44 protein-coding genes (1 of these 44 running past the window's edge) are annotated in these 57,671 nt (G+C 32.0%); 22 read left to right on the forward strand and 22 right to left on the reverse strand.

The annotated features are described in order from the left end of the window. Positions 1 to 2,170 carry the 3' portion of a PQQ-dependent sugar dehydrogenase gene (locus tag NMK29_RS10270; protein WP_108805447.1) on the forward strand. 365 nt of this gene lie to the left of the window's left edge, so 2,170 of the gene's 2,535 nt are visible here — the last part of the coding sequence; the start codon falls outside the window, past its left edge; its stop codon occupies positions 2,168 to 2,170. Between the two features lie 10 nt (positions 2,171 to 2,180). Here NMK29_RS10270 and NMK29_RS10275 read toward each other — a convergent pair whose 3' ends face one another. Both NMK29_RS10275 and NMK29_RS10280 read right to left on the reverse strand, forming a co-directional pair. Then, on the reverse strand, positions 2,181 to 2,774 hold the full coding sequence (locus NMK29_RS10275) for a YdeI family protein (RefSeq protein ID WP_108805446.1): 594 nt from the start codon (positions 2,772 to 2,774) through the stop codon (positions 2,181 to 2,183). A gap of 41 nt (positions 2,775 to 2,815) precedes the next feature. After that, positions 2,816 to 3,250 carry an SRPBCC domain-containing protein gene (locus NMK29_RS10280; protein WP_108805445.1) on the reverse strand — a complete coding sequence of 145 codons (435 nt, stop codon included), beginning with the start codon at positions 3,248 to 3,250 and terminating at the stop codon, positions 2,816 to 2,818. Between the two features lie 120 nt (positions 3,251 to 3,370). On the opposite strand from NMK29_RS10280, the gene NMK29_RS10285 reads away from it, so the two are divergent. Further along, on the forward strand, positions 3,371 to 3,913 hold the full coding sequence (locus tag NMK29_RS10285; protein ID WP_108805444.1) for a hypothetical protein: 543 nt from the start codon (positions 3,371 to 3,373) through the stop codon (positions 3,911 to 3,913). A gap of 52 nt (positions 3,914 to 3,965) precedes the next feature. Here the strand turns inward: NMK29_RS10285 and NMK29_RS10290 are convergent, their stop codons facing one another. Genes NMK29_RS10290 through NMK29_RS10305 form a run of 4 tightly spaced genes read right to left on the reverse strand, consistent with a single transcriptional unit; the run spans position 3,966 to position 8,317 of the window. Next, on the reverse strand, positions 3,966 to 4,892 hold the full coding sequence (locus NMK29_RS10290) for a GyrI-like domain-containing protein (protein WP_108805443.1): 927 nt from the start codon (positions 4,890 to 4,892) through the stop codon (positions 3,966 to 3,968). Positions 4,893 to 4,910: 18 nt separating this feature from the next. Beyond that, positions 4,911 to 5,315 carry a hypothetical protein gene (locus NMK29_RS10295; protein WP_199915075.1) on the reverse strand — a complete coding sequence of 135 codons (405 nt, stop codon included), beginning with the start codon at positions 5,313 to 5,315 and terminating at the stop codon, positions 4,911 to 4,913. Between the two features lie 9 nt (positions 5,316 to 5,324). Then, positions 5,325 to 5,861: a GNAT family N-acetyltransferase gene (locus tag NMK29_RS10300; RefSeq protein WP_159092359.1), complete on the reverse strand. Its 537-nt coding sequence runs from the start codon at positions 5,859 to 5,861 to the stop codon at positions 5,325 to 5,327. A 50-nt stretch (positions 5,862 to 5,911) separates the two neighbouring features. Then, positions 5,912 to 8,317: a TIM-barrel domain-containing protein gene (locus tag NMK29_RS10305; RefSeq protein ID WP_108805440.1), complete on the reverse strand. Its 2,406-nt coding sequence runs from the start codon at positions 8,315 to 8,317 to the stop codon at positions 5,912 to 5,914. A 331-nt stretch (positions 8,318 to 8,648) separates the two neighbouring features. On the opposite strand from NMK29_RS10305, the gene NMK29_RS10310 reads away from it, so the two are divergent. Beyond that, positions 8,649 to 11,513 carry an esterase-like activity of phytase family protein gene (locus tag NMK29_RS10310; RefSeq protein WP_108805439.1) on the forward strand — a complete coding sequence of 955 codons (2,865 nt, stop codon included), beginning with the start codon at positions 8,649 to 8,651 and terminating at the stop codon, positions 11,511 to 11,513. A gap of 92 nt (positions 11,514 to 11,605) precedes the next feature. On the opposite strand, the gene NMK29_RS10315 is transcribed toward NMK29_RS10310, so the two are convergent. Next, the gene (locus NMK29_RS10315) at positions 11,606 to 12,124 is read right to left on the reverse strand and encodes a hypothetical protein (RefSeq protein ID WP_108805438.1); all 519 of its coding nucleotides are present in this window, start codon (positions 12,122 to 12,124) and stop codon (positions 11,606 to 11,608) included. A 1-nt stretch (position 12,125) separates the two neighbouring features. After that, complete coding sequence (locus tag NMK29_RS10320; RefSeq protein WP_108805437.1) at positions 12,126 to 12,887, reverse strand: MBL fold metallo-hydrolase; 762 nt, start codon at positions 12,885 to 12,887, stop codon at positions 12,126 to 12,128. A gap of 173 nt (positions 12,888 to 13,060) precedes the next feature. Between NMK29_RS10320 and NMK29_RS10325 the strand changes: the two genes are divergently transcribed. Further along, the gene (locus tag NMK29_RS10325) at positions 13,061 to 14,509 is read left to right on the forward strand and encodes a TonB-dependent receptor (RefSeq protein WP_108805436.1); all 1,449 of its coding nucleotides are present in this window, start codon (positions 13,061 to 13,063) and stop codon (positions 14,507 to 14,509) included. Between the two features lie 233 nt (positions 14,510 to 14,742). After that, entirely contained in the window at positions 14,743 to 15,171 is a 429-nt protein-coding gene (locus tag NMK29_RS10330; RefSeq protein ID WP_108805435.1) for a DUF1801 domain-containing protein, read from the forward strand. Positions 15,172 to 15,236: 65 nt separating this feature from the next. Here NMK29_RS10330 and bcp read toward each other — a convergent pair whose 3' ends face one another. Continuing rightward, positions 15,237 to 15,686, reverse strand: coding sequence for a thioredoxin-dependent thiol peroxidase (gene bcp, locus NMK29_RS10335; RefSeq protein ID WP_108805434.1), 450 nt, complete (start codon positions 15,684 to 15,686; stop codon positions 15,237 to 15,239). A 170-nt stretch (positions 15,687 to 15,856) separates the two neighbouring features. Here bcp and nth point away from each other — a divergent pair, with 170 nt between their 5' ends. Beyond that, positions 15,857 to 16,507: an endonuclease III gene (gene nth, locus NMK29_RS10340; protein WP_108805433.1), complete on the forward strand. Its 651-nt coding sequence runs from the start codon at positions 15,857 to 15,859 to the stop codon at positions 16,505 to 16,507. A 267-nt stretch (positions 16,508 to 16,774) separates the two neighbouring features. Here nth and NMK29_RS10345 read toward each other — a convergent pair whose 3' ends face one another. Beyond that, complete coding sequence (locus NMK29_RS10345) at positions 16,775 to 17,359, reverse strand: RNA polymerase sigma factor (protein WP_027391769.1); 585 nt, start codon at positions 17,357 to 17,359, stop codon at positions 16,775 to 16,777. A gap of 239 nt (positions 17,360 to 17,598) precedes the next feature. On the opposite strand from NMK29_RS10345, the gene uvrA reads away from it, so the two are divergent. The 5 genes from uvrA (at position 17,599) to NMK29_RS10370 (ending at position 24,565) form a co-directional block, all read left to right on the forward strand. Beyond that, a complete protein-coding gene (uvrA, locus tag NMK29_RS10350; RefSeq protein WP_108805432.1) occupies positions 17,599 to 20,379 on the forward strand; it encodes an excinuclease ABC subunit UvrA in 2,781 nt (926 codons plus the stop codon). A gap of 84 nt (positions 20,380 to 20,463) precedes the next feature. Further along, complete coding sequence (locus NMK29_RS10355) at positions 20,464 to 21,108, forward strand: peroxiredoxin-like family protein (protein ID WP_108805431.1); 645 nt, start codon at positions 20,464 to 20,466, stop codon at positions 21,106 to 21,108. Between the two features lie 127 nt (positions 21,109 to 21,235). Then, positions 21,236 to 21,886 (forward strand): hypothetical protein, encoded by a 651-nt coding sequence (locus NMK29_RS10360; RefSeq protein ID WP_108805430.1) that lies wholly within the window; start codon positions 21,236 to 21,238, stop codon positions 21,884 to 21,886. A gap of 142 nt (positions 21,887 to 22,028) precedes the next feature. Continuing rightward, a complete protein-coding gene (locus NMK29_RS10365; protein WP_108805429.1) occupies positions 22,029 to 23,126 on the forward strand; it encodes an amidohydrolase family protein in 1,098 nt (365 codons plus the stop codon). Between the two features lie 173 nt (positions 23,127 to 23,299). After that, positions 23,300 to 24,565 carry a hypothetical protein gene (locus tag NMK29_RS10370; protein ID WP_108805428.1) on the forward strand — a complete coding sequence of 422 codons (1,266 nt, stop codon included), beginning with the start codon at positions 23,300 to 23,302 and terminating at the stop codon, positions 24,563 to 24,565. Between the two features lie 61 nt (positions 24,566 to 24,626). Here NMK29_RS10370 and NMK29_RS10375 read toward each other — a convergent pair whose 3' ends face one another. Genes NMK29_RS10375 through NMK29_RS10390 form a run of 4 tightly spaced genes read right to left on the reverse strand, consistent with a single transcriptional unit; the run spans position 24,627 to position 30,137 of the window. Further along, positions 24,627 to 26,084, reverse strand: coding sequence for a polysaccharide biosynthesis C-terminal domain-containing protein (locus NMK29_RS10375; RefSeq protein ID WP_108805427.1), 1,458 nt, complete (start codon positions 26,082 to 26,084; stop codon positions 24,627 to 24,629). A gap of 17 nt (positions 26,085 to 26,101) precedes the next feature. After that, positions 26,102 to 27,391, reverse strand: a complete 1,290-nt coding sequence (locus NMK29_RS10380) for a glycosyltransferase family 4 protein (protein ID WP_369863318.1) — start codon at positions 27,389 to 27,391, stop codon at positions 26,102 to 26,104. Between the two features lie 6 nt (positions 27,392 to 27,397). Then, on the reverse strand, positions 27,398 to 29,836 hold the full coding sequence (locus NMK29_RS10385) for a YfhO family protein (protein ID WP_108805425.1): 2,439 nt from the start codon (positions 29,834 to 29,836) through the stop codon (positions 27,398 to 27,400). A 31-nt stretch (positions 29,837 to 29,867) separates the two neighbouring features. Beyond that, entirely contained in the window at positions 29,868 to 30,137 is a 270-nt protein-coding gene (locus NMK29_RS10390) for a DUF4834 family protein (protein ID WP_027394216.1), read from the reverse strand. A 100-nt stretch (positions 30,138 to 30,237) separates the two neighbouring features. On the opposite strand from NMK29_RS10390, the gene NMK29_RS10395 reads away from it, so the two are divergent. From NMK29_RS10395 to NMK29_RS10420, 6 genes are all read left to right on the forward strand, one after another. After that, entirely contained in the window at positions 30,238 to 31,893 is a 1,656-nt protein-coding gene (locus tag NMK29_RS10395) for a transporter (RefSeq protein ID WP_159092358.1), read from the forward strand. Between the two features lie 237 nt (positions 31,894 to 32,130). Then, positions 32,131 to 32,835 (forward strand): FadR/GntR family transcriptional regulator, encoded by a 705-nt coding sequence (locus tag NMK29_RS10400; protein WP_027394217.1) that lies wholly within the window; start codon positions 32,131 to 32,133, stop codon positions 32,833 to 32,835. Between the two features lie 294 nt (positions 32,836 to 33,129). Continuing rightward, entirely contained in the window at positions 33,130 to 36,165 is a 3,036-nt protein-coding gene (locus NMK29_RS10405; RefSeq protein ID WP_108805423.1) for a TonB-dependent receptor, read from the forward strand. Positions 36,166 to 36,216: 51 nt separating this feature from the next. Further along, positions 36,217 to 37,734, forward strand: coding sequence for a RagB/SusD family nutrient uptake outer membrane protein (locus NMK29_RS10410; RefSeq protein WP_108805422.1), 1,518 nt, complete (start codon positions 36,217 to 36,219; stop codon positions 37,732 to 37,734). 378 nt (positions 37,735 to 38,112) lie between these two features. Beyond that, positions 38,113 to 39,231: a GNAT family N-acetyltransferase gene (locus tag NMK29_RS10415; RefSeq protein ID WP_108805421.1), complete on the forward strand. Its 1,119-nt coding sequence runs from the start codon at positions 38,113 to 38,115 to the stop codon at positions 39,229 to 39,231. 123 nt (positions 39,232 to 39,354) lie between these two features. Beyond that, the gene (locus tag NMK29_RS10420; RefSeq protein ID WP_108805420.1) at positions 39,355 to 39,546 is read left to right on the forward strand and encodes a hypothetical protein; all 192 of its coding nucleotides are present in this window, start codon (positions 39,355 to 39,357) and stop codon (positions 39,544 to 39,546) included. A gap of 63 nt (positions 39,547 to 39,609) precedes the next feature. Here the strand turns inward: NMK29_RS10420 and NMK29_RS10425 are convergent, their stop codons facing one another. The 3 genes from NMK29_RS10425 to NMK29_RS10435 all read right to left on the reverse strand — a co-directional run bounded on the left by NMK29_RS10425 (position 39,610) and on the right by NMK29_RS10435 (position 44,287). Then, complete coding sequence (locus NMK29_RS10425; RefSeq protein ID WP_108805419.1) at positions 39,610 to 40,869, reverse strand: aminotransferase class I/II-fold pyridoxal phosphate-dependent enzyme; 1,260 nt, start codon at positions 40,867 to 40,869, stop codon at positions 39,610 to 39,612. Between the two features lie 150 nt (positions 40,870 to 41,019). Then, positions 41,020 to 42,060: a PLP-dependent cysteine synthase family protein gene (locus NMK29_RS10430; protein ID WP_108805418.1), complete on the reverse strand. Its 1,041-nt coding sequence runs from the start codon at positions 42,058 to 42,060 to the stop codon at positions 41,020 to 41,022. A gap of 91 nt (positions 42,061 to 42,151) precedes the next feature. Next, positions 42,152 to 44,287 carry a S9 family peptidase gene (locus tag NMK29_RS10435; RefSeq protein WP_108805417.1) on the reverse strand — a complete coding sequence of 712 codons (2,136 nt, stop codon included), beginning with the start codon at positions 44,285 to 44,287 and terminating at the stop codon, positions 42,152 to 42,154. Positions 44,288 to 44,356: 69 nt separating this feature from the next. On the opposite strand from NMK29_RS10435, the gene NMK29_RS10440 reads away from it, so the two are divergent. After that, complete coding sequence (locus tag NMK29_RS10440; RefSeq protein ID WP_108805416.1) at positions 44,357 to 44,680, forward strand: YbaB/EbfC family nucleoid-associated protein; 324 nt, start codon at positions 44,357 to 44,359, stop codon at positions 44,678 to 44,680. 67 nt (positions 44,681 to 44,747) lie between these two features. Here NMK29_RS10440 and NMK29_RS10445 read toward each other — a convergent pair whose 3' ends face one another. Further along, positions 44,748 to 45,851, reverse strand: a complete 1,104-nt coding sequence (locus tag NMK29_RS10445) for an OmpA family protein (RefSeq protein ID WP_108805415.1) — start codon at positions 45,849 to 45,851, stop codon at positions 44,748 to 44,750. Between the two features lie 237 nt (positions 45,852 to 46,088). Here NMK29_RS10445 and NMK29_RS10450 point away from each other — a divergent pair, with 237 nt between their 5' ends. Continuing rightward, positions 46,089 to 46,409: a YegP family protein gene (locus NMK29_RS10450; RefSeq protein WP_108805414.1), complete on the forward strand. Its 321-nt coding sequence runs from the start codon at positions 46,089 to 46,091 to the stop codon at positions 46,407 to 46,409. Positions 46,410 to 46,472: 63 nt separating this feature from the next. Here NMK29_RS10450 and NMK29_RS10455 read toward each other — a convergent pair whose 3' ends face one another. Both NMK29_RS10455 and NMK29_RS10460 read right to left on the reverse strand, forming a co-directional pair. Further along, positions 46,473 to 47,486, reverse strand: coding sequence for a low specificity L-threonine aldolase (locus tag NMK29_RS10455; RefSeq protein ID WP_108805413.1), 1,014 nt, complete (start codon positions 47,484 to 47,486; stop codon positions 46,473 to 46,475). Positions 47,487 to 47,537: 51 nt separating this feature from the next. Next, on the reverse strand, positions 47,538 to 49,949 hold the full coding sequence (locus NMK29_RS10460) for a zinc-dependent metalloprotease (protein WP_108805412.1): 2,412 nt from the start codon (positions 49,947 to 49,949) through the stop codon (positions 47,538 to 47,540). Between the two features lie 106 nt (positions 49,950 to 50,055). Between NMK29_RS10460 and prfB the strand changes: the two genes are divergently transcribed. Both prfB and arsC read left to right on the forward strand, forming a co-directional pair. Then, positions 50,056 to 51,154, forward strand: a protein-coding gene (prfB, locus tag NMK29_RS10465; protein WP_108805411.1) for a peptide chain release factor 2 whose coding sequence is annotated in 2 segments (ribosomal slippage) — positions 50,056 to 50,118 and positions 50,120 to 51,154 — 1,098 coding nt in all. Because the reading frame shifts where the segments join, the coding sequence is not laid out codon by codon here. 11 nt (positions 51,155 to 51,165) lie between these two features. Beyond that, on the forward strand, positions 51,166 to 51,507 hold the full coding sequence (gene arsC / locus NMK29_RS10470; RefSeq protein WP_108805410.1) for an arsenate reductase (glutaredoxin): 342 nt from the start codon (positions 51,166 to 51,168) through the stop codon (positions 51,505 to 51,507). Between the two features lie 62 nt (positions 51,508 to 51,569). Here the strand turns inward: arsC and NMK29_RS10475 are convergent, their stop codons facing one another. Together NMK29_RS10475 and NMK29_RS10480 are read right to left on the reverse strand one after the other, a co-directional pair. Next, positions 51,570 to 54,200 carry a DUF5011 domain-containing protein gene (locus tag NMK29_RS10475; protein ID WP_108805409.1) on the reverse strand — a complete coding sequence of 877 codons (2,631 nt, stop codon included), beginning with the start codon at positions 54,198 to 54,200 and terminating at the stop codon, positions 51,570 to 51,572. Between the two features lie 57 nt (positions 54,201 to 54,257). After that, the gene (locus NMK29_RS10480) at positions 54,258 to 54,815 is read right to left on the reverse strand and encodes a conjugal transfer protein TraO (RefSeq protein ID WP_108805408.1); all 558 of its coding nucleotides are present in this window, start codon (positions 54,813 to 54,815) and stop codon (positions 54,258 to 54,260) included. 293 nt (positions 54,816 to 55,108) lie between these two features. Between NMK29_RS10480 and NMK29_RS10485 the strand changes: the two genes are divergently transcribed. Further along, a complete protein-coding gene (locus NMK29_RS10485) occupies positions 55,109 to 57,556 on the forward strand; it encodes a TonB-dependent receptor domain-containing protein (RefSeq protein WP_108805407.1) in 2,448 nt (815 codons plus the stop codon). Positions 57,557 to 57,671: the final 115 nt, after the last annotated feature.

The following is a 57,671-nucleotide window of genomic DNA, read 5'->3' on the forward strand; positions in this document are numbered from 1 at the left end:
GGTGAGAATGGTACTTTCTAGGTTTACGGTAAGTAATTCTAATTCTAACTTTGTAGATCCAGATAGTGAATTGGTGATTTTTCAGTTCGATAAAAATCAGAATAATAGCAACCACAATGGAGGTAAAATTGCTTTTGGTCTAGATGAATATCTTTATATATCCATTGGTGATGGTGGAGGCGGAAATGATCCTGAAGGGAATGGACAAAATAAAAATACTGTTTTTGGTAGTATTCTTCGTATCGATGTAGACTTAGATGGAAATAATTCAGTAGAAACGAATCCAGATTTACCAAATGGTAATTATGAAATTCCAAGTGATAACCCTTTTGCCAATTCTGATGGATTAGATGAGATATATGCATATGGCATTAGAAATACTTGGAAGTTCTCATTTGATAATGAATCTGGTAGATTATGGGGAGCTGATGTTGGTCAAGGAGCTTTTGAAGAGGTAAATATAATTGAAAATGGAAAAAACTATGGTTGGAGTCGATTTGAAGCCAATTCTGTGGCTAATAGTAATGTAACCATCAATGAACCTACTGTTTTTCCGGTTCATTTTTATAACCGAAATCAAGGAGATCGTTCCATAACTGGTGGCTATGTTTATCGAGGCTCAGAGATCACGAGTCTAAATCCTGATATTAACTCTAAATATATTTTTGGAGATTATGTAAGTGGAAGAGTTTGGGTACTGGATTATAACCCTTCTTCTGGAACAGCTAACAGTACATTATTATTTAATACATCTGGTGAGTTTGTTTCTTCTTTTGGAGTAGATAAAAATGGTGAATTATATTTTAGTGATTATGGAAGTAATGCACAAATCTATAAACTAGTGGATGGAACGACCACAACACCAGGAACTGCTATAAGTGGTATTGGACAATGGCAATCATTAAATCAAGGAGTTCCCAATGGAGTCATTCAAGCTATCGTAACAGATACTAATGGCGATGTATATCACGCTGGAACTTTTAGTGAAGTAGGAAATATAAGCGCTAATAATATCGCCGTTTGGAATGAATCATCTGGATGGAGATCGCTAGGTATTGGATCTAATGGAACTATTAATACACTTAAAATTTCTTCTAATGGAAATTTATATGCTGGAGGAGCTTTTACTGAAATAGGAGGTGTTTCTGCACAAAATATAGCCGTCTGGAATGGGAACAACTGGTCTGCATTAGGATCAGGAATAGATGGAACAATAGCGTCTATTGAAATTGATGATAATAACAACATATATGCTGGAGGTGTTTTTGAAACAATAAATGGGAACACTGTAAGAAATATTGCATTATGGAATGGCACAACTTGGTCAGCATTAACTGATGTAACTAGTGGAATAGCAGGAACAAATAATGAAGTAAGATCATTGGCATTAGACACAGACGGAATACTATATGTAGGTGGAAATTTTGACGAAGCTGGAAACGTTACTGCGAATAGAATTGCTACTTGGAATGGAACTAACTGGGGAGCATTAGGTACAGGAACTAGTGGTTTTGTAGAGGCAATCGCAATAACTCCAACAGAAGTGTTTATTGGAGGTAATTTTTCTATAGCAGGTGGTCAAACTGTTAATAGAATAGCAAGATGGAATAAAAGCAATACTACTTGGTCATCTGTTAATAATGGAGTGAATAATATAGTAAACACATTAATTCACGATGGAAATAATTTATACGTCGCTGGTGCTTTTGACACTGCCAATATTGATACTAATAATAGTGTTATTGTTAATAATATCGCAAGATGGAATGAAACAAATGGTTGGGAAGCATTAGGTACTGATATTAATGTTGGAGTAGATATTAAAATAAACACCATGAGTTTTGCATCCGATAATGAAGGTATTAATACTGTTTTTGCTGGCGGTAATTTCTCTACTGCAGGAGCTATCAATGCTAGTAATACTGCGCAATGGATATCCGAGAATACTTTAACTATTCCTGAAACAAATGAACCAACCACCTTTTTATACCCTAATCCAACTAATGGCATAGTACAATTACCTAAAGAAAACGAGTGGATACTTACTAATAATATCGGCAAAATAATTAATAAAGGAAAAAGTACTACTATCGATATTTCTGGGTATGCTACCGGTATGTACTTTTTGAAATTAAAAGACAAAAAGACTTTAAAGATCATTAAAAAATAGAAAGCAAATTTTAACGATATTTATCCCCAAGACCAACTCCTCTTAAGATCATAGGTGTTATTTTTTCTAACCTCGAAGCTTTGGTAGTATCTCTTTTTGCATTAGTAATATATTCTGCGTATTCTTTTTGTTTAAACCGAGGCAACTTCTCAAAACTATTTTTTAGATCCTTATTAGCTTCTAAAATTACTTTTAACTCTTCTGGTATATTAATATTGGTTGAAGGTTTTTTAATTGTTATTTCTTTACCATCTTTTTGATTTTGTATCGCTTCAAGAACGTATTGTAACACTAAGTCTTTTTCTATTTCTTCATAAGAAGAAAATCTCCATTGTCGCAAACCTTTTGTCTTTCCTTCTTGTGCATTAATCAATTTACCTTGATCGTCTTTTAGAAACACTCCTTGATGAAACCATATCCCCACATAAGATTTAAATGCTGTTAAACCTATTACATTCTTACCACCTATCATATATGTTGGTGTACCCCACTTCATTGTTTCCTCCATTTCTGTAGAAATCATAATAGATCTTAATAATTCTAAGCTTTTTTTCCAGTGTAACTTACTGTTAATAAAAGTATCTACTGTTTTATTATTCTCCAAAACACAAAAAATATAGTTCTATTTTCTCTCTAAAATAGATATTACTCTGCCAAGTACTCTTTTAATCTTTGTCCTAAAAAATAATTCCAACCTGCTATACAACTCTCTCTTGCAAATTCGGGAATATCAGATGGAAAATCTTCAGTTACCGTAAGGGATAATTTAAGTCTAGTTTGATGATCTGTTTTAAATAATTCAAAAGTCACAAACGCATCTCCTGGATATTCTATATAACTCCAAGTATATGTAATTTTCTTTATCGGAATTACTTCGGTTACTTCCCAACAATGTGTATAATTTCTATCTTCGACCTGCACTAAGAATTGGGTTTTAAAACCAACTTCTGCTTTAAATGATTTAATAGCTTCAAAAAACCAGAATTTCATTTCCTTCACACCTGTTATTGCTCTCCAAACTTTCTCTTCAGAAGCATTATAATATTCTTCAATAATTATGGGATCATCAGTAACTTTCATTATCTTAAATAATTAAATTTCAATTATTTATTAGCTTTACTAAATTAAACAAGTTATATGTATTAACAAAAAAATACTATGGCATTGAATTTGATCAATTATCAAAAAAACAATCAACTCATGAGAACGTTACTTTATTTTGTCTTTATCCTATTCTTATTCTCAGCTTGTTTTCCCACTAAAATAGCACCTACTATTAAAGATGATAAAGTAATGGTTGCCAAAAAGTTTAAAAAAGGGCTCCCAAAAAGAAGTTCTTTTATTTTTGAGGATCCAAAAAATGCTAATGAGTTTTATCAATATATCAACAACAAATTTAAATTGAACGATGAAAACGTTGGATGGAATGTTCCGATCTTGGTAAACGACACAAAATATTACCTCTCATTTTATGAAGTAGAAAGAACCACAAAAACGATCAATTTAGCGCCAATTATTATTGATGCTGCTTTAGAACCAAATGACCATATTCCGATTCTTGAAGAATTGTATACAAGTCGTGATGGAAAATGGTATGTCGTACTTACAGTAAGTGATGATGAATTTAAAGATTGCCTTAAAGAAGGGTATTCTGAAAGAGATGAAATAGTAGTACTTCTTAGACAACTTAGAAAAGAATATCTTGCAACCAGTGATTATAGATCTTTATTTTTTAAAAAATAAAACCAAATCATATACCATAAACTCGTTATTCACTAGGGCTTTTAAAAGAATTTTAATGTATTGGTATATAAAAGTCAACTAAGCATTTGTTATCTGGATGATTTCTGAAATCATTATGATATATTTCGAATGGAGTTACCTCTGATTTCTTATATCCTTGTTCGTTCATCCAAACAAAAAGACTACTCCAAGATTTTTCAAAATCTTCAGGAGTAATTTCAAAAGATCCAACGATATTTCTCCCCTTTTTAATAATAACTGGGCTGATTTCACCTTCAGAAACAAAAGGTTCGTTCATCAATATACAAACACTCATTCTAACTTTATCTGGTGATGTTACCTTGAAACTATCATGAAATATTCTTGCCATTTTAGTATCAGGGGTTTCCATAATTCCTTTAGATCTCCCCCATTTTATTAACTTTTCAAAAACATTTCCTATCCCTTCTATCCCAATATGAGTAATACTTGCAAAATGTAATTCTGGTACTTCTATTACTTCGATTTTTGCATTCATTTTAATCCAATTTAAATGATTATTAATGTTACAAATGTATTTTTCAAAAATCGATTCCTCTTGTCCAATCTTGCTTTCTACTTTACTAATCTTGCTAAATTTACCAGGAAGTTGTTTTCTAAAATCGGTCGGACTTACTCCATAAAAATTTTTAAAAGCTCTAGTGAATGAAGAATTACTACTAAAACCATATTGAAGCGATAGCTCAGCAATACTAACTTCATTTTTATGCATAAGCTCTAAAGCGATTTTTTCAATACGTCTTCTATTTACATAGGAATTCAGTGTCTCACCTATTACGGCCTTAAAAATTCTATGAAAATGAAATGGAGAATACAGTGCAACCTTCGCAACTGATTCTAAGGATAAATCTTCGTCTAAATACTCATCAATATAAATAAGAACAAGATTAATTCTATTTATATATTCTTTATTTGATTGTTCTTTTGAATTGAATTTCATTAAAACATTTTTATAAAATTAATCCAAATCATCTCGATCAAAATCTTTAACAAAATCAGTAGTGTTTTTAAAACCTAACTTTTCAAGTTTTTCAAAATAGGGTATATAATCAGATTCTTCAAATTCACATGTATCAACATTCCACAAAAAATGTATAATCCACTGATACCATCTTGCCGGGGCTGGATATTTTCTTAAATACGTTATACGATCGTCAAAATTTAAAACTTCTTGATCCAACCATTCATTTAAAATCATTATGTGAGTTTCTCCTCCTCCCATTCTCCAACCGATACTATACGGATGAAGATTAGGTCCGTATATCCATGGTGGAGGAATATCACCATACTTTTTTATTAGTTCATCACTGGCTTTTATATACCACTCAGAGTTTTTATAATCTCCCATATATTCGATAAACAATACTATCTTTTAATATGACCTACTTTTTGTTATAAGTTCTTTATTACACCAATACCAGATTGCGTCTTCACTATTAGGTTCATAAGGAGCAAATTTATCGAATTCCATTCCAACTTTTTCCATCACTCTGATCGATGCTTTATTATCTTTAAATGCAATTGCAATTATCTTTTTTAGTTTAAGGGAATCAAAGCCATACTCCAAAATTGCACGAGATGCCTCCGTTGCTATACCCAATCCCCAATATTCAGGTAAGAACCTATATCCTAAATCAATTTCATCAAATTCTGGTAAGTATGCCAATCCTGACCATCCTACAAATTTATTTCCTTTTTTTAAAATAGTAGCCCATCTACCATATCCATATTTTTTATAATCAATAATTCTTGTTTCTATGGCTTTTTTTATTTCTTCCCTAGATTTTACTACAGGTTCTCCTGTATACTTTTGTACGGCAGGATTAGAATGCAGATTGTACAGTGCTTCTATGTCATCAAGAGTAATTTCTCTTAATAATAATCTTTCTGTTTCTATTAAAACCTTCACTTTATTGATTATAACATTTTAGGCATACCCTATTGAGAATATAAATATACCTAAAATGTAATACTCAATTGTTCTATCACACTAGAGTTCCATTCAAGCGTAACTGTTAATAGATTTTCTTTCTCGTTCCAATCAGTTTCAACTATCTTATCTCCTACCTTAACAGATGCTGGAGCAGTTTTTATATTATGAATAATTAATGATAGTTTACGACTGATTTTAGCATAATCATTACCTGTTTCAGACTTTAAGCTTATAGAAAGGATGTCATCTACATTCTTACCATTGAAACTTAAGATCTCATACTTACCTTTTTCATAGGCATTTGGCGTATTTCCATCATCATCATATAATTTCCCAAAACTAGAACTCGTTTGAGCATCGTGATAATAATGTAGTGTAAGCTCTTTAGTATTATATAATTCCGTATTCTGAATAGTCTCTACCATCGGAATAAAAGAACCTGCTTTTACAAAAACAGGAATATGATCCTCTTCCGTTTTTATGGTAACATACCTTCCCCCTTCATATTTTTTACCTGTATAAAAATCATACCAATTAGATCCCTTAGGAAAATACACATCCTTAGATACTACCCCAGATTTTACTATTGGAGAAACTAAGAAACTGTCACCCCATAAATATGTATTAGATACTGTTTGTAATTCTCTAGCTTCGGCATCTTCAAAAAACAAAGGTCGCATTAACGGAACTCCTGTTTGATTATTTTCAAAAGCTAACGTATAGTTATATGGAAGCATTTGATACCTCATTTCGATACTTTTCTTCGCTAAATCTTTTGTTTTTTTATCATGAAAAACTGGTTCTGGCGCGATATGTTCTTGAGCATGAGGTCTATAAATAGGTTGAAAAACTCCATACTGCAGCCATCTAGTATATAGTTCGGCATCAAATTTTTCTCCTCCTGCAAAACCACCAAGATCAGAATGCATATAGCCCAATCCCTGAATTCCCATTGATAACGCTATTTCGGTTTGTGGTTGTAATCCGCCCCAACTTCTATTAACGTCTCCTGACCAAGGAATCATCCCAAATCGTTGTGATCCAGAATATCCTGCACGCATCAAAATAAAAGGTCGTTGATTAGGAAAGTCTTTTTGATATCCTTCTTGAACTAATCTCGCCCAATCGTGTCCATAGATATTATGAACCTCGTCAGCAGATCCTGTAGCATGTAATAATGATGATGGATGAACTTCAGGTTCACCAAGATCTCCCCACCATCCTGAAACTCCATATTCTTTAGTATATGTTTTATAAATATTCCAAAACCAATCTTTACCTTTTTGATCATAAATATCAATAATTCCAGTGTTTCCAAAATAGAAATCATATCTAAAAGGATTTCCTAATGAATCCTTACCAAGAACTTTTTCAGTCACAGCTTCTTCCCATTTTTTGGATGTTGATAAAACAAAAGGTTCTGTTATTAAAATGGTTTTTACACCTTGGTTTTTGAAATCATTGATCATTTGTTTAGGGTTAGGAAATGAATCTTTCAAAAACTCTAGATTTCCCATATGCCCTTTGATGTCTTTTCCGAACCAATAAATATCTAGAATTACTGCATCTAATGGAATGGAATCACTTTTAAATTTCGCTATAGTTTCCTTAGTTTCCTTTTCTGAATGATATCCAAAACGACTTGCAAAATTACCAAAAGCCCATCGTGGAGGTAATGGTTGTTTTCCTGTTAGATCAGTATACTGGTTCATTAAATCTTTCCAATCATCACCAGCTACAACCTGATATGTCTTTCTTCCATTGATCATTTCGTAACTCAATGTATTATCTTTTTTACTATCAATATCAAGAAAACCGATCGGAGCATTATCAAAATGAACTGCATATTTTTTAGATGATAGTACTAAAGGCATGGTATAATTCATTAGCTCAGCACGAGTTTCATAACCATAATGCGCTCTGTTATATAATTGTAAACGATTACCCCTTCTATTCATTCCTACTACTCTTGCTCCTGCACCATAAATAACTTCATCTTTATCTAAATTAAAATTCAATATTTCCGTAGAATCTGTTTTAAGATATCCCTTGTTCTCTGAGATTAATTCTTTTCCTTTATATATGTAAGAAATATGAAATGGTTCTTTTGTTATATGAACACTGATCCCATCAGAATTGCCGTATACAATACTTTTTTCAGTTTCCTCTACGTTAGCAACAATTCCATTTTCCAAAACAACAGCGTGTGATTTGGGATCAAAAACTTCTCCAGTTGGTATAAATGAAGTTTCAATAATTTTATTAGAATATAGTTTTATTAGATATTTACCATTATCTCTGGAAACTTTAATAAAACCATCTTTTTTATAGCTATCGATATTGGTTATAAAATCACTAGCATTAGGTTTACAAGAAAACGCTAAAAACGTTACTATTCCTGAAAGGAAAAAGAAAAAAAATCTTGACTTCATTATATAATGGATGTTTTCTAATGTTGATAAGATTCAAATATACTAGAATACCTTTAGAATAAGGTTACAACGAAAGGTGACGATACCGAATTATTGAATTTTCATTCAAAACAAAAAAACACAATAAAAATCACAACACTTCACTATAACGTTTTCGTAACTAAATAGAATTAGTTTAATCATATCGTAATCGATTTCATACAGTAAAAGCATTAACATAAAATACCTAACCTTAACCTAAACATTTGTTGAGGTAGACTAAACATTTTGGTAATACCGAAAGATTACTTTTAGGGTATTAATAACCAATTTAATCTTAATCGTATCACACATGAAAAATTATCTTTACTCTATGTCTAATCGACATAGAAAATCAATATGCATTTCTGCATGCTTAGGTTTTCTAATTTCTTTTTCTGCTTTTGCCCAAACAGAAAAAGATAAATCAACACCACAATTTGATCTACCAAATGACAATTATTATGGTCAAGAAATTTATGCAAAAGGAAAAGGAAAATCTTTTAGAAACTTCGGGGATTTGCTGTTCTCTAGAGCTGTTTTAGATGCCGCTAGTTTTTCCGAAGGTCCTACTTCTGGTCTTTTTATAGGCAGTAACCCTATTAATGAACAAGAACTCCCTTTCTATAACAAACAACCTATTCAAGGATTCTCTTCGGTATTAAATAATATGGACGGAACTTTTACTGCAATGTCAGATAATGGTTTCGGAAGTATTGAGAATTCTGCGGATTATAATTTACGTTTATACAAAATCAAACCTAGATTTGAAACATTTTTTAGAAGAGGCGAAGGAGATATTCAGGTACTGGAATATATCGAACTAAAAGATCCTAATGGGTTAATACCATTTGCAATTACTAATCACTTTAGTCAAGATAGAATTTTAACCGGTGCAGACTTTGATATTGAATCTATCCAAAGAACTACTAATGGAGATTATTGGATCGGAGATGAATTTGGACCTTTCTTATTACATTTTGACCGAAATGGAGTATTACTAGACGCTCCTTATCCTCTACCTGATCTAGATAATGCCGGTAAAGAATTACGTTCTCCACAAAATCCATTTAGTGAAGAAGCGAGTGCTATTAGAATTATGAATGCTATGAGGGCGCATGCACAAGCTAATGGTAGTAAAGCCCCAGTAATGTCACCTTGGTTTGTTATGTTAGATGATAATGATGAAACTACGGTAGTAGGAAGTAGAATTACAACTGCTAATGGATTGGTAGAAGCATCAAGTGAATTATTTAATGTTTCTTCTTTAAATCGTGCTGGTCATCCAGTAGTTGTATACACCGTTAACGATACAGAAAACATGAATCGTTTGTTGGACCTAGACTTACAAGGAATTATTTCAGATCGCCCCGACCTTTTATTAGAAGCTGTACAAAATTTTGATAAGAACCAAGACGGTCGCGCTGATTATATGCATGATAATGGACTTATTGATGTTACTCTTTTTGATGCACAAGGACATCGTGGAGCTAGAAATTTACGTCCAGAAAACACCATACCATCTATGGAAGCAGCATTAGATTATTTGATGCCTACATTAGAAACAGACTGTGGAATCACTTTAGACGGAATCCCTGTACTAGATCACGACCCACATATAGAAGCGGCAAAAACAAGAAAAGTAGATGGCACTCCATATGAATATGAAGATGAAGTATTGGTAAAGAATCTTACATTAGACAGTATCCAAAAAACATTTATTGCAGACAAAATCTTAGCTGGAAGACCTGCTCAGACCAATGATCTTTCACTCTCTCCTGTTGCTGTAGCTTTTGCAAATGAAAAAGGATTTATTGATCCTTACGTAATGCCATCATTACAACAATTATTTGATTTTGTAGAGTTTTATGTTAACTATTATAAAAATGGAGAAGGATCTTCTCACCCTGAAGCTACGAAACGTTGGATGAACGCATCTAAAGTTCGTTTTAATATAGAAACCAAAATTAATCCAAGAACAGATTTAGATGATCGAGGTGATATTTTTGCTGAGAGAACTTTTGGCCCGGAAATATTTACCAAAGCAATTGCTGATATTATTGTTGCGAATGAACTAACGGATCGTGCAGATATACAAAGTTTTGATTTTAGAACATTATTACTTTCACAAGCTCAGTATCCAGAAATTAGAACGGTTTGTTTATTTGGTGATTTCCCTAAAGTCGGAGATGCTGGTGATGGTACAAACTTACAAGATCAAAATGGAGAAAATACTCCTTGGTTAGCGGGAATGTATTGGCCATATCGAGTGACTAAATTAGATACTCCATTTAATGTAAAACAAAGTGGTGGTTTCGAAGGAATGGCTTTAACTACAGATAACACCACGTTATTACCATTGCTAGAAAAACCTCTAGAAGGTAGCGAAAACAACAATCTATTAATCCACGAATTCAATCTTTCCAGTAAATCTTATACCAATAAAAAATATGAGTATCCACTTAACGAAAGAGCCTCTGCAATTGGTGATTTTGTAATGTTTAGTAGCCAAAGAGGATTAATAATCGAGAGAGATGGATCTCAAGGGGATCTTGAAGGATTCAAAGCTATTTATGAAATAGAATTAGACGAAGATTCTACTATGATTCAAAAAAGACTTAATGTAGACTTATTGAAAATTAGAGATCCTAGGAGAATTTCAGAACCTGGTTTACCTGGAGATGTAGGAATTGGAAGAGAATTTGCTTTTCCTTTTGTTACTATAGAAAGTGTTGTAGTTCTTAACCCCTTTTTGATTGGTGTTCTAAATGATAATAACTATCCATTTAGTGTTGGTCGACACGTTGGCGAAGGATTACCTGATGATAATGAGTTTATTCTATTGTGGTTAGACCAACGACTAGGATTGCCGTGGTACAATGGAAAAGATACTGTTTTAAGAATTAACGAAGATGATTTTAAAACATATCCTAACACTTTTACCAATAAGGTTACTTTCTCTACTGTTAATGAAAAAATTAGCACAGTAAGCATTGATATATTTGATTTGGCAGGAAATTTAGTAAAACAAATAAACTCTACTAAAACAAATGAAAATGGTTTTGAATATATATGGGATGGTAAAACCGATAGTGGTGCTGATGTATCTACAGGAATATATATTGCAATTATCCAAGCTGATGGAGAGTTTATAAAGAAAAAAATAGTAAAAAAATAAAAGCCGAAAATTAACCAACTTACTAGCAATAATAACCAAAAAAGAGACCTGCTTACAACAGCAGGTCTCTTTATATATACTAATAATATATTCTAACTTTTAGGATATAAAAATGATTGCTCAACTTCAAAATCTACTACTCCATCCTTTCTAACATCATAAATAATAAATAATTGCCCCCAATAAACTCCATCAGTAAAATCTGCTATAATCCATTTATGATTTAATAGTCTTACTTTATTGATTGCCATATGACCCTCCATTCCCCCAAAAGGAACTATTGGATTATCAGCTCCAGCTTTATTCTGACTAATAATTTGATCACTAATAGTTAACTCTAACTTCTTAGCATCATATCCTTGTTCTTCAAAATAATTAATAGCTTCTTCATCACTTTCTAATGAGAAATAAGTTAGCTCAAGGATTTTATCTATTAATGAATCTTTTTCTATATCTCTAGATTTTAACTCATCTTCTTTCTCTTCTATTTTTGCCATCAGGTTATCTATCTTACCATCATAAGATTCCTTGGCTTTTTTAGCATTCATAAATTGAAACAATATGAATAATACTGAAAAAATAAATAGGTATAGAAATATTCTACTTCTCATATTAGATTGTAATTTTTAAATTATCGTAGGCTAAAAAAACGTTTTCCGGTAATTGTTGTTGCACTTCTTCATGAAATCCAAGCATATGACTTATATGTGTCAGATATGCCTTTTCAGGTTTTACTTCATTAATAAACTCTAATGCTTCTTCTAAATTAAAATGAGAGTGATGTGGTTCAATTCTAAGAGCATTTACAACCAATACTTTCACTCCTTTTAATTTTTCTATTTCCTTTTCTTCAATAGTTTTTACATCAGTTAGATAAGCAAAATCTTTAAATCTAAATCCAAAAACTTGTAATCGATTGTGCATTAAATCGATTGGAATCACATCCAGGTTACCCAGTGAAAATGGTTGGTTAGTTAGTTCATTTTCTATAACACTGGGTGCTCCTGGATACTTATTTTCTGAAGAAAATATATAGCTAAATCTTGTTCTTAAAGAATTTAATACTCTTTTATGTGCATAAACTGGAATATCTCCTTGTCTAAAAAAGAATGGCCTTATATCATCCATACCCATGGTATGATCCGCATGTTCATGAGTAAAAATTATCCCATCAATTCTATCCACTTCATTTGTGAGCATTTGTTGTCTAAAATCGGGGCCACAATCAATAACATATTTATATTCATCCCAAGAAATCAATACGGACACTCGCAATCTCTTATCCTTTTCATCTTTACTAAGGCATACGGGATGTGTACTTCCTATTATTGGAATCCCTTGTGATGTTCCTGTACCAAGAAATGTAACTTCCATATAGCATGTTGACTAAAGGCAAATGTAATTATAATTTTTTTGCTCAAAAAGTAATTCATTTCGACACTTTATTATTTATATCTATTATAAAATGCGAAAAATTGCTTTCAGATTTTTTTAATAATACTTAATCTATTAGTAACTTTACATAAACAAAAAAAGCCCATTTCGCTATGCCTATTACTATCATGGGAGATAAGGAATTCGAGTCCGTCCCTTCGCTTAAGAGTAAAGCCTTACGAATCAATCTAAATGCCAACATCTATGGAACCTTCGCAGAGATAGGTGCCGGTCAAGAAACAGCACGTAATTTTTTTAGAGCCGGAGGTGCATCTGGTACTATTGCAAAGGCTATGAGTGCTTATGATAAAGATTTTAGTGATGCCATCTATGGAATAGAAGATGATAAACGCTATGTAACCGAGGCCCGATTAAAAAAGATGTTGAAACATGAAGTACGTCTTATAGAAGAGCGAATACAAAGAGAAAAACATCCAAATAAACTATTTTTTAGTTATGCAAATACAGTAGCTACTATTGATTTTGCTAAGAAATATAAAGGACATGGTTGGGTTGGTATCCGATATCAAACTAAACCGGATGAAGACTACAATGAAATAATACTTCATATCCGTTTTCATGAAAACGATGCTAAACTGCAGCAAATGACCTTGGGGGTTTTGGGAGTTAACCTAATTTATGGAGCTTATTATAAATATGATAATCCAAAAAAATTACTTCGTTATTTATATGATCACTTAGATAAAGACCAAATTGAAATTGACACTATTAATTTTTCTGGTCCAAGATTTAAAAAAGTAGATAACCGATTAATGAGTTTACAATTGGTTAAAAATGGAATGACGGAAGCAGTAATGTTTGGACCTGATGGTAATAATGTTTTACCTGCTGCTGTATTATATAAAAAGAATATCCTAGCTCTAAGAGGAAGTTTTAGACCAGTGACCAAAGTAAATATGGATATTTATAAGAAGTCACTTAATATGTTCCTTAATGAGAATAAGGTACGTAAAGAGAAAACAATTGAAATTTTTGAAATCACCTTATCCAACCTTAGAGCCGAAGGAGAAATCGATGAAGAAGATTTTATGTCTAGAGCTAGATTATTATGCTCTTTAGGACAGACTGTAATGATTTCTAATTTCCAGGAATATTATAAAGTTGTAGAATACTTTTCTAATTATACTAAAGAGCGTATGGCACTTTCCATGGGCGTAAATAATCTAGTAGATATATTTGATGAAAAATACTATAGACATTTAAGTGGTGGTATTCTAGAGGCTTTCGGAAAACTCTTCTTTAAAGACCTAAAAGTATATTTATATCCGTTAAAAGACCCTAAAACTGGAGACTTAACTACAAGTGAAAACCTTAAGGTACATCCTAGAATGAAAGAATTATATAAATTCTTTAAATACAATGGTAAACTTCAAGATATTGTAGATTTTGACCCTTCTATAATGGATATTTATTCTAGAGAAGTGCTTCAAAAAATTCAAGAAGGAGAACCTGGATGGGAAGAACAATTACCTGAACTTATTCCAGAAATGATAAAGGAAAATAATTTCTTTGGTTATAAAGAAACTGAAAAAGTACAATAAACAAATATTTAATTTTTTTATCGTAATAAATAATTACGGACTAATCATAAATAGAAGTATACTAGTATATATCGGTCATATCTAATTCTGAAAACTAAAATATTCTACTCTGCACAATAAATCACCACCTAAAATCAAGTGATTTATTGAGAGTAAAGAATATAAATGAAGAATACTCTTTATCATACAATAAATAAACCACTAAAGAATTTAAAACCTTTTTTTAGTAACCTATGCAACAAATATCAGTCACAACCAATCCCAAAATTGCATCGGTTTATGAAAAATATCCTGACTTAGTTAAGGATAAAATAATGGAGCTTCGTAATTTAATTATAGAAACAGCTAAAGAGATAGAAGACATACAAAGTATTGAAGAAACATTAAAATGGGGAGAACCAAGTTTTTTAGTAAAAAAAGGGAGTACAATAAGAATCAATTGGAAAAAGAGTACTCCAAATCAATATGGTATGTATTTTCAATGTACAAGTAAATTAATCACCACATTTAGAGTTTTATATAAAGACACCTTTCAATTCGAAGGAAATCGGGCGATAATTTTTCCTATGACATGTGATATTCCTAAAAAACAACTAAAAAACTGCATTACTGCTGCCTTAAACTACCACAAGGTAAAACATCTACCTACTTTAGGTATTTAAAAAAGAAAGGCATATGTACTTTTCAGTATATATGCCTTTAAAATCTTCTATGATATAATACTATATTAAAGAATTTGAGCAGCGTGATCCTTGGTTTTTATTTTAGTAATAACTTCAGTAAGAACCGAATTTTCGTCTATTACAAAAGTAGTTCTATGAATTCCATCATATTCTTTACCCATAAACTTCTTAGGCCCCCAAACATTAAAAGCTTCTATAACCTTCTTATCTTCATCCGCTAGTAATGGATAAGGTAATTCATATTTATTCTTGAAATTTTGTTGACGCTTTGCACTATCTGCACTAACACCAAGAATTTCATATCCTTGAGATTGAAACGTTTGATAATTATCTTTAAGATTACATGCCTCTGCTGTGCATCCTGGTGTGCTAGCTTTCGGGTAGAAAAAAACAACTAATTTTTTTCCTTTATAGTCTTCTAAACTAATAGTATTTCCATCTTGATCTAATGCCGAGAAATTAGGAGCTTTATCTCCTACTTTTAATGATGTCATTTTATTACAATTAAATTGAACACTTAAAAATTTAAGTTTGTTTAAAGTTTTTTGATAAAATTAAAACAAAAAAGACAATTCAGCGATAATTTTATTAAAAATTTAAGCTTTGATAAGTAAGAAATAAGCTCATAAATATTCATATTTTAGCAGAAAATAATTCTATTCATATGACTAAAAAGGAAAAGGTAGATTTTACTATCCAAACACTTAAGGAATTATATCCCAGAATACCAATTCCATTAGATCATAAAGATCCTTATACACTATTAATCGCTGTATTGATGAGCGCTCAAAGTACAGATGTTAGGGTTAATAAAATCACTCCTCTCCTATTTGAACGTGCAGATAATCCATACAGAATGGTACAATTATCTGTTGAAGAAATAAGAGAAATTATAAAACCTGTAGGATTAAGTCCTATGAAATCAAAAGGAATTCACGGTCTATCCAAAATATTAATTGAAAAACATAACGGAGAAGTACCTCAAAGTTTTGAAGATTTAGAAGAGTTACCAGCTGTTGGACATAAAACCGCTAGTGTAGTGATGTCTCAAGCTTTTGGAGTACCCGCATTTCCTGTCGACACACATATTCATCGATTGATGTATCGTTGGGGATTTAGTAACGGTAAAAATGTAACTCAAACTGAAAAGGATGCAAAACGTTTATTTCCAAGAGAATTATGGAACGATCTACATTTACAAATTATTTGGTACGGACGAGAATACTCTCCTGCTAGAGGGTGGGATCTAGATAAAGATATAATAACAAAAACTATAGGAAGAAAAACGGTAATCAACGAGTATCTAAAAAAATAAAAGACCCGTTATTATCATAACAGGTCTTTTACAAAGTTTAGTTTTAATTTAGAAGCGCTTCAAACTTCATTTTATTGTAATCTATAACACTTAAAGCCTTTGAGTAATTTAAAAGAAAATCTACTGTAATTTTCTTTGGTACTAATTGTTGTTGCTCCTCTTTGCGAGAAGACTTAAAGTAAAATTTTGCCATATTAACTTATCTTAAATTAAGGGTTATTTTTTATAAATAACGACGGCAAATCTACTTTATTGCATAAAAAAATGTTAATTCGTTAAAACGATATTGTTTTTCTCAATAACCTTTCTCAGATTTATCAAAGCATATCTCATTCTTCCAAGAGCAGTATTGATACTTACACCAGTCTTATCAGAAATTTCTTTGAAACTCATGTCTCTATACATTCTCATAACCAAAACCTCTTTTTGATCCTCTGGTAATTCTTGTATTAAATTACGTAAATCCTCTTCTACCTGGTCTTTGATTATTCTTTTTTCCGCATTAAGATCACCATCACTAATAATAGAGAATATACTAAACTCTCCATTATCCTCGAATTTAGGCATACGGTTACCTTTTCTAAAATGGTCTATTACCAAGTTATGTGCAATTCTCATCACCCAAGGTAAAAACTTTCCTTCTTCGTTATATTTTCCAAGTTTTAATGTACGGATAACCTTAATAAAAGTATCCTGAAATATATCTTCAGACACATCTCTATCAAAAACTTTAGAATAAATAAAACTGTAAATTCGTTGTTTGTGACGTTCAATTAACGTAGATAATGCACACTCGTCACCTTTGATGTAATTATTTACCAGAACAGCATCTGATATCTTGTAATCTTTCATACCTATCACTTTATTTTAGTACCAACAAGCTTGGGGCTCGGGCTATGTTAAACTTAAAAGTAATGGTATACTATAGGCTATTCTTTTTAGATTTTGATTCAATTACTGGGGCTAATATAGTAACAATCATTGAAAATCAAACTATTTTCTGTTAATTTTTTTAACTTAACTTTCAATATCAATACTTTAGAATACTTCTTTAGTAATCATTATATTTGCCGTCACACCGCATAATTGCTATGATTCAAGACATTACTACCTTAGATCCAAAACATAATATATTAATTAAAGGGGCCAAACTGCATAACCTTAAAAATCTAGATGCGGCTATACCAAGAAATAAATTAGTGGTAATCACTGGGTTATCTGGTTCTGGTAAATCTAGTTTAGCATTTGATACATTATATGCCGAAGGACAACGAAGATATGTAGAAAGTCTTTCTTCTTATGCAAGACAATTCTTAGGACGACTTAACAAACCCAAGGTCGAATATATAAAAGGTATAGCTCCGGCAATTGCTATAGAGCAAAAAGTAAATTCTACTAATCCTAGATCTACAGTAGGTACTACTACAGAAATTTACGATTATCTAAAATTACTTTTTGCCAGAATAGGAAAAACCTACTCTCCTATCTCAGGTAATCAAGTAAAAAAAGATACAGTAACTGATGTAATCGAATATGTAAAAGAATGTGAAGAAGGTGAGAAACTGCTTTTACTTGCTCCAATACACGTAGAGAGTGGAAGAACAACAGAAGAAAAACTTAAAGTATTACAACAACAGGGATATGCGCGTGTAAAGATTAATGATACTGTTTGCAGAATTGAAGAAGCTCATATCACAACAAAAGATACAGTTCATCTTGTTATAGATCGAATTATAAAAAGAGATAAAGAGGACTTCTATAATCGTTTGGCAGATGCAATAGCTTCAGCTTTCTTCGAAGGAAAAGGGACTTGTTACATTGAATCTCTAAAAGATAATAACTCCAGACAATTTAGTAATAAGTTTGAGTTGGATGGAATGACTTTTTTAGAGCCTAATGTTCATTTATTTAGTTTCAATAATCCGTATGGAGCATGTCCTGAATGCGAAGGATATGGAGATGTAATTGGTATTGATGAAGATCTAGTTATACCGAATACTTCTCTAAGCATATATGAAGGTGCCGTTTTTCCATGGAAAGGAGATACAATGAGTTGGTATAAAGATCAACTAGTTAACAGTGCATACAAATTCGATTTCCCAATACACAAACCATATTTCGAATTATCTTCAGAACATAAAGAATTACTTTGGAAAGGAAATAAATATTTTGAAGGTATCGATAGCTTTTTTATCGAACTAGAAGCAAAAGCTTACAAAATCCAAAATAGAGTAATGCTATCGCGCTATCGTGGTAAAACAAAATGTGCTACCTGTAAAGGAAAAAGATTACGTGCTGAAACAAACTATGTAAAAGTTGGTGATGCTACATTAACAGATCTTGTAGAAAAACCTTTAAATGAACTTTCTGATTTCTTTAAAAATCTAGAACTAAATGAGTATGACTCACAAATTGGCAAGCGATTACTAAAAGAGATAAATAGTAGATTAGAATTCTTAGACAACGTAGGATTACAATATCTAACGCTAAATCGTAAATCCAATACTTTATCTGGTGGAGAATCCCAAAGAATAAACTTAGCCACTTCTTTAGGAAGTAGTTTAGTAGGATCTATGTATATATTAGATGAGCCAAGTATTGGTTTACACCCCAAAGACACCGAAAAACTGATAAAAGTGCTTCAGTCTTTACGGGATTTAGGAAATACAGTTATTGTTGTTGAACATGATGAAGATATTATGAAAGCGGCAGATGTTATCCTAGATATAGGCCCCGAAGCAGGTACTTTTGGAGGTAATTTAGTTGCTAATGGTACTTTTGATCAAATTCTAGCTTCTGATTCGCTAACAGCTAAATATCTAAATGGAGATCTAGAAATAGAAGTTCCAAAAGAAAGAAAAACTTCTAAATATTATTTAGAAATTATTGGAGCAAGAGAGAATAATTTAAAGAATGTAGATGTAAAAATTCCGCTTGGAGTTTTTACTGCAATCACAGGAGTTTCGGGAAGTGGTAAAAGTACGTTAGTTAAAAAAATTGTATACCCATCTGTACTAAAACAATTAGGCGGATACGGAGAAAAAGCTGGGCAGTTTACAGAATTAAAAGGAAATTATAGTAATATAAAACATGTAGAATTTGTAGATCAAAACCCAATTGGTCGTTCCTCGAGATCTAATCCAGTGACCTATATTAAGGCATATGATGATATTAGAGCACTTTTTGCTAGTCAAAAACTTTCGAAAATTCGTAATTATCAATCTAAGCACTTTTCTTTTAATGTAGATGGCGGACGTTGCGAAACTTGCAAAGGCGAAGGAGAAGTTACCATTGAAATGCAGTTTATGGCCGATGTACATTTAGAATGTGAAACATGTGGAGGAAAACGATTTAAGAAAGATTTACTAGAAGTAACTTTTGAAGATAAAAATATTGATGATATCCTTACGATGACTATTGATAGTGCTATTGATTTTTTCTCAAAACACAGTCAGGCAAAAATCATAAGAAAGCTTCAACCTTTACAAGATGTTGGTTTAGGATATGTACAATTAGGCCAAAGCTCCTCTACCCTTTCTGGAGGAGAAGCACAACGAATAAAGCTTGCGTCATTTCTAGTAAAAGGGAATACAAAAGACAAAGCTTTGTTTATTTTTGATGAACCAACAACTGGGTTGCATTTTCACGATATCAAAAAATTATTAAAATCATTTAATGAGTTAATTGCAAAAGGGCACTCTATTTTAGTTATTGAGCATAACTTAGATTTGGTAAAATGCGCTGATTATGTGATTGATTTAGGTCCAGAAGGCGGAAAAAATGGAGGAATTATTGTTGCTCAAGGGACTCCGGAAGAAGTTAGTAAAAATAAAAAATCGTACACTGGTCAATATCTAAAAGACAAACTCTAAAACATTAACATAATTGTAATAATATATTCTGTAAAGTAAAAGGAAACATTCCGGCTAAGCTATCCAATAATTAAAATTAAAAGAATGTCACTTACAGAACAATTAAAAGCTCGTGCTGTTCAATCAGCCAATAAATATCCTGAAACTATTCATAAAATAATGAATAATGGTATATCAGAACTTATAGATAGTCAATTGGTAAATCGGTCTCTAAAAACTGGTGATAAAATACCCGAAATAAAACTACCAAATGCTGCGGACAAAAATATATCTATCCAAGAATTATTAGTTACCAAAAAAGTAGTATTAACTTTTTATCGAGGAGGTTGGTGTCCTTATTGTAATCTAGAATTACAAGCTTTACAAGCATATCAAGATCAATTTGATAAACTAGGAGCTACTTTGGTAGCAATTAGCCCAGAAACGCCTGATAACTCCCTTAATACTTCCGAAAAAAATAATTTAAGTTTTGAAGTTCTTTCTGATATTGATAACAAAATTGCAAATGACTTCAATTTAATATTTACGCTGCCTAAAGATTTAATAGAAGTTTATAAAGGATTTGGAATAGATTTAATTAAAAGTAATGGTAACGAAGATCATCAATTACCTATCGCTGCAACGTATGTTATTGATCAAGATGGAACTATCACTTATGATTTTATCAAAGAAGATTACAAAGAAAGAGCAGATCCTGAACAAATAATTAAACACCTTAAAACCAAATAATTAAACCCTATTTAAGGATCATTTTTCAATAACACAAAAAAAATTGGCACGCCATTTGGTTACTTAATAATCAAATAGCGGAAACCGAAAAGCTAATGAGTAGGTAAAAACCCAAAACATTTTAGTTATGAAAAAAATGATACTTTTTATCGCAGCAATGTTACTAATTGGAACAGCTGTACAAGCAACCGATCAAAAACAGTCGAATCAAGTTGATAGGGTTACAAAACGCTATCGTAGTTCTCAACCAGTTGTATTTGTCGAGGGTGGTATAAAATTCTTTGTATATCCTAATGGAGAAATTGATTTTAAAACTACTAGAAGACGAAATTACAATAATTGGAATTGGAATACTAGAAATTATAACTCTCCAGGACGTACTAGAAGCTATAGATCTAATAATCGTTTTACAGTAAAGTATGATTACTACGGAAGATTAAAACGTGTTGGTATTACTACCATAGGATATAATCAATTTGATCAAGTAAGAAGAATTGGATCCGTTTTAGTTAGATATAATAGAAGAGGGAGATTAGCTCAAATTGGTGGACTACGAGTATATTATGGAAAAAAAGGACGAATTCGACATATAGAAGGAAGTGTACATCATACAGGATGTGGTTTCTGCGGTGTAGATGGATGTAGTATAACTCATGATCCATATTACAATTTTAGTGGAAGATCAAATCATACAGATTGGAAAAATCATATTGATGATGATCACAACTATAAGAATAGAAAAAGAAAAAAGAAATATAATGATCACGATGATGATTAATATGAATTAGTTAGTTGGTTAGTTGTTAGAAAGCCTGTTATCATTTTTGATAGCAGGCTTTCTCTTTTAACTAAAAATGTTAAGCATTCTTCTAAACAACACGATTATTTTATATTTAAGGAGCAAAAAATAAAATCTTTTTATGAAATTCTACAAAGTCTCGCTGTTAACGATTTCAATAGTTTGTATCCAAACGTCAGTTGCTCAAAAAATGCAATTCGAGGATTATGACCCACCTTCTACTCTTGTAGTTCCAGAAACTATAATAAAAAAAGCAAAATTTCCTTTTATCGATGTACATAATCATCAATTTAGAATGCCCACACAAGATTTAAGTGAATTAGTAAACGAAATGGATAAATTAAATATGGCGGTAATGGTTAATTTATCTGGTCGAGGAAGAGGATCTGATGAGCATCTAAAAGGAGCTCTAGAAAATGTAAAAACTAATGCTGCTAAACGTTTTATAGTATTTACCAATATTGATTTAGAAGGTATTGATGAACCCGATTGGACAAAAAGAACTGTTGCAAGACTAGAAAAGGATGTTGTCATGGGTGCCAATGGTTTAAAAATATACAAAAGCCAAGGAATGGATAATATGGATAATAATGGGGATAGAATCAAAATAGATGATCCTAGGATTGGACCAGTATGGGAAAAATGCGGCGAATTAGGAATTCCTGTTCTGATACACGCTGCAGATCCTAAATCATTCTGGGATCCACACGATAATCAAAATGAAAGGTGGCTGGAGCTAAAATTACGATCTAGAAGAAAGAGAGATGCTAAGGTAACAGGCTCTTGGCAAACCATTATACAAGAACAACACAATATTTTTAAAAAACATAAAAACACTAAATTTATCAATGCCCATTTAGGATGGTATGGAAACAACTTAGCCAAACTCGCAGAGTTAATGGATGAAATACCTAATATGTATTCCGAAATTGGAGCAGTAATCGCCGAACTTGGACGACAACCTCGTAATGCTAAAGTATTTTTAACTAAATACCAAGATAGAATTATGTTTGGTAAAGATTCTTGGAATCCTGAGGAATACTACACTTATTTTAGGGTTCTCGAATCTAACGATGAGTATTTTCCTTATTACAAAAGATATCATGCTTTCTGGAAAATGTATGGATTAGACCTTGAAGATGAAGTTCTGAAAAAACTATATTATAAAAATGCACTAAAAGTAATTCCTAATATTGATAAAAGTTTATTTCCAAAATAATACAACTTAGTTAAAACATAAAAAACAAAAACCTAATAACCAGTATTTTAACACCTAAAAACCTTTAACAATGAAGAACACTATATAATAATCTGTTTTTTTGGCACGCTGCTTGATACTATATAAACGAGTGATAAAAACTAATTTTTACACTTCTTTTAAAATCACAGATTATGAAAAATATTGTTTTACTATTTACAGGTTTATTATTAGCTTCTTTTACTGCTAATGCTTTTGAAACAAATACAGAAACCGTTTCTAGATATTATAATTATGGAAAATCATTCATTTTCAATGAAAGTGGAGTTGAATTCTCTGTGTATGCAGATGGTCAGTTTGATTTTTACGTAAACAGACCAAGAGGTGGTGTTAGTGTTAATATCAATCGTCCAGGTGTAAATATTAGTTTTAACTCTGGTTATGATTATGATGCATATGTACAGTATGATGATTATGGTGCTGTAGTGCAAATAGAAAATGTACCAATATTCTATGATTACTACGGTAGGATTAGTCAAGCAGGTGATATATTTATCAACTACAACCGTTTTGGTAGAATATCAAGAGTTGGTGGACTATATGTAAACTATAATAACTACGGTAATTTTGTTAACTGTACTGGATTTATTAATAGCTTTAATAGACATTATACATACAGACCTTTTCACGCTTTCTTTACAGTACCAGTTGTAAGTAGATGTATTGTATTCAATAGACCTTACAGAAGATTTTATAACCCTTATAGATTTTCATATAATGTTTTTAGAACGAACTATTATAATGGATACTATGCAAAACCTTATAGAAGTCGTAACTATTACAGACCTAATCAGAGAGTAGCAAGCTATAACAGAGGGAATAGAGTTAGCAGAGCTAGAAGTCTTGATTATAGATCTCGTGATAGAAGAACAGCTATGTACAAGAGAAATGATCGTAACTACAGAACTGTAAATCGAAGTAGATCTACTTCTGTAAATAGAAACAGAGCTAACGTAAATAGTAATACCTCTAGAAGTAGAAGTACACAAACTAGAGATAGAGCGAAAACTACTTCAAGAAGCGCTCAAAACAGAAGTAGAACACAAAATACGCAAAGAACTAGAAACGCCGTAACAAGTCGTTCTACTAGGAATGCTGAAACAAGAAGTCAAGCAAGAAAAGCTGATCAAAATAGAGTTCTGTCAAACCAAAGATCACAAAGAAGTAGAAACACTGTTGCAAATGGATCTAGTAGAAATAACAATAAAGTAAGAACTACGACTAGAAGTAATAGAAATAATAGTTCAAGAAATGTAACAAAACGTTCTAATAACAGTCGATATACTAGTAAAGGAACTAATAATTCTAGATCTAAAGTACAAAAACAAAGAAGTAACACTTCTAACAGATCCGCAAGATCTAATAATTCTAGATCTCGTACAGCTAGAAGTAGAAGTTAAAAAAATATAAAGAATTTATTTTTTTGGTTGGTTAGTTGGAAAATCCCCCAGAGTAGTATGCTTAAGCACCTCGGGGGATTTTCTTTAGTATAGTATTAATATCTTCAGATATTTTAAAATAATACAATAAAGCAATATAACAAACTCCGATAATTACACTCTTAATACTAATATTTATTATCGGATGAAATTTAAAATCCCAAAAATAAAATCCTATTACGAATGCTGAAACAAATAGTATGATCAACAATGTTTTTGAGGAAAATGGATTCATTTTAAATTTTACCTGAACAATCAATACTTTTGCCAAATTATAACAAAACACTGCGCTAAAAGTGGCAATAGCAGCTCCTGATACACCAAAGATTGGAATACAAATCCAATTAAGAATAAATGCCAAAATAGCCATTCCAATTCCTATATATAAAATCAATCGATAGTAATCCGAATTAAATAATATGGAATTGTTATTACCCAATAAATTATCAAATAACTTTGCGCCTCCAATTAATACAACTACCCAGATAAATAATTCATATTCATCTGGAATCAGTTCAAAAAGTTCATTAACATTACAAAGTATTAACACAAATAATAAACCACTGATTGCAAATAGATTTAAAGAACTTTTCTTATATAAAACTCGCAATTGATCAAAATTCTTTTCATTGATCAACTTAGCTGTCAAAGGATACGTGATTTGATGCATTGCTCGAGAAGGAATTATTATAACACTTGCTATGTAAGCACAAATACCATATTTAGCAACATACTCAATAGGAAGATAACGCTCTATCATCGTTTTATCTAAATCGATTAATAAGGTAGCAACCGAACCTGCTATTAGAATTAATAAAGAATATTTTAAAACAGAAATATAATTAGTGGGAAATGAGAAACTAAATTTAAAGTTATGCAATCTCAAAGCATAAGTAACCATAACCACCAATCGCACAATATAAACTAACACTAGTGCATAAATGAATTGTTTTACATTAATGATACCTATAGCTACAAGAATTAAAAGAATCATTGAACAAACACGCACGAACAACTCTTTTAATACATTACCAAAAACACTCTTTAGTTTTACTTTTGCCCAAGCAAAAAATACTTCAAAATAAGATAAAGCAATTGCTAAAACATATATTGTCCATACATATGGTTGTACAACGGCATTATCTTCACTAAAAAAATCAAGAATAGAAGTATATAAAACCAAGCCAACAGTCCCAATTACAATTGCTACAAACAAAGGAAGAATAAGCATCATACTCATAAATCGATTTTGCTCTTCCTTCTTAAAGTATGAAGAATAAAATTTTACCATGGTATTATGAGCACCAAAAGCCATTAATGGCCAGATTAAGTTAGAAGCTGAAAGTAAATACGACACAAGTCCATAATATTCTTCATCTAAAAATTTGGTAAACAAAAAGAGGGTATTGATAGCACCAATCCCAAAACCAAAACAGGTAATGATTACATTTCTAATTGATTGATTTACTACTATTCCCACAATATTAAAGAATGATATTAGCTATTCAAATTTTGAAGCAACAAAGACATTTCCTTAGTAAGCTCTCTCCTACTATATTTTTCAATACCTTTAGTTTCAGTTTGCAGTTTTCCGTTCTTAAATTTAACAAAATAGTCAAGTATACTCTTTTTCATCTCATTATACTCTTGATAACCAAAAAAATGACCAGAATTCGTTTCTTTTATCAACTTAGATATATCTGCTCCTTTTGGTCCAACTGCAAGAATGGGTCTTCTAGAAACCATATATTCAAATAATTTTCCCGGTATAATACACTTTGTCTCTTCACTATCTATTTCTACTAATAGTAGAACTTGAGATCTCCTTTGTATTTCTATTGCTTCTTTATGCGAAACATATCCTTTATTTTCCAAAAAAGGAGACAAACCAGCTTCTTTGATAGATAATAACACATCTTCACTCACAGCTCCTACCAATTGCAATCTAAAAACTTTTGCAAACTCAGAATTCTCCTGAGTAAGATCATATAGAACATTCCAAAGTTTTTCTGGATTTCTTCCAGATAATAATGAACCAATATGAGAAACTGTAAATTCTTTATCTAATTTTATCTCAGAGACTACTTCTTCTGTATCATATCCATTAGTAATAACAGAAATTGGTTTATTCGTAATTTCCGAAAATTCTTCTCTTGTTGTATAACTGGTTACGGTTATATGATCCACAGCACTTAACACTCTTTTTTCTAATTCTTTGTGCTTATTTATGGATCGCTTAGTTAATTTCAATTTATTATGATATCCAATCGTTGTCCAAGGATCTCTAAAATCTGCTACCCAAGTAAGATTTAGTTCAGATTTAAGCTTCTTTCCTATCAAATGAACACTATGAGGAGGGCCTGTAGTTATAATTGTATTAATATTATTCTCTTCAATAAACTTAGAAAGAAATTTAACCGATGGTGTTACCCAAAATTTACGTGCATCTGGTATAAAAAAGTTTCCTCGTATATAAAGTAAAAGTCTTTGAACAAAAGATTGCTTACTATCGTTTGCAATAATTCCTTTACTTATGGTTTTTGATTCATTTTTAGAAAAAATTTCTGCAAAACGATAAGGTTCAAAAATCGAATGTTCTATAACCTGTATTCCTTTCGGAATATCATTTACTAGAGATTCATCAATTAAAGGATAGGTCGGATTTTTTGGAACATAAACAATAGGTTCAATTCCAAAATCCCTAAAATACTTTACAAATTTAAGCCACCGTTGCACTCCAGGACCTCCTGCAGGTGGCCAATAATATGTTATAAGTAATACCTTCAAAATAATCTACGAGTTGTCTTCAGAAACTATTTCTTTTCTTTTTTTGTATTCGAAAAATAATGCTCCTAAAAATAGTAACCCAAAGATAATAGAACTTGCCAAAGTAATAGTACTTCCTGTTTTTACAACCTGAGGTTCAAACTTAAACTCTATGGTATGTTTTCCGGCCGGAACTTTTAGACCTCTAAGCATATAGTTTACAGGATAAATAGTTTCTGATTTTCCATCTATATAAGCATTCCATCCATCTTTGTAATAAGTTTCTGAAAAAACAAGAAATCCAGGTTTTTCAGTATATGAATTATATGCTAAATGATCTGGATCTGTTTTGGATATAGATATGGTAGAAATACTATCTTTTGCTGGTTTATAACCTGCTAATTCTTCTTTAAAATCATTTCTAATAACCGCTGTATTCTTGGTGTCAATATTATTCAAAGCTTCAAATTCTGCTTTATAATCATCTACAAACTTTAAATTTTCTATAAACCAAGCCGGTCCATTTGTCGAAGGGTTTTCTTGTACATCTAATTGTCTTTTTTCATTCTGTTGAATCACATATTTTATATTCAACATATTAATAACCTGAAGATTCCCCTTTGCAATATGTCCAAAATAAACATCCTCCATTTTTCTAGGTCGAACCGCAGAATATCCATTTACCGTATTAAAGAAATAATTGGTATGAGAATTATTAAAACCTCTGGCTTGATCTAATACTCTATAATATGATTTGTCTTTTAAAATTTCCTTATCTACATTAGTAGGTTGAAAATAAGATTTATATGTGCGCTTAGAAATAAAAGATTCGTTATCTACACTCCGGCGATCTACTCCAACCAAATCTACGAGAATAAGAATCCCTACTCCTACTAACATTAGATTTTCTGACAGCTTTTTCTTAAGTGTAAACCAAAGTAAGGCACCAATTAATAAAATAAAAATTAAAGAGCGTAAACTATCACTTTTCATAATAGTGATACGGTCTTCTTTTAAAGCATCAAAGATACCCGGTTGTTCTATAGCTAACTGAACATCTCCTGGAGATTTAAAACTAAATAAACTTCCTCCAAACAACCAGAATATTAAACATAATCCACCAAAAACACCAAGAGATATTAAGAACTTCTTTTGTCTTTCTTGAAATGACGTTTTCTGATTAAACAGTTGATACAAACCAAATACTGCCGCGATTGGAACAACAAATTCTAAAATAACCTGAATACTAGAAACAGCTCTAAATTTATTATATAGTGGAATATAGTCTACAAAAAAACGAGTTAGAAAATCTAAATTTTTACCCCAACTTAATACTAGGGATAAAATAATTCCTCCAAGTAACCACCACCTTAATCTTCCTTTAACCAATAATAATCCTAACAAAGCTAGAAATACCACAGTAATACCTAGATATGGAGGTGCTTCTACAAAAGGTTGTGCTCCCCAATACAATCCTGTTACATTAGCGTAATAATTAGCATTTTCTGGGGACTCACCTAGCATAATCAATTTTTGATAAAAAGCCGAATCTTTACCTAAATCAGAAGCTCTTCCTAATCCCATTAACTTAGGGATAAAAAGATTTAATGATTCCAATTTACCGTAACTATATTCAGTAATATACTCGTAGTCTAAACCATTTTTTTCCGAAGAAGTAGTTGTCGCATCCGCTAATAAATTTTTACCTCGTATACTAGTTTCCGCATATTCTGATGTTGATAACAAGGTTGTTGCATTAGTTGCTAAACCTAAAATAGCTGCAATAATTAATATTACTGATGACTTTAAAAAATGTGGTATTTCTTTTCTTTTAAAAGCATCTACAAAGTAGGTTACTCCAATTACAAATACTAGTAGCCCTAAATAATAGGTCATTTGATAATGATTTGCTTGGATTTCTAATCCCATAGCCAAGGCTGTTAACATAAAACCCCAGATATATCGCTTTTGAAAAACCAACAGAATACCTGCTATTACCAATGGGAAATAAGCTATTGCGTGGGCTTTAGAATTATGCCCTACTCCAATTATTATAATGAGATATGCGGAAAAACCAAAAGCCAATGCTCCAAGAATTGCCATTTTCCATGGAATTCTCATTACCAATAATAAAATATAAAAACTTGTAAGATATAGAAATAAGTAATCCGCTGGTCTTGGTAAAAATCGAATTAAACGATCTAACTTATCCATATAATCGTGGGGAAACTTAGCTCCTAACTGATATGTAGGCATCCCACCATATGCTGAATTATTCCAAAAAGTTTCTTCACCTGTCTTTTTACGATGGTCTTTTTGCTGTTTCGCCATCCCCTCATAGAGTTTAATATCATTCTGAAATATCATTTTTCCACTAAGGACAGGATTAAAAAATGCAAGTGAAGCAATTATAAAACCTATAATAACAAGTAAATGAGGTATGAATCTTTTTAGATAAGCCATCATGTGCGAAACAATTTACGATTGAAGCGCCAAATTAATCAATTTCCTCAAAATCGATGTACTCACCTACATCTTTATTACCAGATTTTTGTTTAGGCTTTTTATCTATAGTAGTATCATTATTCGGAGAAGATTGAGGTTGTTGGTATTGCTGAAATTGCTGCTGAAACTTTTCTCCAGCTTTCTTTGTTACATATCTAAGCAATAGAGGACCAAATAAACGCGTTAGTATCTTTAATCCATAATATATTAATAATAGAATGAGAATTACCTTTAATACCCCTGATAAAGAAGCAACTTGCATATTATTTTTCTTCAAAAATAGGGAACTCTCTATACAATTACATGATGTCAGTCCTAAAAAAATGATAAAATCTGCTATATTTGAACCAAATCTATTGAATATGAGCCCTAAATCTATGCTGCTGTTTGTTAGCCTATACCTACTAGGCTTAGCTGCATCTGCGCAATACACTGAGAAAATTAATACTAATAGGCCTGGAACTTCACAGGGAGCTTTCTCAGTTGGTAATAATGTACTACAACTAGAAGGTGGATTAGGCTTTGGAAAAGAAAAACATAAACTATTTGACACCAAAACAAATACATTCAATTTTGATTATGCAATAAGATATGGATTATTGATCGAACAACTAGAGATTAATATAAATGGTAGCTTTAGAAGTGAAGGAATTAGACAAACGATTGGAGCAAATGAAGAAAAAATAAGAAGAACAGATTTCGAATTTAATACCATTGGTGTTAAATACCTAATATATGATCCTTATAAAAAACCTAAAGAAAATGATTCCATCAACTACGATGAATTAAAAAGTTGGAAAGAACGTTATAGATTTAAATGGAAAACTCTGATTCCTGCTGTTTCTGCTTATGTAGGTATGAATTATGTAAATACAGACAATCCATTTACATTTCCAAATGATCAAACAATTAGCCCAAAAATTGTTTTGATGACTCAGAACAACTGGTGGACTAGTAATGCAGGAAGTTGGGTATTAGTTACTAACTTAATAATAGATAAAATTACTACCGATAATCCCGCATACGGCTGGATAATTACGAGTACTCATACTCTAAATGATAAATGGGCCGTCTTTGGGGAATATCAAGGACAAAAAAGTGATTTCTATAGTGATAATATAGTTCGACTGGGAGGAGCTTATTTATTTAATAATGATTTACAAATAGATGCTAATGTTGCTACAAATTTTAAGGACACTCCTTCTATATTCAGAGTTAGTGTAGGAGCTTCTTATCGATTTGATTGGCATAAGAAGGATGAGATTATAGAAAAACCAGGTTTCGAAAGTGGTATAAAGAAAAAAGAAGGAGAAGAAGAATTAAATAAAAAAGAAAGTGATAGTTTAAATATCGATCAAGAATTTGAAGAGATAGAAAATGATAGCTTAAAACTAGAAAAAACTCCTTTTATAAATGAATTTGAAGATGGAAGCCATAGAGATGCTATGGAACAAGATCTTGACGCAAGAAGGACTGAACAACGCCTAGAACGTGAGCGTATAGAAAAAGAAAAGCAAGATAAAAAAGATGATAAAAAATTCCAGAAAGAAGAGCGTAGAAGATTAAAAAGAGAAGCAAAAGAAGCTAAGCAAGCGGAAAAAGCTAAAATCAAAGCTGAAAAAGAAAAGCAAAAAATGATTGAGGATATAGACGCTGAGTTGGATAAAATGGAACAAGATGAAGGCCTCGATGATGAATTAAAACAAATTGATGATGAGCTCAAAAAGTTAGAAGAAATGGAAAAAGAGCTCGAACCTGAAAAAGCAAAAGAAGAAACTGAAGAAAAGAAAAAAGTCGACGAAGATGAAGAAGACATAGATGCTGCTTATGAAAAGCTTCAGAAAGAACAAGAAAAAGCTAAAAAAGAAGAAGAAAAACGAAGAAAGAAAGAAGAAAAAAAGCGTTTAAAAGAAGAAAAGAAAAGAAAGAAAGAAGAAGAAAAACGCAAGAAAGCGGAAGAGAAAAAGAAAAAGAAAGAAGAAAAGGAGAATGAAGATAATGATAATGGTGATGGATAATCATCTATAATTTTTAATATCTATTAATACAAAAGGGCTAAACAAATTATGTTTAGCCCTTTTTTAATCTTCGCTTTTGTCAGATTAAACAATTAATAATTAGTCCTCAATAATGACAATATCGAATAAAAAACATCTATTTTTTAATATTTCTATCATTTTTTAACATTAAAAATACGTAGGTTAAAATAATTCTCTTATATTTGGTTAACCAATTTGGTTGACCAATTTATAACTATGAGAATTAACTTAGAAACCGACCCATTATCACCAAAAGATGAAGTAGAAAAGGTGATCTCCAAAATAAGAGATCTAATTATCAATCGACAATTAGAACCTGGAGATAAATTACCTTCTGAGAGAACATTATCTGAAAAATTTGGTGCTAGTAGAAGTCAATTAAGACTCGCCATTCAAAAATTAGAATTTTATGGGTTAGTAAAACGATATCCTAAGAGTGGAACTTTCGTTTCCAAAATTGGTGTAGGCGCATTAAATTCTATGATGGCTAATATTCTACACCTACAAATACCTGATTTCAAATCATTGGTAGAAACAAGATTAATACTTGAAACGAAGGCTGTAAAACTAGCAGCTATAAGAAGAACTGACAAACAACTATATCAAATAGAACAAGCGCACGAAGCTTACATAAAAAAATCTATCAATGGAGAAAACGCTGTAGATGAAGATTTACTATTTCATCTAAAAGTAGCAGAAGCAAGTTGTAACAGTGTTATCAATTCTTTAATGTTAGTAATCACTCCAGAAATAATAACAAATTTCGTAAATAATAAGATTTGCGACGAAACTAATTTCTCTACATTAATCCAGGAACATCAAGATATTGTAAATGCTATAAAAGATAATGATCCTGATCAAGCGATTAAGAGCTTAAAAATTCATTTTAACGATTTATATAATTACTGCAATACTAATTAAAACCACCTAGCCTATGTAGAGTAAATCCAATATTAAATAAATAAAAAAAGGACAGGCAATAACCTATCCTCTTCAATTATTCTGTAATCACTTCAAGTTAGAGGGAGAAGTTAATTAACAAGAATAATAGTACACAATTACCTAAGTAAACATGCGACCGCAAATATAATAAATCATAATATGGTTGAAATTTTGCCTTTGTTAATGTTTAGTTAAGTAAAACACAAGTCGAAACAGCTTAAAAAGCAGATAGGCTTATATCTGAAATTAAACTAATCATTGAAACAATTACACATGAATCACAAAATAACTATAGCTTTACTACTATCGTTATTGTACCATTTCACCTCATATGCTCAAGAAAATTATGAGTTAACTGGTACTGTAACATCAATTGAAACGAATACACCTATTCCTGGTTTGAGTGTTCTCGTTAAGGGGACTTCTAGAGGAACAGTAACAGATTTTGACGGAAAATATAGCATAAATGTAAAATCAGGAGATGTAGTACAATTCTCTTATATAGGACTTACCACAAAAAATGTCACGATATCTGGACAAACTACTCTAAATGTATCTATGGAAGAAGATTCCGAAGCACTAGAAGAAATCGTTGTTGTCGGTTATGGTTCTCAGCGTAAGAGTGATGTAACAGGTTCTGTATCTTCCGTAAAATCGGATGAATTAACGGCTTTCCCTGTTTTGAATGCAGCACAAGCACTTCAAGGACGTGCAGCTGGTGTTGTAGTTCAATCCAATAATGGAGGTGAGCCTGGATCTGCTGTTAATATCCAAGTTAGAGGGAATACCTCGATCAACGCTAACAGTGATCCTCTTATTGTTGTAGATGGTTTTGTGGGTGCTATTTTTCCGCAGGCGAATGACATAGAATCCATAGAAGTACTTAAAGATGCTTCTGCAGCTGCTATTTATGGTTCTAGAGGGTCAAATGGAGTTGTTCTAGTCACTACAAAAAAAGGTAGAAAAGGAAAGTTATCTATTGATGTTAATTCGAATTACTCGGTACAAAATATTACTAATGAACTAGATTTATTAAATGCGGATCAATTTGCAGCGTATCAGCAAGAATTAAATCCTGCCTATGTTCAAGGGCCTGCCAATACAGATTGGCAAGACTTACTATATAGAAGCGGTAGTACTTCGGATCATCAATTTTCTTTTTCAGGAGGAAGTGATAATATAAATTTTTATGCTTCTGCAAATTATTTTAAACAAGAAGGTGTTATTATTAATTCAGAATTCGAGCGAGTAACTTTCCTATCCAACATAGATGCCCAGATGACCGATAAGTTAAAGTTAGGGATCAATCTTTTTGGTAGTCGAGGAGCTCAAGATGGTGTTCCAACACAATCTACAGGTCAAACTGCTAATGGAGGTGGTGATGATGTAGTTTCTTTAGCCTTTAGATTTGCTCCAGATTTAGGAGTATTGAATGAAAATGGGGTAAATACGATTAACTCTGTTGGTGATGATGTTGATAATCCTTTTGCTATTGCAACAGAAGGGATCAATGAAACTAAGACAGATAATTACAGAGCTAATTTATATGCAGATTATGAAATTCTGAATGGGTTGAACTTTAAAACTACATTTGGTTTTAGTACTCGAAATCAAACAAATGGGCTTTTTAGGCCTTCTACTTTACGAATTACTGCTGGAGATGTTGGAGGAAGAGCTATTATATCAAATGTTAGAAACACAAATGTAATCAGTGAAAATTATCTGACTTATAATAAAGAAATCGGTAAATTCGATTTAACGTTATTAGCGGGATATTCTTATCAAAAAAATACTACAGAAACTTCTTCTTCAGGAGCAGAAGGCTTTGTCTCAAATACATTCTCTTTTTTCAATCTATCAGGAGGAACCACTGCATTAACCCCTACTTCATCTTTTTCTGAAATAGAAATTCAATCTCAGTTTGGAAGATTAAATCTTGACTATGATGATCGTTATTTGTTAACTGCTACGGTAAGAAGAGATGCTTCGTCGAATTTTGCTGTAAATAATCAAAGTGCTATTTTCCCTTCTGCAGCCATAGGATGGAAAATTTCTAATGAAAGTTTTCTGAAAGATAACAGTACTATCTCCAATCTAAAGTTTAGAGCTAGTTATGGTGTGACGGGTAATCAAGCAATTAGTGCTTATCAGTCTTTAGCTAGATTCCAAACAGTATTAGGGATTATAAATGGAAATGTTGTTGGAGCTGTTGTTCCAGATCAAGCTGCAAATCCAGATCTACAATGGGAATCTTCTTACCAAACCAACATTGGGTTGGATTTAGGATTTATAAATAATAGAATTTCTCTTTCTCTGGATTATTATAATATAGACACAGAAGATTTACTGTTAGCCGATGCTAGTCAGCCAGAATATCTTGGATTTTTAACCACAGCTAGTATTAGAAATATTGGGGAGGTTAATAATAAAGGATTTGAAATTTCTTTAAATACAAGAAATATTGTTAAAGAAAACTTTACCTGGACTACAGATTTTAATTGGTCTACCAACACCAACACTGTTGAGGCCTTAATAGGAGGTATCGATGTATTTTTAGATGCATCTCCAGGTTATTTTAACACTGACAACACACACCTTTTAAGAGAAGGAGAAGCTGCTGGAGTTTTCTGGGGATACGAGTATAGAGGTGTATATCAAGGAGGAGACTTGCCAGAAGGAACTGCAACTTTTGCAGGAGCACAAGCAGGAGATCAGTTATTTACAGATATACCTGATGAAAATGGTACCGCTGATGGTGTTATCAATACAGATGATCAAAAAATTATTGGGGATCCTACACCAGATTTCACATTTGGTATTACTAATAATTTCACCTATAAAAATATTGATTTAAATATCTTTTTTCAAGGAGCTGTAGGTGGCGATGTTGCAAATCTTACTGCAATTCAATTAGATGCTGGAGATTCTAATGCTTCTACCGATATATTGAATGCTTGGACACCAACAAACACTAATACAGATGTACCACGTGTAGCATTAAGAACCGATAAAATTCTTACTTCTCGTTTTGTAGAAGATGGTACATATGTGAGATTAAAAAATATAGCTTTAGGGTACACTATACCAAATGCTGTAACTGAAAGAATGGGTATCGATAAAGTGAGGGTTTCTGTTAGTGGTCAGAACTTGCTTACGTTCACAGATTACTCTGGTTTAGATCCAGAAGTTAGCTTTTTTGGATCTGGTGGATCTGGTGGCTCTACAAATGCTAATACTACAAGAGGTTTTGATTTTGGGAATTACCCAACCGTGAGATCTGTTAATTTCGGAATCAACGTAACCTTTTAACTAGTTGACTAACAAAATATTATAATATATTAGTAATAAAAATAAAAACATATGAAAACAATTAAAATCTTATTCTTATTGTCGACAATAGTCTCAACAATAGGATGTTCGGATTTGGAAGAAAATCCGGTAGGAATTTTGGCTCCAGAAAGTTTTTTTAGTTCTTTAGACGATTTACAGGTAGCTGTAAACGGAACTTATGGTCGTGTGGGTCACGAAGATATTTGGGGAAGAAAATTTACGTTAACCATTATGGTACGTGGTGATATGGTAGATATTGGAGATCCGACCACTGCACAGAGAAGAATTGACCACAATGATTTTACAGTATTGTCAGATAATGGAATGATTGATGACTTTTGGCCAGCAATGTACCAAACCATTGCTGCAGCAAATCAAGCAATTGCGGGAGCGGAGTTATTAGATGCAGATGAGGCTGAAGAAAATGAAATTATTGCTCAAGCATATTTTATGAGAGCATTCACTTATTTTCATATGGTGAGACTTTTTGGGGATATCCCCTATTTAGATACGCCTGTTACTGATATTCAAACAGCATCTTCTATAAGTTCTACACCAACAGCTGAAGTATATGAAAACATCATTGCAGATTTAGAATTCGCTGAAACCTGGTTGCCTAATACGCAAACAACAAGAACATTACCAGCAAAGGCTACAGCTACTTCTTATTTATCTTTGGTATACTTAACTATGGGGAATTATCAAATGGCCTATAATAAGGCTAAAGAGGTAATTGACAACGAAGGAACCTATCAATTAGGCTTAGAGGCTAATTTCCAAGATTTATTTGATTCCTCCAAACAAGATGCTTCACAAGAACCTTTATTTGCAATTGATTTTCAGGCAATAAGAAACATTAATCAGACTGATGATGGAACTGATTATGCGCCACCATTAACAGGAATTAGATCGGATGAGCAGTATGACCTTGGCGGTGGTTGGTCTGTTGCTGTGCCTTCTTTAGAAGTTTTTGATACCTGGGATGACCGCGATTATAGAAAAGCAGTGAGTTTTGATGCTACCGGAATTTTTAATGGTAATGTAGAGCCATATACTGTATTTAGGGATTTTAATACAAGAGCCGTAAACCGTCCTCATATTGCTAAATATACTCGATTCATAGGAGCAACAGCTAATGGGAATGGTCGTGCATCAGAAACTAATTATGCTACAATGAGGTATGCAGAAGTATTGTTAATAGCGGCAGAGGCATTAAATGAAATCAATGGTGGAAGCGAAGAAGCTCACCAATATGTAAATAGAGTAAGAGCTAGAGCTAGAAATGGTTCTGATTTCCCGGCTGATGTCTCTGGTTTGTCTCAAGACAATTTTAGAACCATGGTATTAGAGGAACGTAGATTAGAGCTAGCTTTCGAATTTAAAAGATGGTATGATATCGCTAGAAGAGAAATGGGAACACAAGTGTTTGGATCAACTGGACTCGAAGGGCTAAAAGCTAACTTTGATCCAACTCGTGATTATCTATTACCTATTCCAAATGAAGAAATACTAAGAAATCCTAACTTATCTCAAAATGACGGGTATTAATAGGTAACCTTATTTTAAATACATAATCGCTATGAGAAACATAAGAAAACCGAAAGATGAATTGAATTAGCCTTTTTAAAATCATCAACGGTTTAATGTAATTAAACTTCAATTAGCGAAATAAATGCAACTAATTAAAATTAGTAAAAATCCTGGATACTAAAGTTGTGTGTGTATAAATAATAAGTAAAATTATTGTTTGTTATGTATCCTTTACTCCATTGATCATTAGTTTGGTCAGTGGAGTATTTTTTTTAGAAAAACATTACAGTCAACTATCATAATGATCAAGTTATCGATTGATTTATTAAAATGACCTGTTTACGTTAAGATGTTTGATAAAAGGGTCATATATTTGTTACGAACTAGCGAAGTTGTATGATTACGATTAAAGAAATTACCTCTAAAGCAGATTTAACTACATTTGTTAAGTTTCCTTTTGAATTATATAAAGACTCTCCCTATTACGTTCCTTCTATTATTAAAGAAGAGTTAGATGTAATGAATCCGGCTAAAAATCCTGTTTTTAAAAATGCCGTAGCTAAATATTTTCTTGCATATAAAAACAATAAAATTGTTGGAAGAATAGCGGCAATTATCAATTGGATTGAAGTAAAAGAACAACAAAAGCCAAAAATCCGTTTCGGATGGTTCGATGTCATAGATGATCTTGAAGTTACCAAAGCTCTTCTCGAAAAAGTTGTTGATTTTGGTAAACAAAATTCTTTAGAATATATGGAAGGACCTGTTGGCTTTTCAAATATGGATAAAGCCGGTATTTTAATAAAAGGATTTGAAGAACTTAATACTATGATTACTTGGTACAATTATCCATATTACCAAAAACATATGGAACAATTAGGTTTCGAAGATGCTGCAACTTGGGTAGAATATAAAATAAAAGTGCCTACAGAAACTAAAGATAAAGTAATCAAGTTCGCTAAAATAATCAAAGAACGTTACCAACTTCAATTACTTAAGTTCAAAAAAAGCAAAGAACTTTTAAAATATGCTGATGATATGTTTGATTTACTTAATAAAACATATAGCAGTTTACAAACATTTGTACCGATACAACAGTATCAGATTGAAATGTACAAGAAAAAATACTTACCCTATTTAAATCCTGAGTATATTACTTGTATTGCTGATAAAAATGGAAAATTAATTGCTTTTTCTATTGTTATGCCTTCTTTTTCCAAAGCATTAAAAAAAATGAATGGTAAAATTTATCCTTTAAAATTTTTACATATTCTTAAAGCACAAAGAAGAAATGACACTGCAGCTTTCTATCTTATAGGAGTGGATCCCGAATACCAAAACAAAGGAGTTACCGCTCTTATATTCAAAGAAATGAACGAAACATTTATTCGTAATGGTATAGAAATGGTAGAAACAAATCCAGAATTAGAAGAGAATAAAGCTATACAGGCTTTATGGAATGATTATGAGCATGAGCAACACAAAATGCGTAGAACTTACAGAAAGAATCTATAGATAAAACAGGCCTAAAATTATATTAAATCTTTTTTAGCAAATTTTTAATATAAAAAAACTATTATTTCCCCGATATACTATTATTTTTAGACTACTAATTTTTACTCTAAAAACCATAACATTATGATCAAAAAGATTTTAAATTTACAAGGAGTTAGCGAACTTAAGAAACAAGAAAAACTATCTATTAACGGAGGAAGTAGTCCTTTTTGTAGTTTTGGACCATTGACATTAGATTGTTCTACAAATATCGATGGACGATGTACCTGTGTTAATGGTAGATGCGTTAAAGGCCCTGAATATCATTGTAGATAAATAATAAAAAAAACAGCTACTTTTTTAAAGTAGCTGTTTTTTTTATTCTATTTAAACTATCTTTTATTCTCCCATCGCTTCTGCTAGGGCCGCTGACATCTTTTTATAAGTACCATTTTCTAACGTTTCTCTTATTGCAGAAAAAGCATTTAATGTATCTTCAATATCCTGCATAGTATGAGAAGCCGTAGGAATCAATCTTAATAAAATCATTCCTTTGGGTATTACAGGGTATACAACTATCGAGCAAAAAATACCATGATTTTCTCTTAGATCTTTAACCAATGCCATTGCTTCAGGAATACTCCCTTTTAAATAAACAGGAGTAACACAGCTCTGAGTTGTACCTAAATCAAAACCTCTATCACGCAAACCATTTTGTAAAGCGTTTACATTTTCCCAAAGTTTTGCTTTTAACTCTGGCATTGTACGTAACATATCCAAACGTTTAAGTGCTCCTACAACTAATTGCATTTGTAAGGATTTTGCAAACATTTGAGAACGTAAATTATACTTAAGATAATCAATAATCTCTTGATCAGCAGCTATAAATGCTCCTGTACTAGCCATCGATTTCGCAAATGTAGCGAAGTAGACATCGATATCATCTTGTACTCCTTGCTCCTCACCTGTTCCAGCACCTGTAGCTCCAAGAGTACCAAAACCGTGAGCATCATCTACAAATAATCTGAAATTATATTTTTCCTTAAGTGCAACAATTTCTTTCAACCTTCCTTGCTCACCTCGCATACCAAAAACACCTTCAGAGATTAATAAAATTCCTCCTCCAGTTTTTTGAGCCATTCTTGTAGCTCTCATTAAATTTTTCTCTATGCTCTCAATATCATTATGTCTATAAGTATATCGTTGTCCTTGGTGTAATCTAACACCGTCAATAATACATGCGTGAGCATCAACATCATATACTATAATATCATCTTTACTTACCAATGCATCTATAGTAGATACCATTCCTTGATATCCAAAATTCAACAAATAAGCAGCTTCTTTATCCACAAATTGAGCTAATTCATTTTGTAATTGCTCATGCAAATCTGTATGACCACTCATCATTCTAGCTCCCATTGGATATGCGGATCCATAAGCAGCTGCAGCTTCTGCATCAACCTTACGAACTTCTTCCATATTAGCTAACCCCAAATAATCATTGATACTCCAGGTAACTACTTCTCTACCCTGAAACTTCATTCTATTTGATATAGGCCCTTCTAACTTAGGAAAAACAAAATATCCTTCTGCCTGATCTGCCCATTTTCCTAAAGGTCCTTTGTCTTCGTATATTTTATCAAATAAATCTCTCATCTACCGCTAATTTGATTTCTTTAAGTTTGCGAAAATACAGAAAATTGATGTGATTGCATAATTATATTCTAAATCACCACCTCTACCTATTTTTTCACAAAAAAAGCATCTGTAAAATATCAGATGCTCATATTTTTACATTAAATAATTTTACTTTATAAACTGAACTTTTTTAGCATCCTCTTCATGAACACTATCAAAAAATCCTTGTTCCGTCATCCATTCATCACTAAAAACCTTGCTCATATAGCGAGATCCGTGATCGGGTAAAATAATAACTATATTACTATTTTCGTCAAATTCACCTTGTTCAGCTAATTGCTTAACTCCTTGAATAGCTGCTCCGCTGGTATACCCTAGAAACATTCCTTCTGTTTTCACCAATTCTCTTGCGGTATGTGCACTATCTTCGTCACTTACCTTTTCGAACTTATCTATAACATCAAAGTCTGTCGCAGTAGGTATTAGATTCTTACCTAAACCTTCAATTCGATAAGGGTAAATTTCTTCTTCATCAAACTCTCTAGTTTCGTGATATTTTTTTAATACCGAACCATAAGCATCGATACCAAGTACTCGAACTTCACTATTCTTCTCTTTCAAATATTTTGCAGTTCCAGAAATCGTCCCTCCAGTACCACAACAGGCCACAAAGTGGGTAATATTACCATTTGTTTGATTCCAAACTTCTGGTCCTGTTGAGTTATAATGAGCATCAATATTCAGCTCATTAAAATATTGATTTATATAAACCGAACCTTGTATTTCCTCATGAAGCCTTTTGGCTACTTGATAATAAGATCTAGGGTCATCGGCGCTTACATGTGCAGGACACACATATACCTTAGCTCCCATGTTTTTAAGCATGGCAATCTTATCTTTTGATGATTTTGAACTAACTGCAAGTATACATTCATAACCCTTAATTACACTTACCATCGCTAAACTAAAACCAGTATTACCACTAGTAGTCTCTATAATAGTATCTCCAGGTTTTAGAACACCTTTTTTTTCGGCTTCTTCTATAATATAAAGTGCTATTCTATCTTTAGTGGAATGTCCAGGATTAAAGGATTCTATTTTTGCATAGAAATTTCCTGGATAGCCTTTCATAATTCTGTTTAATTTTACAAGTGGAGTATCACCTATAAGCTCTAAAACATTATCATAAGCCTGTATATCTTCTCTCATAAGGTTGTGTTTTAAACAGATTTATAGAACTGAAAAAGGGGAGTCTAAAAACCGTCACAAAAACGCTACGAAGTTACGTTAATTTTTTTAATTAATTCTTTATACCTTCTAAATCTAATAAAAATGCATATTCTTCTGCAACTTCCTTCAGAGCTGCGAACCTTCCAGAAGCCCCTCCATGACCTGCTTCCATATTAGTATGTAATAATAGGAGATTCTTATCCGTTTTTAATTCTCTTAATTTAGCAACCCATTTAGCTGGTTCCCAATACTGAACCTGAGAATCATGTAAACCTGTAGTAACTAACATATTTGGATAATTCTGAGCTCTAACATTGTCATAAGGAGAATACGACTTCATGTAATCATAGTATTCTTTTTCATTTGGATTACCCCATTCATCATATTCACCGGTAGTTAAAGGAATAGTATCATCTAACATAGTGGTTACTACATCAACAAAAGGTACCGCAGCAACTACTCCATTATATAATTCTGGAGCAATATTTACAATAACTCCCATTAATAAACCTCCAGCGGAACCTCCCATAGCGTAAAGATGATTTACACTAGTATATTCTTCTGAAATCAAAAATTTAGAGCAATCAACAAAATCTGTAAATGTATTTTTCTTTTTAAAAAGTTTTCCTTCTTCGTACCAAGAACGCCCTAGATATTCTCCTCCTCTTATATGAGAAATGGCATAAATAAACCCTCTATCTAACAAACTTAATCGAACACTTGAAAAATATGGATCAATAGTAGAACCATAAGATCCATAAGCATATTGCAGCAAAGGATTTGTTCCATCTTTTTTAATTCCTTTTTTATAGACTAAGGATATCGGTATTTTTGTACCATCCATAGCAGTAGCCCATACCCTTTCTGATACATAATTATTTTTATCAAACTTACCCCCTAAAACTTCTTGTTCCTTTTTGACCTCTTTTTCTTTAGATTCCATATCAAAATCAATAACCGAATTTGGAGTCGTTAAAGAATTATATGCATATCTAAGAACTTTAGTATCGAAATCTACATTTGTACTTACATAGGATGTGTAAGTTTCATTATCAAAGGGAAGATAATAATCTTCTGTACCATCCCATCTTTTGATATTAATTTTATTCAAACCATTAGTCCTCTCACTTATAACAAGATATTCTTTAAAAATATCAACATCTTCTAATAAAACATCCTTACGATGAGGAATAAGGTCAATCCAATTTTCTTTTAAGGTATTCTTTTCAGAAACCTTCATTAATTTAAAGTTCTTAGCTTCATCCGCATTTGTCAATACATAAAAATCTCCGCTGTAATGAGCGATACCATATTCTAAACCTCTAATTCTAGGTTGAAAAACTACAAAGTCTCCAGTTGGATCATCAGCTTTTAAAATATGATATTCTGATGTTAATGTGCTACTAGATCCAATTACTATATACTGTTTAGATTTTGTTTTATAAACAAATGTATTAAAGGTATCATCTTTCTCTTCGTATACTTCTACATCTTCTGATGAATTTGTACCAAGATTATGTCTAAAAATTTTATGCGATCTTAAAGTTGCTTCATCTTTCTTAGTGTAAAACAATGTCTTGCTATCTGCAGCCCAAGTACTTCCACCAGAAGTTGTTTCAATTGTTTCTGGATATATCTCACCAGTTACTAAATTTTTGATACGAATCGTATACTTTCTTCTACTTAAAGTATCAGTACCAAAAGCAATTAATGTATTGTCTGGACTTACATTTAAGCCAACCATTTTAAAATAAGTGTATCCTTTTGCCTCTTCATTGCAATCAAACAATATTTCCTCTTTCGCTTCTAAGGTATTTTTTTTTCTAGAGTAAATAGGATAATCCTTTCCTGTTTCATATCTAGTAATATACCAATATCCATTCAATTTATATGGTACTGATGCATCATCTTCTTTAATACGTGCTTTCATTTCTTCAAAAAGACTTTTTTGAAAGTCTTTTGTATGTCCCATCACTCTATCATTATAATCATTCTCACGTTCTAAATAATCGATTACTTCTGGATTTTCCTTATCGTTAAGCCAAAAGTAATTATCAATACGAATATCTCCATGTTTTTCGAGATGTGTAGCTTTTATATCTGCACTTGGGTGTTGAACTTCTATCTCCAAAGTATTTAATTTATTATAGTTACGCAAAGTTGCAAAAGTAATCGTTAGTAACAATATAATTCTTAGAGTTTTCACAATAATCTCTTAGTTTATTAACAGTTAAAACAGTAATTTTGTTCTTAATAAATCATTAAAAAAATACCAATGTTTGGAGATATGATGGGAATGATGGGTAAATTAAAAGAAACCCAGAAAAAAGTAGAAGAAACAAAAAAAAGACTAGACACTGTTTTAGTAGATGAGAACAGTGCTGATGATCTACTTAAAGTTACAATAACTGCTAACAGAGAAATCAAAAACGTTTCTATTGCCGACGAACTACTAAATGATAAAGAACAGCTAGAAGACTATTTAATTCTCACATTAAATAAAGCCATTGCTAAGGCGACTGCTGTAAATGAAGCTGAATTAGCAGCAGTAGCAAAAGAAGGAATGCCTGATATTCCTGGTCTGGATATGTTTAAATAAAATATAATAAGCATAAAAAAAGGAAGCAAATTGCTTCCTTTTTTTATGCTTATTAATAAAGAACCTATTAGTTATTAATTAATCTAAACTCAGTTCTACGGTTAGCTGCATGCTGACGCTCCGTACAAGAAACTCCATCTGCACATCTATTTTTCAGTCTGTTTTCTCCATAACCATTAGCTACTAAACGACTTCCATTTATTCCTTTAGATAATAAATAAGTAACTACGGCCTGTGCTCTTCTTTCAGAAAGACTCTTATTACTTGATTTAGAACCTCTAGCATCTGTATGGGAAGCGATTTCCATTTTAGCTCCAGGGTTATTGGCTAATACCGGCATTAACCTAGTATCAATAATACTCTTAGCTTGAGAAGTTAAAGTAGCACTACCAAGATTCCAATTAATTGGTAATGCAGAATACTCAACTAAAGAACACTCTACTTCTTTCCAAGTAGTCAATCCTCCTTTTTGTGTTAATACTTCTTTACTTACTGATTTAAATGTAGCAGGAACTACAACTTCTTCAGAATATGCATCTTTAACCATTACAGTTTTAGTTATCGTAGCATACTCTGCAGGTATAACTTCTTCTATTGTTCTAGCTGGCTCAGAAACTACTCTTTTTGTATATGAACTAGATTTTTCAGCTATAGCACTGCTGGTAGTACTTGCATCACTACTCAATGTTTTGATTGGCACTGTAGTAAATTCTGCAGGATATCCTTTATAACACCAGTAACGACAGTCATCTGGATTACTTGATGCGCAATCAGGTGCTGGAGATCCAAGTTCCCATTGAGCATACGCTGGCTTAATTTCTACCGTTTCTGCTCCTGTTCCGAATTTAGCAGGAATTACTTTTAGAGCAGATGCTTTTTGCTTTTTGATAAAAGTTACTGTTTCTGTTTTATATTTTGCAGGTATTACAGTTAACTTCTTTGATTCTTCTTTAACTAATACTTTTTCAGTTACTGTCTCAAAAGTAGCAGGATAAGTTTTTAGCTTTCTATACTCTGGTGTAATTTGAACTTGTACATTCTGATTTTCGTAAACATCAGGTGTCGTACAACGCACATAGCACTTTCCTGGTTCAGGATTAGCAGGCAAATCTTGAGCCTGAGCAGAAATTCCAGCAATTGCAAGAAGTACTAATAAAAAACGATTTTTCATGTTTTGATGATTTAGTGGTTATTATTATGTTACACTTAAAGTTACGAAATTATACATATCAAAAGGAAATGTTAAAATGATCATTTAGAAAAACTATCCGTTTTTCGACGTACTGTTTTTTTTCTCGATAAAAGGCTTAAAAAAAACATATTTGAGTTTTAATCTATTTTTCTTTCTGCGTATTATTCTATATTTTTATCAAAATCATTCTAATATTCTTTAAAAAAACTCGACAATATGTTTGAACTCAAAAATAAAGAGGGAAATAGTTACCATTTTACTTTAAAAGCTAAAAATGGACAGGTAATTTTAAGTAGTGAGGTTTACAATAGTAAAGCTGCTGCTGTAAATGGAATCGCATCCGTACAAAAAAATGCTGCTGAAGATGGTAGATATGAAAGAAAAACTGCTAAAGACGGTAGGTTCTTTTTTAATCTTAAAGCAACGAATGGTCAGGTTATAGGAAGTAGCCAGATGTATTCTTCTGAATCTGGAATGGAAAATGGTATCAATTCAGTAAAAGAAAATGCTCCGGGAGCTGATACTAAAGAGGTATAAATTTTACTAAACTAGCATAACAAAAAAAAACCGTTCATAATTCTGAACGGTTTTTTTGTTACCCTATATAGTTTTTAATTGTTCTAAAAAGTACTCATGCATTTTCTGCGTATAGTCTAAATGAGTAACAAATCTTAATTTACCCTGACCCATTCCATAGAAATGAATATTTTTTGATTCCATTTTTGTAATAAAATCCTCTTCATTTCCATCAATAGTAAATATAATAATATTGGTGTCTATCGGTTCTACGTTAGTTACAAAAGGCAGTTTTTCTAAAACTTTACCAATCTCTTGAGCTTTTTTATGATCTTCTTGTAAACGATCTATATGATTATTAATAGCATATAATCCGGCAGCTGCCATATATCCAATTTGACGCATACCACCACCCAAAACTTTTCTAATCCTAATTGCTTTTTGCATGATTTCTTCATTACCAATCAACACAGATCCCATGGGAGCACCAAGCCCTTTACTTAAACATACTGAAATAGTATCAAACAATTGCCCATATTCCTTTGGATTTTCTCTTTTAGCCACCAAAGCATTCCATAACCTTGCTCCATCTAAATGATAGCCCAAATTATGATCATCACAAATCTTTTTTATTTTTTTTATTTCTTCAAAATTATAACAAGCTCCTCCACCTTTATTAGTAGTATTCTCTAAACACACTAAACTGGTTAAAGGGCTGTGATAAAAATCTGGTGGATTAATTGATTCTAAAACCTGATTAGCAGTAATCATACCTCTATGCCCATCAATTAACTTACAAGAAACTCCACTATTGAAAGACACTCCTCCTCCTTCATAATTATATACGTGCGCATACTTATCAGCGATTAACTGTTCTCCCGGTTGCGTATGCATTTTAATTGCTGCTTGGTTAGCCATACTTCCTGTGGGAAAAAACAGCGCATTGTCCATACCAAACATTGTTGCTATTCTTTCTTCTAAAGCATTAACAGTTGGATCTTCTTTATATACATCATCACCAACCTCGGCTTTCATCATTTCATTAAGCATTTCTGGAGTCGGTTTAGTGACTGTATCACTTCTAAGATCTATTATCATGTACTACTATAATTATTAATTATTTATTCTTTATTCTTTAACACCTTTTTTTTAGAAACTACATTGAAAACTTCCAATTGGAGATCCGTCTGGAATTTTTGGTGAAGGTAATGCTTTGAATTTTTCAGGTCTAGAAATAAAATCATCAATTTGCTTTATATAATAATCATTATACATTTTATTCATCCCTTTTTGTTTTTCAGAATTAAGCAAAGATCTTATTTTTTTTAAAGTACCAAATGCTACAGCATTCACTTGTGGATAAGCATTCTTATTATTAGTAAGATTCATTAAATGTTTAAGCACATTATTTTTTACAACATACCGAATTTCATTGTGATAATTATTCTTAGATACAGTTTCAAAAACTGCATTAATAATTTCATCAAACATTTCTTCAGCACCTAAATGATTGGATTCCAAACTTTTTTGTTGGATCAATCTTGAAATTCTTTCTGGATGAAGCAAAAGTGACAAACTCATATCGCTTGCTGTGGATGCTGCACTTAACGCATCGAACCCAACTCCGGTTTTACTTCCAAAGGATTCTCTGGTACGATTATATCCAAAAGCTCTAGGAGGAAACAATTTTAATTTATCCTCTGGAATAGCTAATATTTCAGGCGACAAAGTTTTTAATACTTGTTCTAGGGCATCTTTCTGTTCTTTTGCAGAAATAGTTTCTACAATTGTTTGTTGATCTCCTTTGATAGCATAATTATAATTTAACCCTCCTACTAATTTTACCGCAGCTTCTGTTTGATATCTATGAAAAAAATATAGAGGAACAAACACATCTTCTAAAACCGAATATGGCTCACCAGTTCTTATATTATCTTTAGAAAAATTATCGATTGCTTTTGCTCTTACTTTTAAAACATTCTCTAATTCAATAGAAGGACTTTTTCCATTATCCCATAAATGAGCTAAACCATGGGCTCCTCCTTGTGGTCTAGCATCACTATCTGAGATAAAACGTAATCCAGAAGCATAAGCATCATCCAAAATTTCATTTAATGTCGATTCTTCATCCGTGCCTTCTGTAAAATTAGAATAACTATATGCAACTGTTACCTTATCCCAAGAACCTATTTTAGTATCGTAAGCTTCAGAGAAAACTATCTTATCATCATTTATTCTTATCAATGGGTGGGGATAATCCATTACGGAAGCTCTATCACTTGAACTAGCCGCAAAGTTATGAGCAAATCCAATAGTGTGTCCCACTTCATGAGCGGATAACTGTCTAATTCTAGCCAAAGCCATTTCTAACATTGGTTGATAATCATTATCTCCGTTTGCATATGGTTTATCAGATAACGCTTGAGCGATTAAAAAATCCTGACGAATTCTTAAACTACCTAAACTTACATGACCTTTCAATATTTCTCCAGTTCTAGGGTCCACTACACTTGCTCCATAACTCCATCCTCTTGTAGATCTATGCACCCATTGAATCACATTATATCTTAAATCCATTGGGTCAGCATCTTCAGGAAGCATTTCTACCTGAAAAGCATCTTTAAAACCAATCGACTCATACGCTTGATTCCACCATCTAGCACCTTCTAACAATGCAGATCTTACTGGTTCAGGTGTTCCAGGATCTAAATAATAAATAATAGGTTCTTTTGCCTCACTAATTGGTAATTCAGGATTTTTTTTCTCTAACCTATGTCTTTTAATATATCTTTTAACTATTGGTTCTTGTATTGGAGTTGCATAATCTAAATAAGATATAGATAATGCACCACTTCTTGGATCAAATTTGCGTTTCTTATAATTATTATCAGGTAATTCTACAAAAGAATGGTGCTGTGTTACTGTAAGCAGTTTTGAATCAGGTGCTACTGACCAAATATTACCACGCTTAGGCGATCCTTTATATGTTATCAAAGCTTCAAACTCAATATTTTTAGGAAAAGCCTTTGTTCTCTCTAAACTCAACGCACTTTTCGATTTATCTATGCCATAAGAGCCTTCATTCTGAGCTTGTAATCGATTTATAATCCCATGAGTATCTTGCAATAAAAAAGGTGTTAAATCAATAATATAACTATCTCCTTTTTTTTCTTTTATAGGAAAACCAAACAAAACAGACTTAGCAAATGCTTGCTCTACACTTTTTTTCTCTAACTTATTTTCTGTTATTGCCCTGTATCTTTGATTAGGTTGTACCAATAATAGTTTATTTCCGGCTTTCTTAAACTTTACTATAACTCCATCTCCGATCTGCCCCCTATCTAAACCAATATCATTAGATCCTAAACCGGTAGCAAGTGAATGAACATATAAAAAATCTAAATCCAATTTATTTACCTCTAGATATATTTCGTCCTTACTTTGATTGTAGTAAAAATTAAAATAACCTTTAAAAGTTTTCAAATCTTTTTGTTTTTCTAAAAACTGTCCGGAAAGAAAGTGACTAACTACTAAAAATAAGCAGGTGATATTTATTTTCATTGAAAATGATTTATGTGATTTGCAAAAGCATTAAAACTATAAAATAATAGTAAAATTATTTCCTACTGAAGTGTTAAATCCTATTTTTGTCAAAAATAATTAAATTATGATTAATACTGAGACTTTACAGGATCTTAGGGAGCGCCTGGTTGCGTTAAGGAGGTATCTTTGACATTGATGCCAAATTAATAGAAATAGCGAACGAAGAAGAAAAAACTTATGCTCCTAATTTTTGGGATAATGCTCAAGAAGCAGAAAAATTAATGCGCGCATTAAATGCTGAAAAAAAATGGGTCTCTGAATATGAAAAGAGCGTTACTCTTGTTGACGACTTAGAAATACTATACGAGTTTTACAAAGAAGGTGATGCTACCGAAACAGAAGTTAATGAACGTCATTCCCTCGCTTTAGATCTTATAGAAAATCTTGAGTTTAAAAACATGTTAAGCGAAGAGGGAGATAATATGAGTGCCGTTCTTCAGATTACGGCCGGTGCAGGGGGAACAGAAAGTTGCGATTGGGCTAGTATGCTTATGCGAATGTATATGATGTGGGCAGAAAAGCAGGGCTACAAGATTAGAGAACTTAATTATCAAGGCGGAGATGTTGCTGGAATTAAAACTGTAACATTAGAAATTGAAGGTGAATATTCTTTTGGTTGGTTAAAAGGAGAAAATGGAGTACATAGATTAGTACGAATTTCTCCTTTTGATAGTAATGCGAAAAGACACACTTCATTTGCCTCTATTTATGTATATCCATTGGCTGATGATACAATTGAAATTGACATTAACCCTGCCGATTATGAAATTATCACATCTAGATCAAGTGGAGCTGGAGGACAAAATGTAAATAAAGTAGAAACAAAAGTACAACTTACCCATTTTCCTACCGGAATACAGATATCATGTTCTGATACTAGATCACAGCAAGAAAATCGATTAAAAGCATTACAAATGCTTAAATCACAACTTTTTGAACTTGAACTCAAAAAACAACAAGCACAGCGTGATGAAATTGAAGCTTCTAAAATGAAAATTGAATGGGGATCTCAAATTCGTAATTATGTTATGCATCCGTATAAACTGGTTAAAGATGTAAGAACCGCAGAGGAAACTGGGAATGTAGATGCTGTAATGGATGGTAATATTGACGCTTTCTTAAAAGCATATCTTATGATGATGGGACAAAAAAATGAAGACTAAAAATTAAAAACATGACAACAATTTATCATAATCCAAGATGTAGTAAATCTAGGCAATGCCTGGCTATACTTGAGGATAAAAAAGAAAATCTAGAGATCATCAAATATTTAGAAACCCCAATTACTAAAGAAAAACTTACCGAAATAATACTGCTTTTAGAAATAAAACCTATTGATTTAGTAAGAAAAAACGAAGCTATTTGGAAACAGGAGTTTAAAAATAAAGACTTAACAGATTCTGACTTAATTCGAATTATGTGTGAGAATCCTAAACTAATAGAAAGACCAATTGTAATAAAGAATAAAAAAGCAATTATTGGGAGACCTCCTGAAAATGTAATCGAGATCCTATAAAATAAAAAAATGCTGAAAACATAGTTTTCAGCATTTTTTTATTGAATTATTCAATTATATCATTATTGGGGTATTTCATTTCCTGGCCCCATATTTTCATTAAATGTTTCCCCAGCTACTTGGATACTAAAACTGGTTCCACTATTAATACTTGTTCCATCTGGAGTATGCGATCCTGTGAAATTTGCTATTCCGTCAGTAGGCATTATAAATGTAAATCCACTTGTTTCATCTACACCATCTCCATCAGAATCTAAACACTGAGCTCCTCCTGTAAGTCCCCAACAAGTGATTCCTACACCTAAATTAGTATTAGTAGTGCTACGAGCCTGTATTACTGCATTACCACTTCCTGTTCCACCAGAATTCATTGAAACTTGGACCGTTGCTCCAGCCGGTGCAGTAAGAACACCTGTTAATCTGTTAAAATTAATATTAGATTCTACTACTATCGTTCTAACTACCTCAATCGCGTCGTTCCCAGCCGCATCTTGTACATTGTATTCTATTGTATAAGAGGCTGGAATATTTACATTAACATTACCTGTTGTAACTATTTGAGCAGTTATGTTTCCATCAACATTATCCGAAGCGGTTGCACCAGGATCGGTATAACTACCACCTTGTGATATCGTAATAGTAGACGCCCCTATTAAAGTAATAACTGGAGGAATATTATCAATAACTCTTACTGTTCTTGTAATTGTCGCCGAGTTTCCAGAAGAATCTTCCACACTATAAGTCAACACATAATCTCCCGGTGTATTAACGTCTACAGTTCCTGAAACTGTAATATCTGCTGTTAAATTACCATCAACATTATCATTTGCATTTGCACCTGGATCATTAAATACATTATCAATATTAACTAGAAAAGGATTGGTACCTTCTAAAGTGATAACTGGACTTGTGTTATCTACAACATTTACAGTTCTCATTACTTCTGTCGTATTACCTGAAGAATCACTAACAGTATACGTGATAGTATATGCTCCAAGTGTATTAACATCAACAGTACCTGAAGTTTGTATCTGATCAGTAATATTACCATCTATATCATCTGAAGCAGTTGCTCCAGGATCACTAAAAACCTCTCCAAAACTTACTTCTAAAGGATTATCACCTACAAGAGTAATTACTGGTGGATTATCACTAATAACATTAACCGTTCTTGTTTCCGAAACCTCATTACCCGCAGTATCACTAACCGTATAGGTCAACACATATTCGCCAACGACATTTACGTTAACAGAACCTGTTACAGTGATCGCAGAACTTATATTTCCATCCACATTATCAGTAGCTGTAGCTCCAGGATCACTAAAAGTATCATCTACTCTAACCACAAAAGGATTATCTCCAATAATTGTAATTACTGGAGGAATGTTGTCCACTACATTAACAATACGCTCAACCGAAGTTGTATTTCCTGATGAATCTTCTATGCTATACACTAAAGTGTATGAACCAGGAACATCTGTATCAACAGCGCCGGAAACTGTAATATTTGCAGAAATATCACCATCAATATCATCACTTGCTGTAGCTCCAGGATCTGTAAACGAATCTCCAACATTAACCGTAATTTCACTAGCACCAATTAATTCTATAACCGGAGGAGTTCCATCAGGGTCTCTGAAATTTAATATTAAAGACGCTTCTCTTGATACTGTTACAGTATTAGAATTATCAACTCTAAAATCCAAGGTATGCTCACCTTCCGAAGTTCCTGTATAAGTCCCAATACTTGCACCAGCTTGAATTGGAATATTATCTCCGGCCTGATACGTTTCTCCATTATACATTATATTACCGGTATTAGAAGTTCTATAATTCATTACATAACTAGATGTACCAGTAGTTTCTGTAATAACAAAATTTATAACAGCACCTGAATTTGTTGTATATATTGTATCATTATCTAATGTCGCTGTAAATGTGAAATCTGGTGTATCTCCAACTTCAATTTGAAGCGTTTTAGTCTTAGAAACACCTAAACTGCTAGTTACAGTAAATTCTATTTCTACCATTCCAATTGTAAGACCTGTAAATTGCCATGAAGTATCACCTACAGGAATTTCTACCAAAGTTTCCGGTTCTATTAATGTATCATCAACACCAATACTACCCGTACCTTGCGTACTTATATCTACAGGAGCATTAAAGACATATTGTACTTCATAAGTAGCTTCGCTAATTTCTGCTATACTTAAATTTAAGTCAATCTCTCCATTTACATAGGTTCCTTCTTCTGTAGGTACTACATCAAATGTAAAATCAGTATCATTTACATTATATGTTAGAACAAACTCTTCTTCCCTATCTAACCCATCTTTGATTGTAATAGTAACTTTATTTGTACCTATAGATGTTGCAAGATATTCTATAGTATATTGGGGGCCTTCAGGTAGGTCTACGAATTCGTTTTCTGTTACTTCAATAGTATTTAAAAAATAAGAACCTGAACCTTCTGTTACATTATATTTTATTTGATAATCGCCCGCTGCTATATCACTTGCACCAACGATGGTAAAACTTGATTCCTCTTTAGTATCAACAAAAGCATCGATATTAGTTTCACTAAACTCAACTTTAAAAAAAACTACCAAATCTTCAGTAATTTCCTTTGTACAAGCGATTACTAAAAATATAAAAGTTAGTCCTGATACTATATATTGTAAAGACTTTTTCATCTATTATTTATTATTTCAATTTTTAAACAATTTTATTAAAACAAATCTTCTAAATATTTATTTCAATATTAATTTCACTCCAGCACCAAAGTATGGAGTAAGTTCACCAATTTCACTATTGAAATGATATGTTTCCTGAATTTTTATATTTATGGCTACCGTAGGAATTAAGAAAATATCAGCGTCCAGACCTGCATACGCACCAAAAATTACACTACTGGGTTCTATATTTAATTTTTCTCCAGTTTCTAAATCTTCATCACCATTATTAATAACTTCGCTACCTACTGTACCTCCGGCTCCTAATGAAAGTGCGAAAGTCCTTTTATTATTTCTAAGGACATCAAAAAAGAAACCAGCATTAAAAGCATAAAGATTTACTGGTATTTCAATCTCATTAAAATCTAAATTTGTAAAGTTTGTTTGAACACCGAATTGCAAATAATCGAATTCATTTACTTTATAATCCAATGCTACTAAACCTCCAAAACCTCCATCGACATAACCACCTGTTAAAGACAGTGCCATTTTATGACTTTGAGCATACATTGAAATCGAAGAACTAAGAATAAATGCTAGTACTAACAGAGACTTATTCGTCAAAAGTTTTTTCATAAACCCTAATTTATTAATTTGTTTTACTATCTATTTAGCTTTTTTTTAGCAAAATTTCTTTACAAAACTAAAAAACCCTAACGTATTTCACACTATAATTATTGCCTCTTTATTGTAACTAAATTCTCTCAAATCCCAACAAATATGCAGTATAATTAGCTTTTTGTTAAATTAACTTAATTATTACAACTCATAATGCTTTGATTATAAATAATATACATTATTTAACACGTATTTAACCCTTATGAATATAGCCTAATTATATTTTTGGGCACCCAATCAAAACAGAAAGTATGAGAAAATGTATTTTAGTGTTATTAGTCGTATTTATAGGATTTTCGTCTTTTGCGCAACAAAAAGAAGTAAAAGTAACAGGAAAAGTCATTGATAAAGAAACTAATGAACCTTTAGAATATGCAACAATTTCTTTCTTTAGTATTAAAGAGAATAAAATTGTAACGGGTGGAATTACTCAGACCAATGGTAATTTCAACATTCAAGTACCGGCAGGAGTCTACAATATTTCTATTGAATTTATCTCATTCAAAACAGAAACACTACTAAAGCAAAGAGTCTTTAAAAACACTGCTCTAGGAACAATTGGTCTAGGACTCGATACTGAAGCTTTAGATGATGTTGTCGTAATCGCAGAGAAAACTACAGTCGAAATAAAACTTGATAAAAAAATATATAATGTTGGTAAAGATCTTACAGTTAGCGGAGGTACTGTAAGTGATGTTTTAGACAACGTTCCCTCTGTTTCCGTTGATGTAGAAGGAAATGTTGCTCTGCGTGGAAATGACAATGTACGGATATTGATTAATGGAAAGCCATCTGGTTTAGTAGGATTAAATAGCACAGATGCTTTAAGACAACTACCCGCAGAATCTATAGAGCGTGTAGAAGTTATAACATCTCCTTCTGCTCGTTATGATGCCGAAGGGACTGCAGGAATCTTAAACATCATATTAAGACGAAGTAAATTACAAGGATTAAATGGAGCTCTTACATTTAACACTGGCTATCCTTTACAAGCTGGTGTTTCGGGAAATTTAAATTATAGGACAGGAAACTTAAATTTTTTCACGACTTCTGGGTACAATTATCGTGAAGTTCCTGGTAATTCATTATCTGAGACACAATTTTTCAATTTTGATTCTGATACTCAGGTTAATGAACCCGATACTTTTTTAAATGAAAAAAGAGATTTCGACAGAATACGTAAGGGTCTTAACACTAATGTAGGATTAGAATGGTATATAAATGATAGCTCATCCATTACAGGGTCCTTTTTATATCGTTCTAGTGATAATGAAAGTAACACATCTAATTTAATAACAGAACCTGATGCTAATGGTAATATTTTAAGCAGTAACCTGCGTTTTGATCCTGAGGTAGAAGATGACATCACTAAACAATATTCTATTAATTACAACAAAAATTTTAATGACAGTGGTCATAAACTAACTTTTGATTTTCAGATAGAAAATAGTGAAGAAGAGGAAGACTCTAGAATTACTCAACAAAATATTTCTACCATAGAATTGGTAAATACTTTAGAAAAACAAGATCGTATTCTTATCCAATCTGATTACGTATTACCTATAGGAAAGAAAAGTCAATTTGAATTAGGTTATAGAGGAAACTTTAATGAATTAGACACTGAATTCTTGGTTCAATTTGATGATAATGGTATTGTAACTACAGATACTAATTTATCTAACAATCTAATTTTTAAAGAACAAGTAAATGCTGCTTATACTCAATTTGGAAGTAAAGCAGGAAAATTTTCTTACTTACTAGGACTTCGATTAGAAAGCACAAGAATAACTATCGATCAACAAACAAGTGGTGATTTTAATAAAAAAATATATACCGATATATTCCCTACCATAAATTTAGGATATAAATTATCAGAAAAACAGAGTGTAACACTTGGTTATAACCGAAGAATAAGAAGACCTCGCTCTAGGTTTATCAATCCTTTCCCTTCTAGATCAAGTGCAACTAATATATTTCAAGGAAACGCAGATCTAGATCCAAGCTATTCTAATGTATTTGATCTTGGCTACTTAAATAGAATGGGGAAACTTACACTTAACTCCTCAATCTATTATAATCGTTCTACTCAAGTATTTACATTTATAGCTGAAGATACAGGCGATACCGCCACTATTGGAGATGGAACTATAGTTCCTATTATTAGAAGAACTCCTATAAACTTATCTAGTTCTGATCGTTATGGTTTTGAATTTACATTAACTTATAATCCAACTAAAAAATGGAGAATTAATGGTAATTTTAATGCTTTTCAGAATAATATAAAAGGAGATTTTAATGGGCAAAATTTTGATGCAGATAACTTTAGTTGGTTTGCTCGTCTAAATAATAAGATCACGTTACCTGCTAAGATAGATTGGCAAACCACTGCTTTTTATTCTGGACCTAATGAAAATGCACAAACCAAAAGCGAAGGATTACTAAGTGTAAATTTAGCATTTAGCAAGGACCTTTTTAAAGAGAGAGCCTCCTTAACATTTAATGTAAGTGATTTATTTAATAGTAGAAAACGTCAAAGCGTATCCACTACAGAAACTTTTATTACGGACAGTGAATTTCAATGGAGAGAACGAAGTTTTACCATGTCTTTTACATATAGATTTAATCAAAAAAAGAAAAGACAACGATCCAGGAATAACTTTAATAATGGTGGCGGTGAAGAATTTGAAGGTAAACCATAGTTACTTTGTTTAAAAGGATTCTTAATAGGTATAAATTAAATTAGAACTCGATAAAATTAAAAAGAGGGAAATGATTAAATCATTTCCCTCTTTTTAATATATATAACTAAAACTA

The organism is Aquimarina sp. Aq107 (assembly GCF_943733665.1).
Lineage (GTDB): Bacteria > Bacteroidota > Bacteroidia > Flavobacteriales > Flavobacteriaceae > Aquimarina.

Bases quoted from the DNA above. Each gene is read 5' to 3' on its own strand.
- NMK29_RS10425 (WP_108805419.1), bottom strand. From the start codon at position 40,869: ATGAGAGATTTATTTGATAAAATATACGAAGACAAAGGACCTTTAGGA.
- NMK29_RS10385 (WP_108805425.1), bottom strand. From the start codon at position 29,836: ATGATGGCTTATCTAAAAAGATTCATACCTCATTTACTTGTTATTATA.
- NMK29_RS10415 (WP_108805421.1), top strand. From the start codon at position 38,113: ATGATTACGATTAAAGAAATTACCTCTAAAGCAGATTTAACTACATTT.
- NMK29_RS10485 (WP_108805407.1), top strand. From the start codon at position 55,109: ATGAGAAAATGTATTTTAGTGTTATTAGTCGTATTTATAGGATTTTCG.
- arsC (WP_108805410.1), top strand. From the start codon at position 51,166: ATGACAACAATTTATCATAATCCAAGATGTAGTAAATCTAGGCAATGC.
- NMK29_RS10315 (WP_108805438.1), bottom strand. From the start codon at position 12,124: ATGAGAAGTAGAATATTTCTATACCTATTTATTTTTTCAGTATTATTC.
- NMK29_RS10305 (WP_108805440.1), bottom strand. From the start codon at position 8,317: ATGAAGTCAAGATTTTTTTTCTTTTTCCTTTCAGGAATAGTAACGTTT.
- nth (WP_108805433.1), top strand. From the start codon at position 15,857: ATGACTAAAAAGGAAAAGGTAGATTTTACTATCCAAACACTTAAGGAA.
- NMK29_RS10450 (WP_108805414.1), top strand. From the start codon at position 46,089: ATGTTTGAACTCAAAAATAAAGAGGGAAATAGTTACCATTTTACTTTA.
- NMK29_RS10475 (WP_108805409.1), bottom strand. From the start codon at position 54,200: ATGAAAAAGTCTTTACAATATATAGTATCAGGACTAACTTTTATATTT.
- NMK29_RS10290 (WP_108805443.1), bottom strand. From the start codon at position 4,892: ATGAAATTCAATTCAAAAGAACAATCAAATAAAGAATATATAAATAGA.
- NMK29_RS10325 (WP_108805436.1), top strand. From the start codon at position 13,061: ATGCCTATTACTATCATGGGAGATAAGGAATTCGAGTCCGTCCCTTCG.
- NMK29_RS10405 (WP_108805423.1), top strand. From the start codon at position 33,130: ATGAATCACAAAATAACTATAGCTTTACTACTATCGTTATTGTACCAT.
- NMK29_RS10280 (WP_108805445.1), bottom strand. From the start codon at position 3,250: ATGAAAGTTACTGATGATCCCATAATTATTGAAGAATATTATAATGCT.
- NMK29_RS10410 (WP_108805422.1), top strand. From the start codon at position 36,217: ATGAAAACAATTAAAATCTTATTCTTATTGTCGACAATAGTCTCAACA.
- NMK29_RS10360 (WP_108805430.1), top strand. From the start codon at position 21,236: ATGAAAAAAATGATACTTTTTATCGCAGCAATGTTACTAATTGGAACA.
- NMK29_RS10440 (WP_108805416.1), top strand. From the start codon at position 44,357: ATGTTTGGAGATATGATGGGAATGATGGGTAAATTAAAAGAAACCCAG.
- NMK29_RS10420 (WP_108805420.1), top strand. From the start codon at position 39,355: ATGATCAAAAAGATTTTAAATTTACAAGGAGTTAGCGAACTTAAGAAA.
- bcp (WP_108805434.1), bottom strand. From the start codon at position 15,686: ATGACATCATTAAAAGTAGGAGATAAAGCTCCTAATTTCTCGGCATTA.
- NMK29_RS10345 (WP_027391769.1), bottom strand. From the start codon at position 17,359: ATGAAAGATTACAAGATATCAGATGCTGTTCTGGTAAATAATTACATC.
- NMK29_RS10320 (WP_108805437.1), bottom strand. From the start codon at position 12,887: ATGGAAGTTACATTTCTTGGTACAGGAACATCACAAGGGATTCCAATA.
- NMK29_RS10400 (WP_027394217.1), top strand. From the start codon at position 32,131: ATGAGAATTAACTTAGAAACCGACCCATTATCACCAAAAGATGAAGTA.
- NMK29_RS10445 (WP_108805415.1), bottom strand. From the start codon at position 45,851: ATGAAAAATCGTTTTTTATTAGTACTTCTTGCAATTGCTGGAATTTCT.
- NMK29_RS10285 (WP_108805444.1), top strand. From the start codon at position 3,371: ATGAGAACGTTACTTTATTTTGTCTTTATCCTATTCTTATTCTCAGCT.
- NMK29_RS10430 (WP_108805418.1), bottom strand. From the start codon at position 42,060: ATGAGAGAAGATATACAGGCTTATGATAATGTTTTAGAGCTTATAGGT.
- NMK29_RS10455 (WP_108805413.1), bottom strand. From the start codon at position 47,486: ATGATAATAGATCTTAGAAGTGATACAGTCACTAAACCGACTCCAGAA.
- NMK29_RS10370 (WP_108805428.1), top strand. From the start codon at position 23,300: ATGAAAAATATTGTTTTACTATTTACAGGTTTATTATTAGCTTCTTTT.
- NMK29_RS10330 (WP_108805435.1), top strand. From the start codon at position 14,743: ATGCAACAAATATCAGTCACAACCAATCCCAAAATTGCATCGGTTTAT.
- NMK29_RS10365 (WP_108805429.1), top strand. From the start codon at position 22,029: ATGAAATTCTACAAAGTCTCGCTGTTAACGATTTCAATAGTTTGTATC.
- NMK29_RS10310 (WP_108805439.1), top strand. From the start codon at position 8,649: ATGAAAAATTATCTTTACTCTATGTCTAATCGACATAGAAAATCAATA.
- NMK29_RS10480 (WP_108805408.1), bottom strand. From the start codon at position 54,815: ATGAAAAAACTTTTGACGAATAAGTCTCTGTTAGTACTAGCATTTATT.
- NMK29_RS10460 (WP_108805412.1), bottom strand. From the start codon at position 49,949: ATGAAAATAAATATCACCTGCTTATTTTTAGTAGTTAGTCACTTTCTT.
- NMK29_RS10355 (WP_108805431.1), top strand. From the start codon at position 20,464: ATGTCACTTACAGAACAATTAAAAGCTCGTGCTGTTCAATCAGCCAAT.
- uvrA (WP_108805432.1), top strand. From the start codon at position 17,599: ATGATTCAAGACATTACTACCTTAGATCCAAAACATAATATATTAATT.
- NMK29_RS10390 (WP_027394216.1), bottom strand. From the start codon at position 30,137: ATGCAAGTTGCTTCTTTATCAGGGGTATTAAAGGTAATTCTCATTCTA.
- NMK29_RS10395 (WP_159092358.1), top strand. From the start codon at position 30,238: ATGAGCCCTAAATCTATGCTGCTGTTTGTTAGCCTATACCTACTAGGC.